Source organism: Amycolatopsis sp. NPDC054798 (assembly GCF_053611505.1).
In genome coordinates this window covers 1-56,978 of the sequence record NZ_JBSHAM010000033.1, presented here as the reverse complement: position 1 = coordinate 56,978, position 56,978 = coordinate 1, and the positions used below count along the sequence as shown (strand labels likewise).

Sequence of the window (56,978 nt, the reverse complement as noted above, 5' to 3'; positions counted from 1 at the left end):
CCAAGGTGCGAAGTGTCGTCGAGGAGCACGCGCCCGGGGTGCCGGTGGTGCTCACCGAACAGGGGCGGGTCGATCCGGAGCTGTTTTTCGATCCCCGGCCTCGGGAAAGTTACGGGCAGTTGTCTTTCGACGATCTGCGCGAGCATGATCATTCCGAGCATTTGCACGCGCGGTACGAGAGTGTCTCGTTCACGTCGGAGCGGCCGCTTTCGCCTCGGCGGTTTCTCGCGTTTCTGGAGGGGCGGCCGGCTGGGTTGTATCGGGTCAAGGGGCATGTCGACCTGGGGGTGCCTGAGGTGCGGTCGCGGTTCGGGTTGCATACCGTGGGGGCGTTTGTGCAGGTGGAGCGGTCGGCTTGGCCGTCGGGGGTGCGGCGGACGGAGCTGGTGTTGATCGGGGCCGGGATTGATGCGGCTGAGATCGAGCGGGAGCTTCGGGCTTGTGTGGCCGAGGAAGAGGGGCCGGATGAGCGGGGGCTTTTGCGGTTTCTGCGGTATTTGGACGAGCCTGGCGAGGAATCGCGGCACGCCGAAGGAGCGTAAACGCGGGGGTTGGCGGCTGGGGGGTCGCAGTATGTCGTGGTAGCTCGGATTGGCCTCTTTTGGAGGGCGAGTTCCATGGCGGAGACTGTTGCTGTCCGGTGGTACCTGGTGGGGGCGCTGCCGGAGGACGATCCTGTCGCGCATGTGATGACGCGGGCGGATGATCTTCGGTATCGGAGATCTGCTTGCGGGGAGCGGGATTCTCGGACTTGGACGCCGGTGGAGTTGGCCGGGGAGGTTACGGCTTGTCCGGGGTGTGTGGCTCGTTTGGCTGGGTCGGGCGGGGAGGTTGGGGAGGAGCAGTTGGCGTTTGATCTGCCGTTGGGGTGAGGGGGTGGCTCGTCGCCTGGCGGCGACATTGCGCCCGGACTAGTTGGGGGCACCCCGAAGCCCAGTGTGCTGACGGTTGGGGGGTGTTTTTAAAGGGGTTAAATATGCATTAAAAAACACCCCCCAACCGCAGAGAAGGCTTCGTATCGGGGTGCAGGGCGGGGGCTGGGTGCCTGGGTGGTTTGGGCGCGGTGGCGGGGGTTTAAGGAGTGGGGGCTAGCGCCCCAATGCCACATTGGGTGCGTCTGACGCACCCAACGCCGCATTCGGTGCGTGCGGACAAGCCCGGGGCGGTCCGTGAAGGACGTGAGGGGAACCCTGGGGGAATCAGAGGGCGTGAGGGTGGCCCTCACGGACGTTCGGGCGGGCTTCCGGCGGTGCCGGATTGCTGGGAGGTGCGGGAGTCCTCGGCGGTGCAGGTCGAAGCCGTTCGCGACCGCACTGGCCTCAACTGCAACGGTGAGTGCAGGGCTTCAGCGATCTTGGGAAGATCTTCCGGACGCGCCTTCGCGGCGAGTGTCCTTACCGTGAGCCACTTGCACAACGGGCGGACAATGCTGCCGATGACTGTGCCGATGACAGCAACTATCGCCGCGTACTCGGTGAGGCCCGTCGCCATGGTCGCTCCCTGCCTGCCTGGTCGGGCAGACAAGGACACGTCAGCCCGACCAATGTTTCCATTGGGCAAGCTAAGGGCCCCTTATCCTTAGCGCGGCTGAACGTCCCACCTCACCGTCCCACCTCAAAACAGATGGCACGTTCACATCGCCGTAGCGCTTAGATTACCAGCCAGCTCGCTCCTCGGCAGCCATCTTCTTGGCCCGGCTGGGCGCGACCCGGGGCGGCTCGTTCGGCATCTTCGGGTACACCGGCGGCCAAGGAGCATCCATCAAGCCGCCAGCCAGATCTTCCCGGGACATCTCCAGCAAAGCCTCGATCGACTGCAGCCGCTCGTTCGCCCCCGCCCACGGATCGCCTCGTTCGGCCACCAGGGCTGGAACTGTCGACAGCGTCAAGGTATCTGGCTCGACGCTGTCCAGTTCGTCCCACGCGATAGGCGTGGACACCTGTCCGCCGACTCTCGGCCGTACGCACCAAGCTCCGAAAACTGTCTTGTGCGGCGCGTTCTGATTGAAATCTACAAAAACCCGCGAACCGCGTTCTTCTTTCCACCACTGCGCCGTGATGAGGTCCGGATGCCGCCGTTCCAAAGCGCGCGCCAACGCCACCGCTGCGGCCCGCACCTCGTATCCGTCCCAGCGCGGTTCGAGCATCGAGTACAGGTGCAGGCCGCGCGAGCCGGAGGTTTTCACGTAGACCTCGATTCCCAGCTCGGCAAGGAATTCCCGTACCAGAACCGCGGCCTCGCGCAGCTGCGGGAAGCCGATCCCGGGCGAAGGGTCCAGGTCGATGCGCAGTTCGTCCGCGATGTCCAGTGCCGACGCGCGGTTCGGCCACACGTGGAAGCCGAGGCAGCCCTGGTTCACCGCCCACAGGACGTGCGCCAGGTCCGCGGCGACGAGGGCGTCGCTGGTGGTGCCGTTCGGGGTGGAAACAACTGCGGTGGTCAGCCAGGAAGGAGCGTTTTTGGGCGTGCGTTTCTGGAACCACGATTTTCCGCCCGCGCCGTCCGGATAGCGTTCCAGCAGCAATGGGCGTCCGCCAAGGCGAGCCAGCAACGGGCCCGCGACAGCTTGGTAATAGCGGACCAGATCGAGCTTCGTCTCGCCCCGTTCCGGGAAATACACCTTGTCCGGACTGGAAATCGTCAGTTCCACGCCGTCGAGTTCCAGCGTGACCCCGCTCATCGGGCCTCCCCGAACAGATCCGCCAGTTCCGCCGGCGGGGCCTCTTCCAGTTGCGCGTAGGTGCACGATTCCGGGGTCCGGTCCGGGCGGAAGCGCACCAGCCGTCCGCCGTGGCGGAAGCGGCCGCCTTGCAGGTGTTCGTAGCGCACTTCGGCGACCTGTTCCGGGCGAAGCGGTTCCCATGACAGGTCCTTGTCCGGTGCCCATCGGCTGTTGGCACCCGGCCGACGCACCTCTTCGGACTGCCATTCCGCCCAGGTGCGCCACGGATGGTCGTCGAGCGCGTTCTCCCGCCAGGGGGCCAGTTCCTCGACCAGTTCCTGCCGCCGCGCCGCGGTGAAGCTGCTCGCGACGCCGACGTGGTGCAGCGACCCCTCGTCGTCATACAGCCCGAGCAGCAGCGATCCGACGCCCTTGCCGTCCTTGTGCCACCGGAAACCGGCAACGACACAGTCCGCGGTGCGTTCGTGCTTCACCTTCAGCATCACGCGTTTGTCCTGCTCGTACGGCAGTTCGGCGGGCTTCGCCATGACCCCGTCGAAGCCCGCGCCCTCGAACCGCGTGAACCAGTCCTGCGCGGTGTCCGGATCCGTCGTGAGCGGGGTCAGGTGCACCCGCTGCAATCCGCTCGAGGGCGCGAAAATCCCCTCCAACGCCCGCCGCCGCTCGGCGAACGGCTCCCCGGTGAGGTCCCGCTCCCCCAGCGCGAGCAGGTCGAACGCGACAAAGCTGGCCGGGGTCTCCTCCGCCAGCTTCCGGACCCGGCTGGCCGCCGGATGCAACCGCAGCTGCAACGCCCCGAAGTCGAGCCCGCGCGGGGTGACCAGCACGATCTCGCCGTCGACGACGCATTTGTCCGGCAAGGCGTCCCGCAGCAGCTCGACCAGCTCCGGGAAGTACCGGGTGAGCGGCCGGTCGTTGCGTGAGCCGAGTTCGACCTCGTCGCCGTCGCGGAACACCACGCAGCGAAAGCCGTCCCACTTCGGCTCGTACCAGAACCCGCCGTCGCGCGGCACCTCGTGCACAGCTTTGGCGAGCATCGGCCGCACCGGCGGCATCAGGGGTAGCTCCACCTGCGCGATCCTAAGCGGAACAGACGCTGACCTGCACCTTTTACTAATCCGACCAAAAGTAGGCCGACCCCCGCTCGGCACGTAACCGTTGCTGCGAAGCCATTAGGCCGTGACTGTGGTCGGATTAGTAACGATCGGCGCTGTACCAGCACGCCAGCACCAGCCCCCCGCGCGGCTTGGGGGTGAAGTACGTGGCCTTCCGCGGCATCCGCCGTCCCGCCGCGTGCACCGCCTGCACCGTCTCGAACGGCACCGGGGCCAGCTGCACCACCGCGTCCGCGTCCGGCGGGACCGGGCTGCCCGGCAGCAGCGGGCGCACGTGCGGGCCGTCCGGGTCGAGGCCGAGCAACGAGCCCAGGAGCGTCTGTTCCACCACCTCGTGGTCGATCACCAGCGGATCCGTGCCCGGCAGCCGCGCCCGCAGCACGCGCGATCCGGCCAGCACCACCGCCGTGCCGGGGCAACCGGGCGGGGTCGCGTCGTCCGACCAGGCCACGTCCAGCCCGGCCTCCTGCCAGGCCGCGAACAGGCTCTCGGCGCTGTGCCCGGTCCCGAGGAGCACGCGGTTGATCGCCCGGATCTCCAGCTGCGACCCCGCGGTGACCAACGCCAGCAGCTGCCCGCTTCCCGCCGCGGCCGCGACCCGGTGATTCCCGTCCGCCACCAGCAGGTCGCTCGCCGACGCGGCGTCCAGCAGCCGTTCCTGCAGCTCGCCCGGCCGCACCACCCACAGCTCGTGCGACAGCCCCGCGCGGTCCACAGTGGACACATCGGGGTCCGCCGAGCCGGCCGCCTCCTTGACCGCCGCCGTCAGCTCCGCGCCGTCGCCGACCGGGACGAGCAGCGCGGCGCTCGTCGCGCAGCCGAGGCCGTCCAGCACCGCCGCGCGCTCGGCGACCACCTCCGGATAGACCTCCTCGGTGTGCTTCACGTGCGCCCCGGCCGACGTCAGCTCCCGGACGTCGACCAGGCACAGCACTCCCGCGATGTTTTCGCCGATCCGGTAGGCCGCGACGAACCCGGTTTCCGGCCGGTAATGCCCGGCGAGCAGCCGTTCGAGGGTCGCGCGGGCTTCCGGCAGCGCGGCCTCGACGTCCAGCCCCGCCGCCAGCGCCGCCGGAGTCCGCGCCGGATGCTGCGCCGCCAGCAGCGTGTCCCCTTCCGCCGCGGCGAGCGCCCTGGTCACCGCCTCCGGTTCGGCGAACTCGTCCACATCCGGTCCCGGCACCGCGCCCCGCACGACCCAGCCCCGGCCGATCGGCCGCACCCACCTGTCCATCCCTCCATCATGACGGCCAGGCGAACACCAGGGCACCGATCGTTCGGCTGGGGAATGCTTGCCGGGGCGAAGGAGTTTATTCCCGGCATGGGTAGCACGAGCAGTCCGCCCGCGGCGAAACGCGCCGCCGTAGGCCTTCGTTCCGAGCGGGGTCCCGTCCTCGCCGCCGTCATGCTGAGCACCGGCCTCGTGGCCCTCGACAGCACCATCATCGCCACCGCGGTCCCTTCGGTGGTCCGCGACCTCGGCGGGTTTTCCCAGTTCCCGTGGCTGTTCTCGATCTACCTGCTCACCCAGGCGGTCACCGTGCCGCTGTACGGCAAGTTCGCCGACGTCCTCGGCCGCCGCCCGGTGATGTTCTTCGGGATCGCCGCGTTCCTGCTCGGCTCGGTGCTGTGCGGCTTCGCGTGGAGCATGCCGGTGCTGATCGCGGCGCGCGCGGTGCAGGGCATCGGCGCGGGCGCCGTCCAGCCGATCAGCATGACGATGGTCGGCGATCTGTACACCGTCGAGGAACGCGCCCGGGTGCAGGGCTACCTCGCCGGCGTGTGGGCGGTCGCCTCGGTGATCGGGCCGACGCTCGGCGGCGTGTTCGCCGAATACCTCAGCTGGCGGTGGATTTTCTTCGTCAACCTGCCGCTCGGCGCGCTCGCCGCGTGGATGCTCTACCGCAAGTTCACCGAGCAGGTGAAACGCACGCGGCACAAGGTCGACTACGCCGGTGCCACACTGCTGACGCTCGGCTGCGCTTTGCTGATCCTGGCCCTGCTGGAAGGCGGGGTCGCGTGGAGCTGGACGTCCGCGCCGAGCCTGGCGATCTTCGCCGTCGGCGTGCTGATGCTGGTCACGTTCGTGCTGGTGGAACGCCGGGCGGAGGAACCCGTGCTGCCGCTGTGGGTGTTCACCCGCCGCACGCTGATCGGCGGGAACCTCGTCGCGCTCGTGACGGGTGCGGTGCTGCTGGGCTTCAGCTCGTTCCTGCCCACGTACGCGGAAGGCGTGCTCGGCACCGACGCGCTCACCGCGGGCTTCGCGCTGGCCGCGCTGACGATCGGCTGGCCCATCGCGGCTTCGCTGTCCGGAAAGATCTACCTGCGGATCGGATTCCGCGACACCGCGCTGATCGGCAGCGGATTCCTGCTCGTCGGGGCCGTCATGGCGACGTTCCTCGGCCTGGACTCGGTGGTCTGGATGGCCGCGGCGGCGGTGTTCGTGGTCGGGGTGGGGCTCGGTCTTTCGGCGAGCCCCACCGTGGTGGCCGTGCAGTCGACCGTCGGCTGGGAGCGCCGCGGCGTGGTGACCGCGACCAACATGTTCAGCCGTTCGCTGGGCAGCGCGGTCGGCACGGCGATCTTCGGCGCGATCGCCAACGCCACCCTCGCCGGCCGGTTCGCCAATCCGCCCGCGGAGGTAGCCGGACAGCTCCCGGCCAGCGTCGACGCCACCAGCCGGATCCTCAGCGGCGCGCACGACAACTCGCCTGCGACGGCGTACGTGCGCGAATCGCTCGCCGGGGCCACGCACAACGTGTTCCTCGCGGTTGTCGCTGTGTCGGTCGTCAGCGTCCTCGCGCTGCTGCTCATGCCGCGCAAGACCGAGCAGCTGACGTTCTAGTTCTGCAGCGGAACGAGTTCGCGCACGAAATCGTCGAGGAACTGCCGGTAGTCGCCGGAGTACCCGGGCCGGACCACGAATTTCGTGAGTCCGGCCTCGAGGTGCTGCTCGATCATCCGGCGGGCCTCGGCCCAGCTGGTGGGCACGAGATCGGTGGCCGGACGGCCCGGATTGCGCTGCTGCGCCACCGCCCGCAGCCTCTCCGGGATCCCGTGCAGGGCCAGGACCAGGCTCAGCCCGAAGTGGTCCGATTCGATCTCCCGGCCGGCTTCGGCCGCGGCCTCCTGAATCGCCAGCCGCGCCGCGCGGGACTGCTCGGGCGTGTGGAAACTGCCGAGCCACCCGTCGGACAACCGGCCCGCGCGACGCAACGCGGCCGGGGCTGCCCCGCCGACCCAGACGTCGAGCCGCTTCGCCGGACGCGGCCCGATCGTCACCCCGTCGACCTGGAAAAACTCGCCGTCGAAGGAAACGTTGTCCTGTTCGAGAAGCAGCCGCAGCAAGGCGAGCGATTCGTCGAACACCGCCGCGCGCCGGCCGTCCGGCACCTGGAACAAGCCGCGTTCCGCGGGCTGCGCGGGAGTCAGGCCGAACACCGGCAGCACGCGTTTCGGAGCCAGCCCGGCCAGCGTGACCAGCTGTTTCGCGACCAGCACCGGGTTGCGTCCGGGCAGGATCGCGACGCCAGTGCCCAGTTTGAGCCGTTCGGTGCGAGCCAGCGCGTGCGTCATGCCGATCAACGGGTCGACGTCCGGCGAATAGACCACCTCAGACAGCCACAGCGAGTCGACGCCCGCCGCCTCCGTCAGCTCCGCCAAACCGCTGAATTCCGCCGGCCCGGTCCCGAGTCCCGGAGCCACCCCCACCCGGATCTTGTCCACACTCGCTCCGCTCAGTCGACACTTTCCGTTGAGCAGAACCGGATCCGGGCGCTGGTTCTTCCCGCTAGGCGGTCGCTTCGATCACCCGGCCCAGCGCGGCGTGCAGCGCTTCCAGCTCGGAAACCTCCATGCCGAGCCGCTCCACCACGCGATACGGGATTTTCTCCGCCTCGGCGCGCAGCTCCCGCCCCTTTTCGGTGAGTTCGACGGTCAGCTGGCGTTCGTCGGCCCGGCTGCGGCCGCGGGTCACGTACCCGACCGCCTCCAGCCGTTTGAGCAGCGGCGACAGCGTCGCGGGCTCGTGCCGCAACGCCGTGCTGAGGTCCTTGACCGACCGCGGCGACTGTTCCCACAGCGCCAGCATCACCAGGTACTGCGGATGGGTCAGCCCGTGCGGCTCCAGCAGCGGCCGGTAAATCGCGATCACGCTGCGCGAGGCGACCGACAGCGCGAAGCACACCTGCCGGTCGAGCTTCAGCGGGTCCTCGCCAAGGTCGATCTCGGCCACTCGTCCTCCTCGTGCTCGGGCCCACTCTAGCGCGGGCTGCACCACACTAATAGTTAGTGTACTAATCATTAGTGTACTCTGGTCGCAGACCCCGAGGAGGGACGATGACCGAACGGCCCGGCGTTCTCCGCTGGTTCTGGTACGCGGTGAGCGGGCGGCTCCCCGAGCGCTACCGGGACTGGCTGCTGCACGACGCGACGTCCAAGCACTGGAAGGCGCGGCACGTCCTGCGCGCGTCGGTGGGCATCGCGCCGCTGTGCCTGGTCTGGCTGCTGCTGCCGGCCCCGCTCGGGCTGCGGCTGGCGATCGTGCTGATGGCCGCGCTGGTGTCGTACTTCTACTCGTGCGCCTACATGGAGGAAAGCATCGACCACCGGTTGTCCCGCAACGGTTTCCCGCCCGGAACCGGCAAGCGGATCCGGCGCGAGAAAGCCGCCGAGGCAGGCGCCGAGGCGACCGCCCGCTACATCGCGGCCTACCGGCGCGACCCCGCCGACTAGACTCGGGAGCCGATGAGACGCAAGCGCCCGGCCCCGATCCCGCCCCGGCACGGCCTAGACCCCGCGCGGCTGCGGCTGCCCGACGAGGGCCCGTGGGCGACACTGCTGGAGCACCTGGTCGAACGCCTGCCCCGGGTAGCCCCCGCGCGCATCGAGGAAATGCTGCACGAGCAGCGCATCCACGGCGAGGACGGTCCACTGGGGATCGACGCGGCCTACGTTCCCGGTTCGTTCATCTGGTTCCACCGCGATCTGCCGGACGAGGTCCCGGTGCCGTTCGACGTCACCGTCCTGCACCGCGACGAACACCTGCTGGTGGTCGACAAACCGCACTTCCTGGCGACGATCCCGCGCGGACGGCACGTCCTGGAAACCGCTTTGGTGCGCCTTCGCCGTTCGCTGGACCTGCCCGCCTTGTCCCCCGCGCACCGCCTCGACCGCGTGACGGCGGGGTTGGTGATGTTCGTGATCACGCCGTCCGCGCGCGGCGCGTACCAGACGATGTTCCGCGATCGGTTGGTGCACAAGGAATACGAAGCGATCGCGCCGTACGATCCTGCCCTCGAGCTGCCGCGGACCGTGCGCAGCAGGATCGTGAAGGAACGCGGCGTGCTGGCCGCGCAGGAGATTCCCGGACCGCCGAATTCCGAGTCCACAGTGGAGCTTCTCGAACACCGGGACTGGCTGGGCCGCTACCGTCTCACTCCTGCTACTGGACGCACGCACCAGCTGCGGGTGCACATGAGTTCTTTGGGAATCCCGATCCTTGGCGACGATTTCTATCCGGAGCTGCACGAGAAACCGCTCGACGACTTCACGAAACCGTTGCAGCTGCTGGCCAAAGTGCTGGAATTCGAGGACCCGCTGAGCGGCGAGCCCCGCCGGTTCACCAGCCGCCGGTCGCTCTCGGCGTGGGATTCGCTGGAAGAATGGGCTAGCTGACGGCTGCCGCCAGGAAATGCGCGCTGGCGTTGATCAGGAGCGGGTCCTGTTCGACCAGACGGGCGCAGCAGAGGGCCGCGTCCACGCGTGCGTCGAATTCCGCTATTCCGGCGACGTCCAGCGCCGGCCAGGCCGGGCCTTCCACTCCGTACACGGAAACCTCAGCCAGGCCAGCGGTTTCCAGCTCGCCGCGAAGCTCGTCCGCGGTGTGGAAATGCGCGGGTACGAAGCCGACATGGTCGCCATAGCGGCCAGTAGCGATGACGGCCCTTACCGCCGGGCTCAGTTGTTCCGTGAGCTGGCCGTTGGTTCCGGTCTCCATAGCGGAGAGATAGCGGCTTATCGCGGCGGCGAACAAAATGCCACCCGGGCGAAGCACGCGCCTCGCTTCGGCAAGCGCTTGCGCGCGATCGCCGGATTCGGTCAAGTGATAGAGCGGGCCCATCAACAGCACGACATCCGCGCTGTTGTCCGGCCAGGGCAAAGCCCGGGCGTCGCCGACCTCCGCTGTGACTCCTTCGATCTCGGCTGCCTGTGCGACATGACTGGCAACCGGATCGACTACGTGCACCGAATGCCCGTCCGCGGTCAGCCACCGGGCGTGTACCCCGGTCGCCCCGCCGACGTCGAGCACTCTCTGCCCGGATGCAGGCAGCGCTCTTCGCACGAGTTCCTGCGTGCGCCGGAATTCCAGCCTGCCGTGCGGCGATCGGGCCAGCCGCGTGTTCTCCGTGGTCTCGGTGTCGTAATGCGCAACGAAAGTCATGACCGCAACAGTGACCGAATTCCCCTGACGCAGCAACGGAATTCCCGCCGGACGGATGCCGGGCATCCGTCCGGCGAGCCCGCGATCACCTGGTCCAGAACTTGATTCCGCTCCACTGCACGGTAATCGGCCCGGCACCGCTGGCCGTCCGATACGACCCGAACTTGTCGTAGTAACTGCCCGACGGGCTGTCGTCCGTCTGCTTCAGCGAACCGTTGATGTACACCTTGTGCGAACTGCCGACCTGATTGATCGTGTTGACCCGCACCGAAGTCCCGACCGTCGCGCCGGTCGCCACGGTCTGGCCGTTCTCCACGGCGTAAAGCCGCCCGCCCTTTTCCACCGCCAGCAGGAAATACGGCCCCGCGTTCGAACCATCGCGGAACGTCTGTTTCAGGCTGATCCGCGAGCCGCCCATGCTGGTGATCTTGAAGGAACCCTCGAACTGGTGCGTGCCGCCGGTGTAGGTGTCGTAGCGGCGCTCGGCCCGCTGTTCGCCGCTGCCGTCGGAGCAGGTCAGCTTGAAGGTGAGCCCGCTGATCTGGCCGCAGCCCTTCTGCTGTTCCTTGTAGCCCGGCGACCAGGGCTTCCAAGTGCCGCCGCCGACCTGGGCGTCCGCGACCGGGGCGAGAATCGCCATCCCGCACACCGCCGCCGCCACTGCTCCGCCGATCCGGGTTCTCGTGCGCACGTGCCAACCTCCGTCGAACTCAGGGCGGCGGTAGCGGTACAGGTCCAGACCACTGGGTGATCACTGTAAGTCCCCGGCCGGTCGCGGACAAGGGCTCCTCCCTTGACGACTTTGTTTGTCACTGCTTGGCTCAGGGGATGCAGGACGTCGAAGTGATCGAGGACCCCGCCGTCGCGGCGGCCGCGCTGGACCCGGTGCGCGCCCGCCTGCTGGCCGCGCTGACCGAACCGGCGTCCGCCGCGGCGCTGGCCGCCCGAGTGGGGCTGACCAGGCAAAAGGTCAACTACCACCTGCGCGCGCTCGAAACGCACGGCCTGGTCGAACCCGCCGGGACCCGGCAGTGGGGCGGCCTCACCGAGCGGCTTTTCGCCGCCACCGCCGGTGCCTACCTGGTCTCCCCCGCGGCACTCGGCGCGGCGGGCTCCGCCCAGGTCGCACCGGACCGTCTTTCGGTGAGCTACCTCCTGGCCGTCGCGGGCCGGACCCTGCGCGAGGTCGCCGGCCTGGCCCGGCGCGCCGCCCGCGCGGGCAAACCGCTCTCGACGCTGACCCTGGACACCGAAATCGCCTTCGCCTCCGCCCGCGACCGGTCGGCGTTCACCGACGAGCTGACCACCCTCGTAACCGACCTCGTGTCCCGCTACCACAACGAATCCGCCCCCCACGCCCGGCACCACCGGCTGGTCGTCACCGCGCATCCCAAACCCGCCGACTAGTTCATCCGAACAGGTGTTCGAATGTCGTGTAACTTGGAGGCATGAGTCAGGCATTTCAGGGCTCGCTGTTCGGTGCCAGCGGGCCGGCCACGCTGGGCCCCCTGTCCGGCGTGCAGCGCACCGAACTGGGCCAAGGCGCGTGGATCGACGTGCTGCCGGGATGGCTCGACGGCTCGGACGAGCTGTACGAGCACCTGGCGGCCGAGGTCCCGTGGTACGCGGAACGCAGGCAGATGTACGACCGCGTGGTCGCCGTGCCGCGGCTGCTGTGCTTCTACCGGGAGCACGCGCCGCTGCCGCATCCCGTCCTGACCGAGGCACGCGAGGCGCTGTCCGCGCATTACGCCGCTGAACTGGGCGAACCGTTTCGCACGGCCGGGCTCTGCTACTACCGGGACGGCCAGGACAGCGTCGCCTGGCACGGCGACGATCTCGGCCGCGGCCGGACGGAAGACACCATGGTGGCGATCCTGTCCGTCGGCGCGGCCCGGCATCTGGCGCTGCGGCCGAGGGGCGGCGGGGAATCGGTGCGGTACCCGCTGGGGCACGGGGACCTGATCGTGATGGGCGGGTCGTGCCAGCGGACGTGGGAACACGCGATCCCGAAAACGGCACGGGCGGTGGGGCCGCGGATCAGCGTGCAGTTCCGGCCGAGAGGGGTGCGGTGAGGCAAGGGAGGCACTGCGGCGAGGCAGCGGGTGCGGCGATGAGGCGACCGGAAGCGGTAGAGCAAGTGCGGTGAGGCAACAGACGCGGTGAGGCGGTGAGACAGCAGGTGCGGTGACTGGCTTGGGAGCAGCGGGGCCGTCGAAGCGACGGCAGCGGGTCGAGTCCCGGCAGGAATTCTGACGCGGCAGGGTAAGCACCGGCGTTAGGGATAGCCGCGCGCTGAATGTCTCGCGCCGCGCCTCTGTCGCGCCGCCGTCTGTCGCGACCTTTCGCGCTGCCCAGACGAGACCGTTCGGTTGCCTCGTCTTTCCGCGCCCGACAGCCCACCGCCGGTTCGACCGCGCCCCCAAACCGAAACCGCCCCGCGACCCCAGTCGAGCCCGCGCACCGGCCACACGTCCGTCAGCCAGCCGCCCGAACCGCGCAGCGATCCAGCGTCAGTCCACCAGCACCGGCAGCGAATCGAGCCCGTACACGATCGACACCTTCCGGAACGCCAGCTCCTCCGGCTGCACCGCCAGCCGCAGGTTCGGGAACCGCCGGACCAGCGCCGGATACGCCGCCCGCAGCTCCATCCGGCCCAGTTCCGCGCCGATGCACCGGTGGATCCCGTACCCGAAGGCCAGGTGCGAGGACGGCTCCCGGGTCGGGTCGAAGCGGTCCATGTCGCCCTTGCCGAGCACCGGGTCGCGGTCCGCGACCGACAGCGACACCAGCACGATGTCGCCCTCGCTGATGTGCACCCCGGCGATGTCCATGTCCTGCTTCGCGAACCGCGGGAACGCCATCTGCACCACCGTCAGGTACCGCAGCAGCTCCTCGACGAACCGGTGGACCGAATCGTCGTCGCCCCGGACCGCTTCGAACGCGGCCGGGTCGCGCAGCACCACCAGCGCGCCGAGCGCCAGCATGCTCGCCGTGGTTTCGAGGCCGCCGGTGAGGATGCCGTCCGCGAGACCGGCCAGTTCGCGGTCGTCGATCTCGTCGCCGTGCTCCTTGATCAGCATGCCGAGCAGGCCGTCGCCGGGCTGCTCGCGCTGTTTGCGCACGATCTCCAGCAGGTATCCCAGCGATTCCGAGATCGCCCCCAGCGACGCGCCCGCGCCGCTGAACAGGTCGAACCGCGCGGTGCTCAGCCGCTGGAAGTCGGCCCGGTCCTCATAGGACACGCCGAGCAGCTCGCAGATCGTGAGCGACGGGATCGGCAGCGCGAACTGCTCCCACAGGTCGACCGGCCCGTCCGCGGCGGCCATCGCGTCGAGCTGGCCCGCCACGATCTCGTCGATCCGCGGCGTGAGCCGGGACAGCCGGCGCATCGTGAACTCCGGCGTCAGCAGCTTCCGCAGCCGCGTGTGCACCGGCGGGTCGGCGAATCCGAGACCGCCCGGGTTCTGGTCCTCGGTGACGCCCGCGTTGCCGACGAGGTTCGTGAAGTCGTTGCTGAACTCCGTGCCCTTCCCGAGGACGGCCTTGGCCTCCTCGTACCCGGTCACGAGCCAGGCGTTCATCCCGAACGGCAGGTCCAGCTTGCTGATCGGGGCTTCGCCGCGCAGCCTGCCGAGGTCGGGCACCGGGTCGAGGCCGTGGCGGCGCAACGGCTCCAGCGCCGAATCCGGCAGCAGCGCCATCTTTTCGAGATCGAAACCGCGCTTCTGCTGGCGGGCGATGTACTTGCGGCCGGCCCAAGCGAGGATGCGCGAACGGAGACTCCCCATGCCGGCGACAGTACCGCAACCACCCCTTCCGCCGGTCCCGGGCGGAGACGCCCGTCACCCTGTGACCAGCGCGAGTCCACAGTGGACTCGCGTCACCCGGCCAGGCGACCGGGAACCGCAAATTGTCAGACCCCCCGGACAGAATGTCCCGCATCGGCATCGACCTGAGTGACCGGCCGGTCGCAGCCGGTGAAAGAACGAGACGACGGCGCGAGTCCCGTGAGAGGCTCGCAAGGAAAGGGAGGAACCGGACATGACTGCGGCGCTGATCGGGCGGGCCCACCCCGCCTCGACCTTGCGTGCGCAGCTCTCGCGCGCCACGGCCAGCCACGGCGGCCTCACCCTGGTCGCCGGCGAGGCCGGAATCGGCAAGACCACGCTGGTCAGCGCACTGGCCGAGGATGCGCGCGAGGCGGGCGCGCTCGTTCTCGGCGGCACCTGCTGGGAGTCCGGGGCCGCGCCGGGCTACTGGCCGTGGGTCCAGGTCCTGCGCTCGCTGCGCAGGGAAGCCGCTCCGCACGAATGGACCGTCGCCAGCTCGCCGACGCTGTCCGCGCTGCTCGGCGAAACCCCCGAACCGCCCGCCGACGACGGGTTCCAGCTGCCCGACGCGGTCACCCGGGCGCTGGTCACGGTGGCGCAGGAGCGGCCGGTGGTCGTCATCCTGGACGATCTGCACTGGGCCGACCCGGCGTCGCTGCGGCTGCTCGAGTTCGCGGCCAGGCACACCTGGTTCGAACGGCTGCTGCTGATCGGCACGTACCGCGACGTCGAGGTGGACGCGCCCAGCCACCCCCTGCACCAGCTGATGCTGCCGCTCGTCGCGAAAGCGACCACGATCACGCTCACCGGCCTCGACGAAACCGGCGTCGCCGAGCTGATGAGCCGCACCGCGGGCGCTGATCCAGGAGCCGAGCTGGCCACCGACGTGCACCGGCGCACCGGCGGCAACCCCTTCTTCGTGGAGCAGACAGCGCGGCTGTGGCGCAGCGGGAGCACGGTGTCCGCGGTCGCGCCCGGAGTCGCCGACGCTCTCCAGCGGCGGCTTTCCCTTCTCCCCCGCCCGGTCACCGATCTGCTCACCAGCGCCGCGGTGCTCGGCCGCGAGTTCTCACTCCAGCTGCTCGCCGCCACCGCCGGCGCCCCCGCCGCACAGGTCGACCATCTGCTCACGCGAGCCGTAGCCGCCCGGCTCGTCCTCACGCTCGGCGAAGGCCGCTTCTCCTTCGCGCACGACCTGGTACGGGAATCGAGGTACGCCGAGCTGACGCCCGCCGAAGCGCAACTCCGGCACGCAGCAGTCGTGCGTGCCAGCGAACACGCACCAACTCTGCTCGGCGTCGCCGAACGAGCCCGGCATGCCTACCTCGCCGATACCGACCTCGAACCGGGGCAAGTCGTCCGTCTGCTGCTCGCCGCGGCCAAGGACGCAGGTGCCCGTATGGCCTTCGAAGAATCCATCGAGCACCTGCGCCGAGCGCGCGAACGGGCAGCGGACGAACGCAGCCAAGCAGTCGTCGCGCTGGAATTGGCGACCGCGTTGTGGCGTTTCGAGGAGAAAGACAAGGCATGGCTTCTCTGTGAGGAAGCCGTCGCGCTGGCTCGCCCACTGGACAACGCGAACATCCTCGCCCGAGCCGCCCTCACTCTGGCGAAATTCGACACCGGCGGCGCTCGGCGCGAGTTCACCGCTGAACTTCTCCGCGAGGCACACGAAAAGCTGTGCGGCGGCAGCGCGGCCGAGCCCCTCTCGCTGGACCGCATCCGGCTGGAACTCACCGCCCGCGCCACGATCCTCGCCCGCGACGACGAGGACGACGACGCGCTGGCGTTCACCTTGTGGGCTCGGCACGACGCGATCTGGGGCCTGGGCAGCGGAGCCGAACGCGAGCGGCTCACCGACGAACTGACCGCCATCGCGCGGCGCACCGGCGACCGGGAGAACGAGTTCTTCGCGGCTTCGCTCAAATGGGTTGCGATGCTGGAACAGGGAGATCCGCGATACCTGGACCAGTTCCAGTTGTTCCAAGCGATCGCCCACGAAGGCGTGCGCGCCGCGAAGCTGGCGGAAGCGATCGACCGCAGCATCATCTGCACCTTCCGCGGCCGCTTCGCCGAAGCCGACGCGGCGCTCGCGGAAGCACTGGCCGTCCCGGAAATCTTCGGCAGCAACGATTACGGCTATCTGCCCGATCAAATGCGCTGGAGCGCACTGCTCGTCCAAGGCCGGTTCGCCGAAGCCGCCAGCTTCCCGGCGCGAATGACCGACGCCGGGTTCCCGCACCCAGCCCTGCTGCGCACCTTGACCGCCGCACTCGCCGGCGACGCAGCCGCGACCCGGCACGAACTGTCCGAAGCAGCCGCGGACGCCCCCTATGCCCGCGTCTTCACCCCGTTGTGGCTGCGCTGCCAAGCCCAAGCCGCCGTAGTGCTGAAAGACCGTGCGGCAGCGGAACGCCTGCTGCGCGAGTTCTCCCCGCACGCCGGGGAATGGCTGGTGTCCTTGTACGGCTGCGAATTGAGCGGCCCGGTAGACCTGTGGACCGGCCTGCTGCACAAAACCCTGGGCGACCACGAAACAGCCGCCGAACACTTCGCCTCCGCCGCCCGCTCCGCGGACCGGCTGCGCGCCCGCCCGTGGGCAGTCGAAGCCCGCAACCACCTGGCAGCCACGTTGCTGGACCTGGGCGACACCGACCGCGCCGCCACTCTGGCCGAGGCCGTGACGACCGAAGCGGCCGAACTAGGCCTGCGGCACCTCACCGCCCGCTCCCCCTCAACGCCGCCGCCGAGTCCATTTCCAGCAAACGAATTCCACCGCACCGACGCAGTCTGGACCCTGCGCTTCGCCGACCGGGAAGTCCGCATGCCGGACGCGAAAGGCCTGCGAGACTTGAACTTTCTCTTGAGCAGACCAGGAACCGAAATCCCCGCCGCGCAATTGCTGTCCCCCGACGGCGGCCCTGAAGCGGAAGCCACCCGAACCTACAGCGGCGACCCCGTCCTGGACGACACCGCGAAAGCCGCCTACCGCCGCCGCCTCGAGCACCTGGACGAGGCCATCGACGCCGCCGCCCTCCGCGGCGACGACGCTAAAGCCGCCACCCTGGACACCGAACGCGCCGCCCTGCTCGACGAACTCCGGACGTCCACCGGCCTGTCCGGCCGGACCCGCCGCATCGGCGACGAAACGGAACGCGCACGCAAAGCCGTGACCGCCCGGATCCGCGACACCCTCCGCAAACTGGGCGACCTGCACCCCGAACTGGCCGACCACCTCCGCCGCAGCGTCACGACCGGCTCGTCCTGCAGCTACCAACCGGAGACGCCTATGACCTGGCGCTTGTAGCTCCGTAGGGCATTCCCGGGCCCGCTCCTGGCGGAGCGGTGGCGGAAGCGGAAAAGCTGGCGTCAGCGAAGCAGCGGGAAGGGCGCCTCCGCACCGCCGCCCCGCACGCCAACTCGCGGATCCGCCAGCCTGCCTTGACCTCCGTGCGGGAGTTTCGACGGCCAGGATGTCCTGACCTCCACCCCGGAATTTCGACGGCCAGGACGCCCGCCGCAAGACCGGACTGCCGGTGCCGCAGCTCGCGCGACAACCCGGCCCTGTCGGTCGTCGAAGGCTGGCAGGCACAACGGCGTCGCTGCGCGTCACACCCGAAACCGCGCTGTCCGAGCGCCGAAGCCCCTCTGTTGGCTAGGCTGACCGTCCGCGTCGACGTCGAGGTCGTGGAGGCCGCAGGCTGATATGGCAGGCACACCAGCGCTCAACGACTCCGGTTATCTCGGTTCAGCGGGCGGGACCTCGTGCTACGTGGTGCGCACGAACCTTCCGTGGACCTCCGGCATCGACGCCATCGCGGTCTCCGTCGGCGGCGGTCTCGGCAGCCTCGGCCACGCCGTCAGGAAGCGGTTTGCGGACGCGGCCTGGGATTCGGTCGACTACGACGCGATCCTCCCGGAACAGCCGGTCGTGCTGGGCCTCGACGGCACCGGCCCGGACTCGCTGAGGTTCGCTGTGCTCGTGACGCCGCATGAAGACGGTGCCTCCGGTCCGCCGTCTTTGCCTGCGATCGCTACCGCCACCGAAGCCGGGATCCGGTTCGCCGCGAGCGCGAATTCGGTCGCGCTCGGGTTCCCGCTGCTGGGCACCGGCGATCTCGGGCTCGGGGAAGCGGAAGTCGCCGCGGTAGCGATTCCCGCGGCGGTGCGGGCGCTTCAGCAAACCAGCGGACTGCGCAGGCTTGTCTTCGTTTGCATCTCCGAAACGACCGAAAAGGCGATCCGCGAGGCTTGGAAACGGACGGGAGGCACGAAGTTCTCCGCCGTCGAACTGGCCGGCGGCATTTCGAACGATCTGGTCGATCCGACGCTCGGCATCCCCCTCGAACGCGACCGGCTCGGCGTCGCGCCCTACGCGTCGATGCTGGCGACGGTGATCGCCGACCGGAGCACTGCGCCGCCGCTGTCGGTGGGGGTGTTCGGCGAGTGGGGGTCCGGCAAGAGCTACTTCATGGGACTGATGCGGGACGAGGTGCGCCGGCTCGCGGGCTCGGGCAATCCGGCCTACTGCGGCGAGATCGTCCAGATCGGGTTCAATGCCTGGCACTATGCGGACCGCAACCTGTGGGCCAGCCTCGGCGACGAGATCTTCCGGCAGCTCGCCGGGCCCGGCCCGGACCCACAGCAGCGCCGCGAGAAACTGCGCGAGGAACTCGCCAAACGGCTCGGTCAGGTCACCGAGCTCGAGGACGCGAAGCGCCAGGCGCAGGCGACCGCCGCGAAACTCCAGGCGGACGTCGACAAGGCCGCGCTGAGTCGCAAAGACACCGCGAAGGTCCTGATCCGTGCCTTGACCGGCAGCCGGGAAGTTTGGCACCGCCTCGGGATCCAGGACGAAGCCGAGCAGGGTGCGCTGCTCGTCGAGCAGTTGCGCGGCACGTTGTCCGAAGCCGAGGCGCTGCGCAGGTCGCCGAGGGGACGTTGGGGCAAAGCAGCGCTGATCATGTCCGCCGTCATCCTGCTCGCCGGGTTCTTCGCCGCCGCGATCACGCCGGTGGCACGGGAATGGCTGGCCGGGGTCGGCGTCGGGTTCGCCGCGGTGGCCGGCACCGGGGTCGCGCTGCTGAGCCGGGCCCGCTCGGGACTCCGGGAGTTGCGTGCGCTCAGCGAAGACCTCCGGCGCGGCATCGACCGGGGCGCGAACAAGGCGGTCGCACCTGAGGTCGGCTGGATGCTCGAGGAAATCCGGCGGGCGGAGACCGACCAGCGGGTCGCCGAGGCTCAGCTGGGCGAAGTGGTGGCGAGGGTCGGCGAACTCGGACGGGAGCTGACCGAGCTGGCACCGGGCCGCAATCTCTACACGTTCCTGGCCGACCGCGCGCACGGCGATTCCTACCGGCGCGACCTCGGACTGATCTCGACTATCCGGAAGGATTTCGAGCAGCTGGTCGAGCTGATGGCCGACTGGCGGGCGAACCCCGACTCGGGCCGCACCCCGATCGACCGGATCGTCTTGTACATCGACGACCTCGACCGGTGCAGCGCGCGCCAGGTGGTCGAGGTGCTGGAGGCGGTGCATCTGCTGCTCGCCCTGAAACTGTTCGTGGTGGTGGTCGGCGTCGACCCGCGGTGGCTGACCAGGTCGTTGCACAGCCATTACGACGGGATGCTCGACGATTCCCCCGACGGCGGCAGGCTCGCCTCGCCGGAGGACTATCTCGGGAAGATCATCAATCTGCCGTTCGTGCTGCCCACCATGTCCGAGGGCAGCCTGCGCGGGCTGCTGCGGTCGCTGACGGACGACCGGCTGCTCGAACCGGCCGGCGAGGAACGGCCGCGGACCCAGCGGATTCCTTCCCCGGACCGGACTCTCCCGGGCCTCGCGCCCGAGATCGAGGAAGGGTCCGAAGTGGACAGTCAGAGCCGTCCGGAGCGGGCCGCGGATCCGCCGCGTCCGCTCACGCCCGCGGAGATCGACCTGTTGTCCGAACTGGACTTGCTGATCAGCACGCCGCGCGAGGCGAAGCGGCTGTTCAACCTGTACCGGATGCTTCGCGCGACCCGGGACCTGTCCGAGGCGTCGCGTTTCCTCGGCGACGACACCGATCCCGGCGACTACGAAGCTGTCGTCGCGCTGCTCGGTCTCCTCACCGCACCGGGACTCGTGCTCGAAAAGGCACTGGACACCCGGCCGGACCCGGACCGGTCGATCACCGGCGGCCTCGTCCATCGTTCGCCGGAGGGCGCCTGGTCCGCGTTCGTCGCCGACTGTGCACCGCGGCGGCACGGCGACGTCTGGCGGAACCCGGTCGCCGGGACGCTCTGCGACAAGGAACTGCGGGACTGGCGTCAGCTGCATCGCGGTCTTGTCCACGTGTCGGCCTCGCTGCGCATCGACGCTCTCTCCCGGTTCCAGCAGTGGGTCCCGGCGGTCCGCCGGTTCTCTTACGTGCTCGCCCCCGCGGCCTGAAGCCGCGACCGGCCCGGAGGCCGTCCGGTTCGCGGCCGGACGGCCTCCCGCCGAGCAGGGGTCACTTTCGGTTGTACAGCCGCATGGTCAGCGTTCCGAACACCGCGGTCAGCGCGGCCGCCGCGATCAGCGTCCAGGCGATGGCGCCGCCGTCCCAAGCCCCGGACATCATCGAACGCACCGCGGTCACCAGGTGGCTGATCGGGTTGGCCGAGACTCCGGCCTGGAGCCAGCCGGGCATGGTGGAGGGGTCGACGTAGATGTTGCTGAGGAACGTCAGCGGCATGATCACCATCATGCTGACGCCCATCACCGATTTCTCGGACCTCAGCAGCAGCCCGAACATCGTCCACACCCAGGACAGCCCGAACGAGAACACGAGCAGCAGCAGGACTCCCGCGGCCACGCCGCCGATCCCGCCGTCCGGGCGGAAGCCGAGGATCAGGCCGACGACCATGATCACCACGGACGCGATCAGGTACCGCAGCACGTCGCCGAGGAGGTAGCCGACCATCGGGGCGGGCCGCCAGATCGGGAGCGTGCGGAAGCGGTCGAACACGCCCTTCTCGATGTCGGTGTTCACCGCGACCCCGGTGTACATCGTGATCATCACGACGCTCGAGGCGAGGATGCCCGGCAGGAAGAACTGCAGGTACTGCGTCGGCGAACCGGCCAGCGCGCCGCCGAAGAGGTAGGTGAACATCAACGTCATCATGATCGGGAACGCGGTGACGTCGAAGAGCTGCTCCGGCACGTGCTTGATTTTCAGCACCGCCCGCCAGCCGAAGGAGAACGACGCGGCCAGCGCGCTCGGGCGCGGCGGCCGTTCGGTGGCGAGCAGGACCGCGGCCAGTTCGTCCGGTTTCGGGGCGGCGAGGTCGAGATCGGGTTCCTTGACGGTGGTCACGCCGCCTCCTCGGTGGCTGAGCGGTCGGTGAGGGCCAGGAAAACCTCGTCGAGGCTGGGCTGGCCGAGGGAGAACGTGTCGACGGTGACGCCGGCCTTCGCGAGTTCCGCGAGGGCACGCGACGCGCGGTCGGCGGCGGCGTCGTGCGCGTCCGCCGAGAGCCGGGCGGTGATCGCGACCGGGTCGGGATCCAGTTGCACGACGGCGGACAACGCGCGTTCCAGCACCTCGGCCGCGATCGCGCGCTGGCCGGCATCCCGCAGCCGCAGGTGGACGGCGCCGACTCCGACCGAGGCCTTCAGCTCGCCCTTGGTGCCCTCGGCGATGACGCGTCCGCGGTCGATGACCGCGATCCGCGACGCCAATTGGTCGGCCTCGTCGAGGTACTGCGTGGTGAGCAGGACGGTGGTGCCCTGCGCGACGATCGCACGGACGATGTCCCACACCTGGTTGCGGCTGCGCGGGTCGAGACCGGTGGTCGGCTCGTCGAGGAACAGCAGGTCCGGCGTGTTGAGGATGCTCGCGGCGATATCGAGCCGCCGGCGCATGCCGCCGGAGTAGTTCTTCACCTGCCGGCGCGCGGCTTCGGTGAGCCCGAACGCCGCGAGCAACTGAGCCGCCCGATCGCGCGCGGCGGCGCTGCGGTGTCCCAGCAGCTTGCCCAGAAGCACCAGATTCTCTTGCCCGGTCAGGTCTTCGTCGACCGACGCGTACTGACCGGTGAGGCTGACCCGGCTGCGCACGGTGTCGGCCTCGCGCACCACGTCGTGGCCGAACACCCGCGCTTCGCCGCCGTCCGGGCGGGACAGCGTGGCGAGCATCCGGACAGTGGTGGTTTTGCCCGCGCCGTTGGGCCCGAGGACGCCGTACACCGTTCCGGCAGGCACTACGAGATCGACCCCGTCGACCGCCCGGGTTTCGCCGAATACTTTGACGAGCCCCGACGTGACGATCGCCGGTTCCCCGGCTGCGTTGTTCATGTCTTTCCTTCCCCTCAGTAAGTCATCCGCGATACGGCCGTGCGCGCCGGCCCTCGCGCAGTGCGAGGCCCCACCAGATCAGTTCGTCCAGTAGAGCAGAGGCCGCGTGGCCTGCGGATTCGCCGTGCGGACCCGCTCCGGGGTCGCCGCATTCGTGCTCGAGCAGGTCGAGGCACACCGAATCCCGCACCGTCGCCGTGTGCAGTTCGGTGAAAACATCCCGGAGATGCTCCACCGCGTAGCGGCCGCCCGCGCGGTAGCCGTAGGAGACGAAGCCGACCGGTTTGGCCCGCCATTCCTCGTACGCGCAGTCGATCGCCTGTTTCAGCGACGCCGGAAAGCTGCGGTTGTACTCGGGCGTGATCACGACATACGCCTCGGCCGCCGCGATCCGCTTCGCGAACCCGGCCATGGCGGCCGTCGGCTCGGCGGGCAGCCGGGCCGGGATCGCGAACGTCGCGAGGTCGAGCACGTCGAGCGCCACCCCGCCGTGCCCGGCGGCCCGCTCGGCGAACCATCGGCCGATCTCGCCGCCGACCCGGCCCTCCCGGGTGCTGGCGACGAGCACGGCCACCCGCAGCTTCTCGTCCACGTTTCTTGGGCGCCAGATCGGTGCGCGGGACCGCCAGGTTGGATCTAGCGGGCGTTTTGGCAGGTCAGGATGCTGATGCAGGCAGAAGGAAGCGGCAGCGACCGCGAGGGACCGGGGGCGGAGAGGGGCGCGAGGGCGGATCTGGCACGGCTGGCCGACGGGCCGTACGGAGAGCGGGCGGGCACGGTAACCGCGCTGGGAGAAGGAGCCGCAGACATCACCCGCCACACCTCGCACAGCTCGCCGACGAGCCGCGCGAAGAGCAGACGGACACAGTAACCGCCCCGGGAGAAGGAACCGCAGACATCACCCGCCGCACCGACCTGTGTGCGGCCGAGCCAGGTTCGTCGGACGCGTCAGCTTCGACCCGGGCTGAGAGCTGCCGCGCACCGACCGGTGACCGCTCGGTGCGGACCCGGTCTACCGGTTCGCAGTTTCGCGAGCAGCGGTCCGGCTCGTGCGACCGACCGCGCGGGCCACCGTGTTGCGCACCGCGAGTCCCGGCCGAGTACGGGGCACCATGAGCCGGGAGACCAGACCGACGCGGCGCTGCCGTGGACCCACTTCCTGGCGGAGTCGCGACTCGTAGGCAGCGAAGGCACTGGCGTGATCGCCTGGATGGGCAGCCAGTTCTTCCGCGAGGGCGTACGCGCCAGCCATCGCCAAGCTGGACCCGTCGCCCAGCAGGGCGGTCGCTCCCGCCGCGTCCCCGAGCAGCACGACCCGGCCGCGGGACCACGACGGCATCCGGACGGTAGTCAGGGGGTCGAAGAACGGAGCGGGGTGATCGAGGTACGCCGCCACGAGTTCCGGTGCTCGCCATCGGACGTCGGCGTAGGCGTCGGCCACCGTCTGCTTGTGAAGGGCGAGGTTCTTGCGGTCGTGGGGTGCGTTCTGCGCGGCCCGGAAAGTGAAGATCGCGAGCGGGGTGGTCCGAGAGGGGTGGACGACCAGCATCCGGTTCGGCACGGTCAGCATCGTCATCTCGCTCGGGTCCTCGACGGCGTCGGGTGCGAGCGGGACGGTCGCGCCGTACAGGCCCAGATCGCGCACGAACTGCCGCTCGGGTCCGAAGACCAGGCGTCGCACCGCGGAGTGCATTCCGTCCGCACCGACTACCAAGTCGAAGCGCCGCGGCGCGGACCGCCGAAAGGTGACGTCGACGCCGCTTCCGTCCTGGTCGAGAGCGGTGACCGTGTCGTCGAACAGGAACTCGGCCGCGGGCCGCGCCGACTGGTGGAGCACCTCGGACAGGTCGGCTCGGGTCACCTCGACCGCCGGCGCCTCGTCCGAGGAGAGCGGGAGCTGCAGGATTCGCCTGCCGCCGGGGTCGAGCAGGGTCAGCGACCGAGTGCGCGTGGCGAGCCCGCGCAGCTGCGGGAGGATGCCCATGCGCTCGGCGACCGGGATCGCGGGCCCCTTGACGACGATCGCGCTGCCGCCGGAGCGCAGCTGCCGGGCTTGTTCGACGACCGTCGGCCGGTATCCGTGCTGGGAGAGCCAGTATGCGAGTGCGGGCCCGGCGATTCCGGCTCCGACTATCAGCACGTCGCGCTTCGTCATGACGATGACCTCTCGGGGTGTCGTTGACCAGGTTCCGGCGAATGCTGGGCGCGGAGCGACCGGGTCAAGGTACGATCAAATTCATACCTGAGTACAGCACGCCGATGAGGTACGATGCAAGTCGTACCTGAAGGGAGGGTCGCGTGGCCGGGAAAAACCAGGCCGGACCGGAGGCCGACGCGCTGGATCTGGGTGCGGTGTTCCGCGCACTGGCCGACGAGCACCGTCGTTCAGTGATGACGGAGCTGGCCGCGGACCGCGGCGACAGCGAACGGGGCTGCAACTCGTTCGCTCTTCCGATCTCGAAGCAGACCCAGACCCACCACTTCCGGGTCCTTCGCGAGGCGGGCCTCATCGACGAGATCGACTACGGCAACCGCAAGGGCATCCGGCTGCGGCGCGCGGACGTCGAGAAGAGGTTTCCCGGACTCCTCGCACTGCTGAACGCGGAGCATCGAGGCGGTACCGCTCCTCGCTGAGCACGCCAAGGCAGCCGAGCTCCGGGCCAAACGCTGGATAATCGGTGCGTCTCCTGGATAAACCAGGAGACGCGGGCCGGGCGGCGCGGGAATCCGAACGGGCGGAACGCTCGCGGTCTTCCGGGACAGAACCGTCAGCAATGCCTGCCAGGCAACAAAACCGGGGCACCGCAAGAGCTCCGGAACCCACCGCTTCGACGACAAACCGGGCCACCGCAACGACCCTGGAACCCACCACCACCGGCAAAACCGGGGCACCGCAACAACTCCGGAGCCCGCCACTTCGACGACAAGATCGGGGCGCCTGCAAGAGCCCGGCACCCACGACCCCGACACCAAAACCAGGGTGCCCGCAAAGCCCCGCACCCACCACCCCGGCAACAAAACCGGGTCACCACAACAATCCCGGCACCCACCACCCGGCAAACCTGGTACCCGTGACCGGCGAAGCGTCGGAGGCAACCCCGCCGGTCACGGAAGTCTCACTCCCGCAACGCCAACGCCACCGCGCCCAGCAGCGAAGCGTCCTGATCGAACCGCGCAGGCACCAGCTCCGGCGGAAACGGCACCGCAGCCGCCAACCTCTCCCGCAACGCAGGCAACAACACATCAGCCGACCGAACCAACCCGCCGCCCACCGCGATCCGCGCGGGATCGAACGCGATGGCCAGGTTGGCCACATGCATGGAAAGCTCGTCCAGCGCCGAAGCGACCAGTTCCTTCGCCTCAGTGTTCTCCCGGGCCAGCGCGAACAACTCCCCCGCGGTGACCGGGCGGCCGAGCAGCGCGGTCGCCCGCGTGCCCAGCCACCGGCCTCCGACGGCTTCTTCCAGCGGCGCCGCTCCGCTGGCGAATCCGTCGGTGTCCTGCGGGGTGCGCAGGTTGTATCCGATTTCCCCGGCCGCCCCGTTCGCACCGGTCAGGAGGCGGCCTCCGACCAGGACCGCCGCCGCGATGCCGGTGCCGAGGGACAGGAAGACGGCCGGGTCGGCTCCCTTCAAAGTGCCCCAGGTCCATTCCGCCAGCGCGGCGGCTTTCGCGTCGGTGCCGACGGCGATCGGGACGGCGGGGAACGCCGCCGACACCAGTTCGGCGAGGTGGAGTTCTTCCCAGCCGGGCACGTTCGGGGCCAGCAGGATCCGGTCCGGCAGCACGATTCCCGGGCTCACCACCCCGATCGCGGCGAGCCGGGCATCGGAGACCAGTTCGGCCGCGGCGGCCAGCGCCCGGGTGACCACCTGTTCGGCGCCCGCTTCGGCGTCGGTGTCCAGGCGGCGGGTCGCCAGCAGCGTGCCGTTCCGGTCGGACAGCCCCAGCGCCACTTTCGTGCCGCCGAAGTCGATGCCCAGGATCAGGTCGTCCGATGTCACTCGCGGGTCCCCTCGATGACCGGCGGGACAGCCCCGTGGCTGTCCCGGTGCGGACCGGCCGGCACCACGACCCGGCCGGTGTTGAACCCGTCGACGCTGACGGTCGGGGCCGCGCCGTGCAGGTCGGCGGCCCGGTAGCGGACGGTCAGCGTTTGAGACTGGCCCGGCCACAGCGTGATGTCGTTGTCGTCCCAGGTCGCAGCTGGCAGCTGGGACCCGTCGGAAGAGCGGCGCAGGTCCGCCCGCAGGAAGAAGCTGACCGCGGAGGTCTTCGACGGGTTGGTGATCGTCACCGTCGTGGCGGTGTCGGCGCCGTCCGGGCCACGCGACGGACGCGTCGAAGCGGTCACGTCGACCTTCGATTTCGGCAGGTCGCGCAGTGCGGTGAAATCGCCGTACTGGCTCATCGTCGCCTGCGGCTTCTGCAGTGTCTTCGCCCAGTCCACGACGTCCTTCTGCGTGGACATCCAGTAGACGTTCCGGTCCACGACCTTCCCGCCCTGACGCACCTGCAGCTCCACGAAATACACCTGCGCCTTCGCCGGCGCCTTCGTCTCCGCCGGGACCTTCGGCTTCAGCACCCCGGTCGCGACGCCCTGGCTGTCCAGCGAAACCGCCGGGACGTTCTGGTCGTCGAGCACCTTGCCCGCGGTGTCGTACACCTTGGCCTGCACGGAAATCCCGTTCTGCCGTGAAGCGCCCAGGTTGGACAGCGCGACCGTGCCGGTGTCATAGGCGTACAGCGCGTGCAGCGGCTTGTTCGCCTTCTGCGCGCCGAAATACGCGCCCGGCTGGTCGCCGTCGTTGTTGTACAGCGCCCACAGCAGCGTCGGCCAGCCCTTGTTCAGCTGCCAGTACACCACGCCGGTCGACGGGTTCTTCTTGTCGTTGGCGTGCGCGAGGAACGCCTCGAACTGGGAACGCGTGTTCTCGTAGTTCGCGATCTGCGCGGACTCCACATAGGACTCCAGTGAATCCCATTTGCCGTACCGCCGGGCGATCGACTCGTCCAAGGTGTACAGCGTGCCGAATTTGTAGCCGCCGTGCCCGGACTCGTAGTTCGCGTGGTACTGGTTGTACGCCGGGTCCTGCCACAGTTTCGCCTGCTCCTGCGGCGACAGGAACCGCCGGATCGAGTCCAGCGTCGGCACGGTGTGCCCGGCGCTCTGCTCGCTCGCGAAACCCCAGGCGCCGCCCGCGTTCGTGCGGCTCGGGTCCTTCTTGTCGAAGGTCGAGGAGTCGTACCAGTAGGACGGCGGAACCCAGTCGTACGGGCCTTCCTTCTCCCCCGACGGGCCGAGCGTCTTGGTGCTCTTGTACTCCGCCGACGCGAGCACCGGCACGTCCCAATCGGCTTCCTTGAACGCGTTCAGCGTCTCGGTTTCCTGCCGCGGGATCGGCTCGTTGTCGCTCCAGCCGTAGGTGATCACGCTGGGGTGGCTGCGTTCCCGCTGCGCGATCGAGTACGCCGAATCATGCATGATCCGGTAGTCGCGGTCGGTCAGCTTCTCCGGATGTTCCGGCTGCCAGGCGTCGCAGCACATGAATCCGCCGAGCACCAGCAGTCCGGCGCGGTCGGCTTGTTCGTAGAAGTCCGCGGGCATGTCGTGGCCTTCGAGGCGGACACCGGACAGACCCAGGTTCTTGATCAGCGCGAGCTGATGCGCGACGTCGGCCTTGTCGTAGCGCAGGAACAGGTCCGGTGCGTAACCGCCGCCGCGGAACACGAAGTCCTTGCCGTTGACCGCGAACTTCCGCGCGCCGTCCGGCAGTGCCGGGGACTTGCCGATCAGTTTCGACGTGACCGTCCGGATCCCGAACGTCTCCGAGGACGATGTCGAAACCACGCCGCCCTGCGAAACTGTCGTACCCAAGGTGTACAACGGCTGGGCACCCATCGAGTACGGCCACCACACCTGAGGCTTGACGATCTTCAACTGCGGGAACTTCGCCGGCGTGAACGTCACGGTTTGCTTGGTGTGCGCGGGAATCGTGACGCGCTGCTTCGCCACGATCGGCGCGCCCCGGCCCGGCGGCGTGACCGTCGCGGTGACCTCGCCGGTCTGCGGCGTGCCCGCGTCGTTCGTGACGTCGACCTTCGCGGTCAGCGAAGACGTCGACAGGTCCGCCGCGTTGTCCTGCACGACGTGCGCGTTGTCGCCGCTCAGCGCGTCCGACAGCTGCAGCGTCGGCGGGTATTGCAGGCCGGTGTTGTTGTCCGGCACGATCTGCGCCCAGTCGGCCTGGTCGAGCGTGTACATCGAATTCGGATCGTTCGGGTACATCTTGACCGCGAGCGTGTTCTTGCCCGGCCGCAGCAGCTTCGTGACGTCGAAGGTGTGGCCGGCGTACGCACCGCTCACCACGTCCTTGCCCGCGACGAGCGTGCCGTTCACCCACACGTCGCCCTCGCCGACGACGCCCGGGATGGTCAGCTTCGCGTTCTTGCCCGGCCGGAAACCGGGGTCGAAATCGGTGCGGAACCACCATGGGTCCATGAACTGCTTCGTCACGACCGGCCCGCGCTTCGCCTGGTATCCGAAGCACTTGCGCATGTTGTCCGAGTAGAAGACGTTGGCGCACTTGCCGTTTTGCACCAGTGCGTTGATCTCGGTGCCCGGCGCGCCCGCGTCGTCCGGCTTCACCTTCAGCCAGCCGCGGGTCGGGTAGCCGGGCTTCGACACCGTCGTGCCGTCGTCCTTGACCTGCGCGGTCGTCAGGACCTGCCAGCCGCCGAGGCCGATCGTCGACTGGCCCTGCGGACGGGACGCCACCGATTCCGGCTGCTGCGCGGAAGCGGTAGTCGAAACGGCGGTCACCACGCCGGGAACGAGGACCAGCGCGGTGATCCCGGCGATCAGCGGTTTCCTCACGACTCCACCTCCGCGGGCTGGGACGCGAACGCCTCGCGGATTTCCTTGGGACCGAACGGCCACACCTTTTCCTTCGAGGCGTAGACCAGGAAAGCGATGACGCCGAGGACGATCCAGGCGACCGAGAGCCCAATCGAAAGCCAGCTGGCCGATACGTACACGTAAACCCAGCCGACGGCCGCGATGATCGTCGGCACCGGATACAGCACCTGCCGGTAGGGCCGCTTGAGATGCGGCTGGCGGCGCCGCAGCACCACGATCGCCGCGACCTGCGCCAGGGACTGGATGATCACCAGCACGGTGACCGCCGCGTTGATCACGTCAGTCAAGGTGAACAGCGAACCGATCGCGGTAATCAGTCCCATCGCGAGCACGCCCGCCGTCGGAAGGTTCAGCTTCGGGTGCAGTTTGGCGAACACCGGCAGGAACACCTTGTCGCGCGCGGCTTCGAACGGCACTCGCGACCCGCCGAGCAGGCCGGCGAACACCGAACCGACCGCCGCGATCACGATGAAGACCGTGACGATCTTCGCGGCCACGGAACCCCACGCCTGCTCCAGCACCGTCGACGCCACCGACGTCGCGTTCTTGATCGACTCCAGCGGCTGCGAGCCGAGAACGCCGACCTGCAGCAGGAAATAGAGCGCCATGATGCCGAGGATGGAGAAAATGATCGAGCGCGGGAGCGTGCGACCAGGGTTGCGGACCTCGCCGCCGAGATATGCGCTCGTGTTGTAGCCGAGGTAGTCGTAAACGGCGATGATCAGACCCGCGCCGAGACCGGACCAGAACGCGCCGCCCCAGCCGAAGGCACCCGGGGTGAAGGCGAACGCCTGGTGCGCGTCGAAGTGCGTGAAGGCCGCGATGATCACCGCGAGGACGGCGAACAGCATGATCAGGAACAGTGCGGTGGTGAGCTTGCTGATCTGGCCGATCCGGCGGAACAGCGCGAGCACGATCAGCACCACGAGGCCGATGCCGATGATCTTGCCCAGCGGGGTGACGCCGCCCGCGTCGGTCACGCCCGGCACCAGATAGCCCAGGTACTGGACCAGCCCGATGATGCCGGTGGACATGATGAGCGGGATGAACAGCACCGCGCTCCAGGCGAAGAGGAACGGCATCAGCCGGCCCGAGCGGTACTGGAACGCCTCGCGCAGGTAGATGTAGGTCCCGCCGGCCCCGGGCAGCGCCGCGCCCAGTTCGGCCCACACGAGCCCGTCGGCGAGGGCGATGATCGCGCCGATGATCCAGCCGAACATCGCCTGCGGGCCGCCCATCGTCGCGACCATCGCCGGGATGGTGACGAACGGGCCGATCCCGCACATCTGCGTCATGTTGATCGCGGTCGCCTGCAGCGGCCCGATCCGGCGTTCGAGACCGGTCCCCGGAAGGGTCGCGGAGTCCCCCGGGCGGGTGGGTGAGCTCACGTCGTGCCTCCATCCAATAGTTAGTAAAGCTTCTTAACATAAGATGAACGGGGTGCGGAAGAGCTGCGTCCGGAAAGTTGCCGAAACCGGTGCGGGAGTGGGAGAAGGGGACGGTGGGGCGCGGGTCCGGCGGGCAAGAGAAGACAAGAGTGGACAAGCCTCGGCGAGGCGCTCCCGTCCGGAACGGTCGTCCGGTGCCGCTGGCCGGGAAGTGCCGAGAGACGGCCGGCCCGGCGGAAAACCGGCTGACAGGCGGTTCGCGCGACTGCCAGACTGCCTCCCGCCGTCCGCCGACCCGGGAGTGTTCGCATGAGGTCCCAGCCGATCTTGCACACCGAGCGGATCCGGCTGATCCCGTTGTCCGCCGGACATCTCGAGCATCAGGTCGAGATGTCCGCCGACCCGGAAGTGATGCGCTATCTCGGCGGCGTGCTGACCCGCGAGCAGGCGGCGGAGGAGCTTCGGACGACACTCGCGTACGCCGATCGAGGCCTCGGCTGCTGGGTCGGGTTCGTCGACAGCGAGCTGGCCGGGTACTGGTCTCTGCGGCCGGGCGAATTCGAGGGGCAGGCGGAGCTGGGGTACCGGCTGCTTCGCAGGCATTGGCGTAAAGGACTCGGCAAGGAGGGCGCGCGCGAGATGCTCCGGCACGGGTTCCGCGACGTCGGGCTCGACCGCATCTTCGCCAGGACGCAGGCCCGCAACGAAGCCTCTCAGGCGACGATGGCCTCGATCGGGCTCCGGCACGTCCGGGACTTCGTCGCCGAATTCGACCGCCGGTACTTCGCCCCGGGCGACGACCTGAACGCCGTCGAGTACGCCCTGAACCGCGAAGAGTGGCTGGCCCGGAGCTAGCGAAAACAGGTTCACTCCGGCGCGCCGCGGAGGCGGATGGCACCCCGCCCCGGCGACCCCATATCGTTGCGCGGGCAGCCGTCCGGAGGTGGAACCCGACTGTGCCCGACTACTACGCGGTACTCGGCGTGGGAAAAACCGCGTCCCCCACGGAGATCAAGGCCGCCTACCGTCGGCTGGCCAAGACCTTGCACCCGGACGCGGGCGGCACGGTCGGCACCTTTCAGCTGCTGCGCGAGGCTTACGACACGCTCGCCGACCCCAACGAACGCGCCCGTTACGACGCGGGCGTCCCGGCCGCTTCGGTGCCCAAACCGCGGCCCCGGCGGCGATTCGGCGAGCAGCCCGGCTACCGCCCAGAGCCGCCGGACATCGATCCGGAATGCCTGGAGTGGTGGTCGTTCGCCGCTGCCGACCCGCGGATGCGGCACGGACGGCGCCGCGGACCAGGGCACACGCCGGTCGTCGCCGCGCTCGCCGGTGCGGTGCTGGTGCTGCTGCCGCTGCTCGCCGGGATCGACTTCACCCCGCCGGTGCTGATCGTCTGGCTCACGCTCACCGCGGGGACCGCGCTGCTCGTCCACCGGCTCGCCCGCGGCTTCCTGTCCGCGCGCCGCGCCCGGCACGCGTTCGCCGAGGAATTCGGCGGCAGCGCGGTGTTCGGCTCCCCCGGCGGCGAGGCCGACGAGCTGGCCGAACGGCTCACCGCCGACCTGCTGGAGCGGTATCTGACCCGGCTGCCCGGCGCGCGCATCTTCCACGGGCTCGCCTGGCCCGGTTCGGTGTTCGCCGACGTCGACCACGCGGTGCTCTGCGGGAAACGCCTGGTGCTGATCGAGTCGAAGCTGTGGCTGCCCGGGCACTACGAGACCGCCGAGGACGGACGGCTGCTGCGCAACGGCCGCCCGTTCCGCGGCGGCGGCAGCCAGCTGGAAGAAAGCCTGGACCGCTACCGCGAGCTGCTGCCCGGCGTCGCGCTGCGCGGCGCGATGATCGTCTACCCCAGCCGCGACGGCGAGGTCACCACCGCCGAACCGGACGGCGAACCCGGTCCGCCGATGACGCCGGAGCAGTTCCTGCACGAGATCGGCGGCTGGCTCTCCGCCGAACCGTCCACTGTGGACCACAACGCGCTGCGCACGGTGCGCGCGCAGGTCACCGGGTCCGGCCGGGCGGCCTGATTCACCGGGGACATATCCGGCCCGTGTCACGGTGAGTGCATGACAACCTTGTCGGCGGGTCGCCGCCCCGCGCTGGCCGGGATCGGCGCGCTCGCCCTGGGCGCCGTGCTGATGCTGCTGTTGCAGGTGGTGCCGCCCACCGACGAGATCAGCGCGACCCGGCGGACCATCAGCGAATACGGGCTGTCGGACCGCAAATGGGTGTTCGATCTGGCTGTCGTGCTGGTCGCGGCCGGTTCGGCGGTCGCGTTCGCCGGGCTGCGGCGGCAAGGACGGCTGCCGGTGCTCGCGGCGGTGTTCGGCGCGTTCTGGACAGCGGGGTTGCTGGTGATCGTCGCGTTCCCGAAGACCGACTGGGCGAACGCGGCGGCAACCGGCGCGGGCGGCACGCTGCACCGGATCGCCAGCGTCGTGGCCTTCGTCTGTCTTCCGCTCGCGGTGCTCGTCTCGGCCCGCACGGCTTTTCCGGACTCGCCGCGCCGCCGGTTTCTCGCCCGCGCGCTCGCCGTGGCGTCGCTCGCGTGGTTCGCGGTGATTCTCGGCGCGGTCGCCTTCGCCGCGCTTACCGACCAGCGCTGGTGGCTGCTCATCCCGCTCGGCCTCGTCGAACGCGGGATGGCGCTCACCGAACTCGTCGCACTGGCCGCATTGGCTGCTCCGGCGCGGCAATCTGCCCTGGGAGGCGCTGAGCCCGCGACCGGGCCAGCATCCGGACAGTGAGGACCGCGCCCGCTGCCAGTGCGCTCAGCACATAGGCGTTGCCGAGCACTGCCTCGACCGGATTCCAGGACAGCTCCCGGTGTCCGCCCTCGGGAACCACAGTCAGCGCGAAGCCGGTGAAGATCGCTCCGGCGCAGACCAGCGCGACCCGCCTGTCCGCGAGAAAACCGACCAGGGGCGCTGCCCAAATCCAGTGGTGCGTCCACGAAAGCGGGCTCACCAACAGCCCGCACCCCGCTGTCACGAGCAGCGCGGCCAGCGGTTCGCCGCGCCGGTGGAACTCGCGGACCAGCAGCGCACCCGCCAACAGGCACAGCACGGCCGCCGCCGCGTACCAGCCGAGCGAGGTCGCGCCAAACCTCGCAAGCATGCCATGCAGGGACTGGTCGAGCACCCAGTCGACCGCTTCGGCGTTGCGGTTGTCCAGCACGGCCGAAGTCCAGTACCGGATCGAATCCCCTGGCAAAACCAGCGCCCCGGCCGCGCTCACCCCGAGGAAGGTCGCCAGCGCGCGCCACGCGTCGGCGCGGCGGCCCGTCAGGAACAGGTGCGCGACGAAAATCAGCGGAGTCAGCTTCACTGCGGCGGCCAGCCCGATCAGCACCCCGCCGGACCTGCGGGTGCGGCCCGGCAGCACGTCCAGCACCGCCAAGGCCATCAGCACGCCGTTGATCTGGCCCAGCGAAATCGTCCGCCACACAGGTTCCAGCACCGGCAGGAGACAGAGCGCCAGCAGCGGCCGGTCGCGGGCGAACCGGCGCGTCACCGACCACAGCGCGAGAACTGTGCCGACCGCGAGCAGCAACCAGACGAGCTGCGGCGGGAGCGCGGCCAGCGGCAGGAACAGCAACGCCGCGCTCGGCGGGTACGTGAACGGCAGTTCCAGCGCGGACTTCGGGTCTAGGGCGAGCAAAGGCTCGTAGAGCGGCTGTCCGCGCAGCACGGCCAGCGCCCCGGCGCGGTACACCGCGCTGTCCACCCCGAGCGACGCGCCGCCGAGCCAGCGAACGACGGCGATTCCGGCCAGGACGGCGACGGCCAGCCCGAGGACGATCTTTTTCTCTTGGCGCACAAGGGAAAGCTAGGAAGGTCAGAGCCCCGGAATCGTCCGTCCGCAGAGCTGTCTTCGGCTGCCTCCCCGGTAGCGTCCCGCGCGGCGAGTGCTACCGGCGTATCACTGGCCCGGCACCACGAGCTTCGCCTCGTAGGCCAGCACCACCGCCTGGGCGCGATCGCGGACCCCGAGTTTGCCCAGCACCCGGCTGACGTGCGTCTTGGCGGTCTGCTCCGCGATCACCAGCTGCCCGGCGATGTCCGCGTTGGACAGTCCGCGCGCGATCAGCCGCAGCACCTCGAGTTCGCGCGCGGTCAGCTCGGACAGCCTGCCGACGTCCTGCGCCGGCGGCCGCGTCCCGGCGAACCCCTCGATCACCCGGCGCGTGACCGCGGGCGCGAACAACGCGTTGCCCGCGGCCACCATCCGGACCGCGACGACCAGGTCGTCCAGCGGGGAGTCCTTCAGCAGGAACCCGCTGGCGCCGGCGCTGAGCGCGCCGTAGACGTACTCGTCGGCGTCGAACGTGGTCAGCACGAGGACCCGCGGCCCGGCGTCCCGGTCGCCGCCGAGGACGAGCCGGGTGGCGGCCAGTCCGTCGAGGTCCGGCATCCGGATGTCCATCAGCACCAGGTCCGGGCGCAGCGCGCGGCAGGCGGCGACCGCTTCGGTCCCGGTGGCCGCTTCGCCGATCACCTCGATGTCCGGCTGCGCGTCCAGCACCGCGCGAAAGCTCTGCCGGACCATGGTCTGGTCGTCGGCGATCACCACCGTCACCGCCATGCGGTCCCCCTCAGTCCAGCGGAACGGTCACGACGACCGCGAACCCGCCGCCGTCCCGTCGTCCCGCGGAGAAAGTACCGCCGAGTGCTGCCGCCCGTTCCCGCATCCCGAGCAGTCCGTGCTTCGCCCGGCCCGACGTCTCCTCCGGAGCGCTCGCGACGGCCCCGGAGTCCTGCACGGCAAGCCGCAGCTGTCCCGGATCGACGTGCACGAACACTTCGACCGGCGCGCCGGGAGCGTGCCGCACCGCGTTGCTGAGCCCTTCCTGGACGATCCGGTAGGCCGACAACGAGACGCCGTCGGGCAAACCGCGGCAATCGCCACGCAGCTCGAACCGCACGTCGGTGCCCGTCGCGCGGACCCGTTCCACCAGCTGCCCGATCTGCTCGGCCCCCGGCTGGGGCTCGGTCTCCTGGCCGGCCTGCCCGGCGCGCAGCAAGCCGAGCAGCCTGCGCATTTCGGTCATCCCGTTGCGGGCGGTGTCCTGGATCGACTGGAACTCCTCGCGCAGCCCTTCGTCGAGGCCGGGGAACCGGTAGCGCGCGGAGTCCGCGCGCATGGCCAGGACCGACATGTGGTGCGCGACCACGTCGTGCAGCTCGCGGGCGATCCTGGCCCGCTCCTCCAGTACCGCCCGGCGGGTGGATTCCGCCGCCAGGTCGCGTTCGGCGCCGCGCAGCCGCGAAACCAGCCAGCCGAACGCCAGCGGCACCGCGAGCAGCACGCAGATCAGGACCAGCTCGGCGCGCACGTTCACCAGCGGAGCGCTGACCCCGGCGGAGATCAGCCAGACCCACGCCAGCACGCCCGGCCGGTGGTTGCGGCCGACCGCGGCGAGCACCGGGACCGCCGCGAAGGCGAGCCCGCCGTTCCACGGCCAGCCGAACCGTTCGTGGATCCCGTAAAGCTGGTTCGCGCAGGCCACGACGACGATCAGCACCCGCCAGGACCACAGCGGACGCACCAGGGTGAGCCCGATCGAGAACATGGTCAGCGCGGCCGCCAGCGCCAGCGTGCCCGCGTTCGCACGGCCGGCCGGAAAGAACGCGAGCACTCCGCCGACGGCAGCGGCGAGCCCGATCAGCGCTTGGTGCGTCCGGCCGGGCACGACAGCCGGGGCGCCGCCGCCGGCGATTGCCTCGCCCAGCGCGCGTCCCGCCGCGGCGAGAGGCGCGCTCGTGATCCTCATCGGCGGCGACCCTACCGGCCCCGGCCGACGTCCCGGCCGCACCCGGCGAACCGCCCTCTCGGGTCTCGCGAAAATCTCGTAATAAGCGTACGCTTAGCCGCCAGCGACGGGTGCCGTGCCGTGGCATCCTGCGCAGGCAGTCCGCGTACGCCTGTTCCGGACATGCCGCCCCGAGCAGGCTTTCCCCGACGATGAGGAGAACCCCCGTGACCGCTTCCCGTGTGGCCATCGTGACCGGCGCCGGCCGTGGCATCGGCGCCGCCGTAGCCCGCCGCCTCGCCTCCGACGGGTTCGCCGTCGGCCTGCTGGACCTCGACGAGGCCGGGGTCAAACAAGGAGCCGAGGCGATCGTCGCCGACGGAGGCCGGGCGGTCGGCGTCACGCTGGACGTCAGCGACGCCGAGCAGGTCGAAGCCGCGGTGACCCGGGTGGCCGAGGAGCTCGGCGCGCCGACCGTGCTGATCAACAACGCCGGCATCACCCGCGACAACCTGCTGTTCAAGATGACCGAACAGGACTGGGACTCGGTGCTGAACGTGCACCTGCGCGGTTCGTTCCTGATGACCCGCGAGGTGCAGAAGTACCAGACCCAGGAGAAGTGGGGCCGGATCGTCAACCTGTCCAGCACCTCGGCGCTGGGCAACCGCGGGCAGGTCAACTACTCCGCGGCCAAGGCGGGCATGCAGGGCTTCACCAAGACGCTGGCGATCGAACTGGGCAAGTTCGGCGTCACCGCCAACGCGATCGCGCCCGGGTTCATCGCCACCGACATGACCGCGGCGACCGCCGAGCGCGTCGGCATGAGCTTCGAGGACTTCAAGGCCGCGGCCGCCTCGCAGATCCCGGTGCAGCGCGTCGGCACGCCCGAGGACATCGCGAACGTCGCGTCGTTCCTGGTCAGCGAGGGCGCGGGATTCGTGTCCGGCCAGGTCATCTACGTCGCCGGCGGACCGAAGGACTGATCGCGATGCGCGTGTTCTCCGACGTTTCCGAACTCGCCGAAGCGGTCGGCGGGCCGCTGGGCACGAGCGAATGGCACACCGTCTCCCAGGAGCAGGTGCAGCTGTTCGCCGACGCCACCGGCGACCACCAGTGGATCCACCTCGACGCCGAAAAGGCCGCCGCGGGCCCGTTCGGCACGACGATCGCGCACGGGTTCCTCACCCTGTCGCTGATCCCGGCGTTCCTGCCGGAGATCTACCGGGTCGAGGGCCTGAAGATGGGCATCAACTACGGCCTCAACAAGGTGCGGTTCCCGCAGCCGGTCAAGGTGGGCTCGCGGGTGCGCGGGACCGCCGAACTGGCCGAGCTGACCGACGTGCCCGGCGGCAAGCAGGCCGTGGTGCGCTGGACCGTCGAAATCGAGGGCGAGGACAAACCCGCCTGCGTCGCCGAGATGGTTTCCCGGCTCATCCTCTGACCGTCCGCCCGTCCGCCCGTCCGCTCCGCCCGACCGCGCCCCAATGTGGCATTGGGTGCATGCCACGCACCCAATGTGGCGTTCGGTGCGTCTGACGCACCCAATGTGGCATTGGGGTGCATGCCACGCACCCGATGTGGCATTGGGGCGCGAGCCTCGAACCCGTATGAAGTGGAGTCCTTCCGATGACCGAAACCGACCCGCCCGGCCTCGATCTGGCGAGGCTTCGCGCCCACCTCGACCGCGAGCGGCCCGGGCTCGTCTCCGGATCGCTGACCGCGGAAGTGGTTCAGGGCGGGCGGTCCAACCTCACCTATCTCGTCTCCGACGGCACACAGCGCTGGGTCGTGCGCCGTCCGCCGCTCGGGCACGTGCTGCCGACCGCGCACGACATGCGCCGCGAGTTCCGCGTGATGAGCGGGCTGGCCGGAACTCCGGTGCCGGTGCCGGAAACCGTCCTGCTGTGCGAGGACGCGGACGTGCTCGGCGCACAGTTCTACGTGATGCAGTACGTCGAGGGCACGCCGTACCGCACCGCCGGGGAGCTGGAGCAGCTCGGCCCGCAGCGGACGAGGGCGATCGCCGACGCGCTGGTGGACACCCTCGTCGACCTGCATTCGGTCGATCCGGAAGCGGTCGGGCTCGGCGATTTCGGCCGTCCGGACGGCTTTCTGGAACGCCAGCTGCGCCGGTGGAAGAAACAGCTCGACGGTTCGCGCAGCCGCGATCTGCCGGGTGCGGACCGGCTGCACGACCAGCTCGCCGCGGCGATCCCGGTGTCCGGGCCGCCCGCCATCGTGCACGGCGACTACCGGCTGGACAACGTGCTCGTCGACGGCGACGACCGGATCACCGCGGTGCTGGACTGGGAGATGTCCACGCTCGGCGATCCGCTCACCGACCTCGGGCTGATGATCACCTACGCGCAGCGGGACCAGCTCTCGCTGCCGATGGTGTCCAACGCCAGCAGCGCGCCCGGTTATCCGGACACCGAGGAGACGATCGCCCGCTACGCGCAGCGTTCCGGCCGAGATCTCTCGGCGCTGAACTGGTATGTCAGCTTCGCGTACTTCAAGCTCGCGGTGATCCTCGAGGGCATCTACTTCCGTTTCCAGCAAGGCAAAACCGTCGGCGAGGGCTTCGACCAGATCGGCGCCGCCGTCGCCCCCCTGATCGAACAGGGCAGCAAGACGCTCACCAAGGAGAACTGATGGACTTCGCGTTCGACGCCCGCACCGAGGAACTGCGCGGACAGCTGCTCGAATTCATGGATTCCCACGTCTACCCCGCCGAAGCCGTCTTCCACGAGCAGTTGGCCGCGCGCACCGAACCGTGGTCGCCGCCGCCGGTCGTCGAGGAGCTGAAGGCCGAAGCGCGCAAACGCGGACTGTGGAACTTCTTCCTCCCCGGCGACCACGGTGCGGGCCTCACCAACTTGCAATACGCACCGCTCGCCGAGATCACCGGCCGCAGCCCGCATCTCGCGCCCGCCGCGGTGAACTGCGCCGCGCCGGACACCGGGAACATGGAAGTCCTGACCATGTTCGGCAGCGAGCAGCAGAAGAAGCAGTGGCTGGAACCGTTGCTGGCCGGGGAGATCCGCTCCGCGTTCGCGATGACCGAACCCGACGTGGCGTCGTCGGACGCGCGCAACATCGCCACCAGCATCCGCCGCGAGGGCGACGAGTACGTCATCAACGGGCGCAAGTGGTATATCACCGGCGCGATGAACCCGAACTGCAAGATCTTCATCGTGATGGGCAAGACCGATCCGGAGGCGCCCCCGCACAAGCAGCAGAGCATGATCCTGGTCCCGCGCGACACCCCTGGCCTGACCGTCGTGCGCGGCATGCAGGTGTTCGGCTACACCGACGGCGACCACGGCGGGCACGCCGAGGTGCTGTTCGAGAACGTGCGGGTGCCTGCGGAAAACCTGATCGCCGACGAGGGTTCCGGGTTCGCCGTCGCGCAGGCCCGCCTCGGGCCGGGCCGCATCCACCACTGCATGCGCGCGATCGGCATGGCGGAGCGCGCGCTGGAGGCGATGTGCCGGCGCACGCTGTCGCGCGAGACGTTCGGCCGTCCGATCGCCGATTCCGGCGTGGTGCAGGACTGGATCGCCGAGGCGCGGGTGCGGATCGAACAGCAGCGGCTGCTGGTGCTCAAGACCGCGTGGCTGATGGACACCGTGGGCAACCAGGGCGCGCACACCGAGATCCAGGCGATCAAGATCTCCACCCCGCTGACCGTCGAGTGGATCCTGGACAAGGCGATCCAGGCGCACGGCGCGGGCGGCGTCTCGCAGGACTTCCCGCTGGCGGAGATCTGGGCCGGGGTGCGCACGCTGCGCCTGGCCGACGGTCCGGACGAGGTGCACAAGCGGTCGCTGGCGCGGCGCGAGCTGAAGAAGTACCGGACGGAGGCGGGCAAATGACCGCCGAGGAGCTGCGGGCGCAGGTCGCTTCCTTCCTCGCGTCGCATGATCCGGCGAGTATGTCCACTTTGGACTTCCTGCGCGCTCGGTTCGACGCCGGGCTCGCCTGGGTGCACTTCCCCGAGGGCCTTGGCGGGCAAGGTGCACCGCGTGCGCTGCAGGCTGAGGTCGAGGCCGCTTTCGCCGAGGCTGGCGCGCCGGACAACAACCCGCGCCGGATCCTGATCGGGCTCGGCATGGCCGCGCCGACCATCCTCGCCTTCGGCACCGAGGAGCAGAAGAAGCGCTACCTCCGTCCACTGTGGACCGGCGAAGAGGTGTGGTGCCAGCTGTTCAGCGAGCCGGGCGCGGGCTCCGACCTCGCCGCGCTCGCCACTCGCGCGGTCCGCGACGGCGACGACTGGATCGTAACCGGGCAGAAGGTCTGGACGTCCAGCGCGCATCTCGCGCAGTGGGCCATCCTCGTCACGCGCACCGACCCGGACGTGCCGAAACACCAGGGCATGACGTACTTCCTGTGCGACATGACCGCGCCCGGCGTCGAGGTCCGGCCGCTGCGGCAGATCACCGGCGAGGCGGAGTTCAACGAGGTCTTCCTGACCGAGGTGCGGATTCCGGACTCGCAGCGGATCGGCGCGGTCGGCGAGGGCTGGAAGGTCGCGCAGACGACGCTGATGAACGAACGCGTCGCGATCGGCGGCACCGCGATGCCGCGCGAGGGCGGCATGATCGGGCTCGTCGCGAAGACGTGGCGGGACCGTCCGGAGCTGCGCACGCCGGAACTGCGGGACCGGCTCGTGCAGCACTGGGTCGAAGCGGAATCGTTGCGGCTGGCCGGGATGCGGCAGCGGCAGCAGCTCGCGGCGGGTGCGCCCGGCCCGGAGGGTTCGGCGATGAAGGTGGCGTTCGCCGAGCTGAACCAGGAACTGTCCGGTTTGGAGCTGGAACTGCTCGGCGAAGAGGGCCTGCGCTACGAGGACTGGACGATGCGCCGTCCGGAACAGGTCGACTTCTTCGGCCGCGACGCCGGGTACCGGTACTTGCGCGCCAAGGGAAACTCGATCGAGGGCGGCACCTCGGAGGTGCTGCGGAACATCATCTCCGAACGCGTGCTGGGGCTGCCGTCCGAGCCGCGGGTGGACAAGGACGTCGCCTGGAAGGACCTGCCGCGATGAGCACGCCGGACCTGCTGTACTCGGACGTGGAAGAGGATCTGCGGTCCTCGGTGCGGTCGCTGCTCGCCGACCGCGCCGGACCGGCTGCCCTGCTGGCGCGGGTCGAAACGGACACGCCGTACGACCTTGCCCTGTGGAAGACGCTGGCCGCCGACCTCGGTGCCGCCGGACTCATGGTGCCGGAATCCCTTGGCGGACACGGCGCTTCGACGCGCGAGGTCGCGGTCGTGCTGGAGGAACTGGGCCGGAGCGTCGCCCCGGTGCCGTACCTGGGCAGTGCGGTGCTCGCTACTGCCGCCCTGCTCGCCGCGGGTTCGGATCTGCTCCCCCAGCTCGCGTCCGGCTCGCTGATCGGCGCTCTGGCAGTGCCGTTGACGACCGCTCCGGGCTCTCCTTTCCCTTCTACCGTTGCGTTTCTTGACGGTTCCTTGACCGGCCGAGTGTCCACAGTGGTCGATGCTTCGGTCGCTGAACTGCTGATCGTTCCCGCTGTCGGTCCGGACGGCCCTGGCCTTTACGCCGTGGACGCTTCCGCGGCGACCGTGACCGAGGCCGTGTCGCTGGACCTGACCCGGCGGATCGCTGACGTGACCCTGGACTCCGCTGCCGCGCAGGTGATTTGCACCGGTGCCGCCGCCGAGGAGGCTTTGGACCACGCTCTGACCACCGCGGCCGGATTGCTGGCTTCGGAGCAGACGGGGATCGCCGAGTGGGCGCTGACGGAGACCGTGACATATCTGAAGGGGCGGTACCAATTCGGCCGTCCCGTCGGGGGTTTTCAGTCGCTGAAGCACCGGCTGGCGAATCTGTACACGGAACTGGTCAACGCGCGGGCGACCGCTCGGTACGCGGCGGATGCGCTGGCGACGGGGAATGATGTGCCGATCGCGGTGGCGGTCGCGCAGGCACGGGTGTCGCCGATCGCGGTGCACGCGGCGGAGGAAGCGGTTCAGTTGCATGGCGGGATCGGGATGACGTGGGAACATCCGGCGCATCTCTACCTCAAGCGGGCCAAGAGCGATCAGCTCGCGTTCGGCACGCCGGGGCGGCATCGGGCCCGGTTGGCTGATCTGGTGGATCTGCCTGCCTGACGTTTTTTGTCGGTGGCCGGGGTTACTGTGGCTGATGTGTCCGGTATCCCTGGCCTGGGCGGCGTTTTCGAGGCTGCGACATGGCTGAACAGTCCCGTGACCCAGCCTGCGCGACGCTTCTGGAGGCTCCTCGTGGCTGACCTGTCCGATACTCCGGCTTGGGCGGCGTTTTCGGGGCTGCGACATGGCTGAACAATCCAGCGCACCAGCCTGCGTGACACTTCCGGAGCCTCCGCATGGCTGACCCGTCCGACGCTCCGGCTTGGGCCTATGAACGGCCTGAAATCCATCCCCCGGATCCGACGTGGGCGTCGCGGGGTTCTGCACTGTGCGCGGAACTCGCGCAGCTGCTCGCGCCGTGGCTCGCCCCCGGGCGGGTCGAGCACGTCGGCTCGACAGCGGTGCCCGGACTGGCGGCCAAACCGGTGCTCGACGTGATGGCTCCGATGCGGGATCTGTCCGCGGAAACTGTCTCGGCGGTGGTGCCGGTGCTTGCCGCGACCGGATGGTGTTTCGTACCGCCGGAACTGGATGTCGCCGCGCCTTGGCGGCGGTTTTTCGTGCTGCCGGATGCGGAGGGGCGGCGTCGGGTGGCGCATCTGCATCTGCTGCCGGAGGGGCATCCGAGGTGGCGGGCACAGCTGAAGTTCCGGGACGCGTTGCGGGCGGATCCCGGGCTGGCGGCGGAGTATGCCGAGGTAAAGCGGCGGCTGGCCGGGGAGGTGACAGACCGGGAGGAGTACACGGCAGGGAAGACGGAGTTCGTGCGGCGGGTGCTGGGCGGGGCGGCGAGCTGAGTCCCGGACGCACAGCCGGGTGGGCATCGGCGGCTTCGAACTCCGCTACCCGAGTGCGGGTTTTGGGCAGCGGAGGTACGAGCGGGAGGCGATACGCGGACGGCGGTAAATGAACGGCGGCAACCGGGCGGCGGCGAAGGCACGTGCGGCGCAGGCGCGTGCAGAGAAGGCCAGGCGTCCGCGGATGTCCCGTAGCGCTCTCACCGTGCCATGCTGAGCCAGTGGGAAACCGTCGCCGAGCCGGGCGGGCACCGAGTGCTGCCGAGGTACGGCGGGTGCTGCACGTCATCGCCTTTCGCCGCGATGGCCGCGTGGTCTGCAAAGCGCAGATCACCTGGCTGCGGTGGGAGAACGACCACGCCGAAGCGGTCTTCCTGCCGCCGGGGCTGCCGCCCTATTCCGTATGGAACATCAAAAAGGCTTTGCTGCGCGACCTGTGCAACGCACCGTCTCTCTCCCCGTTCGAGGATGAAATCATCGACCTCGTCCTCGGCGCGGTCCACCGCCGTCAGGAGGCGTACGACCGCTACTATTCGCGGCTCGCGCTCCGCCTGGACTGCCCTGCCCTGCGGTCCGCCTTAACCGCCGCCGCGAGGAGCACGAGCGAAGACACTCGAGTGCGGGCGGCCTGGTTGCTCGCTGTTCTCGACCATCCCGAAGTCCCGCCGACGCACGCCAGGTGGCGGGCCTGGACCGCGGACCGAGGGCTGCGGCACGCGATCGACCGTGCCGCGCATGGCGAAGACGAACGCGATCAAGTCCACGCGCGCCGTCATGGAGCGGTGGCCGCCCGGCGAACCCAGATGACCCGTCGCTGACGGCCGCCTCAGGCAACCGTACGGGACTCAGCCAGCGACTCCGCCGGATCAGGAAGCGATTCCGCCGAGTCGCGAAGCGCCCGTGCGGGAACCCGCGACAGGTGGCGACGAGGCCGCACCCCTCGGAACGGCGGCCCCGTCGCCAAGCTCGACTGCGCTCAACCAGGCTCAAGCCCGGGCGAGCCCAGCCAAGTCCATACCGGCCGAATCCCACCGAGCCCGAGCCCAGTCAGGTCCGACCGATCCCCAACCCAAGATCAGCCGTGATACCCGGCCACGATCTTCGTGAACGCGTACTTCGGCTGCGAAATACCGCTGCACTCGCCCCCACCCGAGCAGTCCCGGTTAGTCGCCCAGAAGGTGAAGCGGCCGAGGTGGTGGCTGGCCGCGTAGTCGCGGATCGCGGTGAAATCGGACACCGACACCACCTCGCCGGGGTTGTCCGTCTTGCCGTTCATCGACGACAGGCCCGCGTGCCGGTACGCCGTGGCGCTGTCCCAGCCGAACGTCGACTTCAGCTGCCCCACGAGACCGTCCACTGCCGACTTCGTCTTGCCGGCCATGTCGCCGCCGCTGGAGAAGTCGAACGGCATCACCGACCACACGTCCACCGGCGCGCCGATCGCTTTCGCCTGCTTGATCAGCCGCTTGCCCCAGTCGTTCGGGCCGGACGTTTCGGTTCCGATGGTGATCACGACGCGCACGCCGGGATTCTTCTGCTTGGTGATCTTGACCGCGTTCAGGATCCGGTCCTGCACGGTCGCGTTCTCGAACTCGTCGGTGTTCTCGATGTCGAGGTCGATCGCCTTCAGGCCGTAGGCGTCGATCACCTTCTGGTACGCCCCGGCGAGCGCCGACGCGGACGTGCACTTCGCGCCGAGCTTCGTGCCGGACCAGCCGCCGAAGGACGGGATGACGTCGCCGCCCGCGTCGCGGATGCTCTTGATCAGGGTTTTGTCCGAACCGGTCAGCGAACGGTCGCCGTCCCACTTCGGGTTGCACGAACCGTCCGACAGCATGAACGCGAGCGTGAACGTCTTGATCCCGGTCGCGGACATCGCCGCCGACGCGCTGGTCTGCCCCGCCCACTGGTACAGGTACGGCGACGCGAGAACCGGGTCCGGTGCGGCTGCGAGCCGCGGAGCGGGCGCGGCCGTGGCCACTCCGGCCGCCGTCGCGAGGGCCGCCCCTGCCGCCGCCGCGAGCGCGGCCAGCCGACGCACTGATTTCATTGTGTTCCTCCCACGAGCACCACGGAACACCTCCGGTTTGAGGCGGCGGGATCAACCCGGGAGGAGTGCACCCGGAAGGGTGCCGTCACACACTGGACTAGACCAAATCAGCGTGTCAAGAGCCGCAGCCCGAACGGCGCACCGGGCCGGAAACAGTGCGTGCGGCCCGGTTTCCCCCGGCCGGGGGAGGCCGGAAGTCAGGGGCGCCCGGCACCGGCCCCCTCGCCGAGCCCGTCGGAGAAATCGTGGTCCCGGGTTTCCGGCAAGCCCAGCACGCACAGGAAACTGAGCACCCCGAGCGCGATCAGCACCAGCGAAACCGGCACCGTCGAACCGGTCGACGCCCACAGGTCGGTCGAGATCAGCGGCACGATCCCGCCGCCGATCACCCCGGCGACGCTGTACGCGATCGACGCGCCGGAATACCGGTACCGCACCCGGAACAGCTCCGGCAGGAACGCGCCCATCGGCCCGTACAGCATCGCGAAGCAGGCCAGGCCGCCGACGAAGCCGAGGGTCAGCAACACTGGGTTTCCCGTCTGCAGCAAGGCAAACAGCGGAAACGCCCACACCACCACGGACACCGCGGCCGCCGCGCTCAGCCGGCGGCGGCCCCACTGGTCGGACTTCATCGCGAACACCAGCGTCGCCACGCCCATCACCGCGGCGGCGATGAGCAGGCTGATCAGGACAGTCGTGCGCGGGATGCCGAGGGTGGTCGTCGCCATCGAAAGACAGAATGTCGTGACGGTGTAGAAAAGCGCGTGCGCGAGCACAAAGGACAATGTGGAGAGCACCAGAACCCGCGGCTGTTTCCGGAGGAGTTCGAACAGCGGAACCTTCGCCTGTTCGGCCTTGTCCAGCGCGGCCTGGAAAACCGGCGTCTCGGCGATCTTGACCCGGATGTAGAAGCCGACCGCGAGCAGCACCGCGGAGAACAGGAACGGCAGCCGCCAGCCCCAGGACAGGAATTCGGCCGGCGGCAGCACCGCGTCCAGCACCAGGAACAGCAGATTGCCCAGCACGAACCCGATCGCAGGGCCGAGCTGCGGGAACGCCGAGTACAGCCCGCGTTTCCCCGGCGGCGCGTACTCGGTGGACATCAGCACCGCGCCGCCCCATTCGCCGCCGAGGCCGATGCCCTGCACGAACCGCAGCACCACCAGCAGGACCGGAGACCAGATGCCGAGCGTGCCGTACTCCGGCACCAGTCCGACGGCCACTGTGGACAGTCCCATCACGAGCAAGGACGTGACCAGCATGGACTTCCGCCCGATCCGGTCGCCCCAGTGTCCGAAAAGGACCGCCCCGACCGGGCGCGCGACGAAGCCGACCGCGAAGGTGCCGAGCGACGCCAGCACCCCGGCGGTCGAGGAAAACGTCGGGAAGAACACCTTCCCGAACACCAGCGCCGCCGCGGTCCCGTAGATGTAGAAATCGTAGAACTCGATGGCGGTGCCGATGAAACTGGCGGTGGCGATGCGCGACATGTCAGTCCGCGCGGGTGCGGTCATTCCGGCTCCCTGTACTCCCCTGCGGCCCGGTGCCGCCACGGGAGAATATCGGGTCACGCGTCGCCGGGCAGCTCCTCCATTTTCCGCTGCAGCTTGTTCATCCCGCCGAGCCAGCGGTCGGTTTCGGTGGCGCGCAAGGCATAGAAATCGGCGACCTCGGCGTGCGGCAGCACCAGGAACCGGTTCTCGGCCATGGCGGCGAACAACGCGTCGGCCACCTGCGGCGGGTCGATCGCGGTCGCGCCCATCAGCAGTTTGCCGCGTTCGCCGGTCTCCTCCAGCATCGCGGTGCGCACGCCCTGCGGGCAGATCGCCTGCACGGTGATCCCGCGGTGCCGATAGGTGGCCGACAGCCATTCCGCGAACGCCAGCGCGCCGTGCTTGGTCACCGAATACGGAGCCGAGCCAAGGCTGGTGAGCACGCCCGCCGCGGACACCGTCGCGACAAACCGGCCCTCGCCGCGCTCCAGCCACGCCGGGACCAGCAGCCGGGCGGCCCGGACGTGCGCCATCACGTTCACGTCCCACGCCAACGACCACGCATCTTCGTCCGCGTGGGCGTCACCGAACGGCGCGACCCCTGCGTTGGCACAGAAAACGTCAATCTCGCCAAGCGTTTCGCGAGCCGCGTTGATCAAGTCGGCGACGCCGGATTCGCTTGCCACGTCACCGGCGAACGACGTGCCGCCGACCTCCTGCGCGACTTCGGCCGCCCGGTCGCCGTCAAGGTCCGCGACGACAATCCGGGCACCGTCCGCGGCGAACCGCCGGGCCAGCGCCGCTCCGATCCCGCCGCCACCGCCGGTGATGACGACCCCGGCGCTCACAGACCGCCGCCGAGCGTCACGCCGCCGTCGAGGACGACCGTCTGCCCGGTCATCCAGCCCGCTTCGCCGGACAGCAGGAACGCCACCGCGCCCGCGATGTCCTCCGGCACGCCGAGCCGTTTCATCGGGTAGGCCGCCGCGACTTCTTCCTCGCGGCCCTCGTAGAGCGCGGTCGCGAACTGCGTTTTGACCACCGCCGGAGCCACCGCGTTCACCCGGATCTTCGGGCCGAGTTCCGCGCCGAGTTCCTGGGTGAGCCGGATCAGCGCGGCCTTGCTGACGCCGTACATGCCGATGCCCGGCGAGGTGCGGATGCCCGCGATCGACGCGACGTTGACGACCGCCCCGCCGTGCTCGCCCATCCACGCGTCCCGCGCGGCGCGGATCCACGACAGCGGCGCGACCACGTTCACCGCGAAGATCTTGGCCGCCGCGGCCGGGTCGATGTCCACCATCGGCCCGTAGACCGGGTTGATGCCGGTGTTGTTGACCAGCATGTCGAGGCTGCCGAACTTCTCGACGGCGGCGGCGACCGCCTCCTGCTGGTGGGCGGCGTCGTCGGCCTTGCCAGGCACAGCGATCGCGACGTCCGGGCCGCCGAGCTGCTCGACGGCCTCGGCGAGCGGTTCGGGCTTGCGCGCCGTGATGCACACCTTCGCCCCGCGCTCGACCAGCCCCTTCGCGATGGCCAGCCCGATCCCCCGGCTGGCCCCGGTGACCAGGGCAACGCGATCCTTGAACGACTCCACCACACCGTCTCCTTGTCCGCCGCTGGACAGCCACCGCTAAGCGACCGCTTACCGCAGGATAACGGCGACGCCCTCATGCGCAACCTCTGGCCGCGGCAGCACTGGTCACACCACAGCGTGTCACCGCACTCGACGAGAAAAGGTCAGATGTAATGATCGTTTCCGTCATGAAGCTGACCCCAGTCGAAGCACCTCGCCGACCGGGCGCGGTTCCCGCAACATTCCGCGCAGAAACAGGACTTTTCCAGGATCGGCGAAGCCTGGACGCGCTCCTTGACGGTTGATACCCGCTCGTGCATAGTCTCTTAGACATCGGATGTCATGAGTGCGCAGGACGCCGATGCCTGGTCAAGGAGGACCTGAATGGCCAACCGCCGGCTTCTGAGCATCGTCCTGTCCGCCGTCGCCGGGTTGGGCGGAACGCTCGCTCTCGGCCAGCCCGCCACCGCCAGCGGACCGCCGCCGATGACGGTGTATGCGGCTCCAGCCGCTGACGCGCCGCCAGGGAATCCGTGCTCTCAGCCGCGTCCCTGTTCGCTTTCGCAGGCGCAGCAACGGGTCCGGCATCTTCTCGGCACCGGGGTCGGCAGCCACCGGGACATCGTGGTGAAGCTCGCGGGCGGCACCTACTACCTCGGCGAGCCGCTGGCGTTCGGTCCGCGGGACTCCGGGCGCGACGGCCATACCGTGACCTGGCAGCCCGCGACCGACGCCGCCGTGACCATCAGCGGCGGACGCCCGTTGCGCCCGAAGTGGCACCCTTCGGCACCCGGCAGCAAGATCATGGCCGCGACCGTCCCTGCCGGACTGGACTTCGACGGTCTGTTCGTCGGCGGACAACGCCAGATCCTGGCCCGCTATCCAAATTACGACCCAAACGCGGCCCGGCTCCAGGGCTCGGTCTCGCTCGCCGACCTCAACCGCGAATCCGCGAAGTGGTCGGATCCGTCGACCGCGCTGGTGCGCGCGATGCACTGCGGCGACTGGGGTTCCGTCTCGTTCACCGCGAGCGGACGCACCGGCGGCAGTCTCGACCTGCACTACGTCGGCGACAACAACCGGCCCCAGGACTGCGGGCTGACGCAGGGGAACGGGCCGGGCCGGATCGGGCCGGCGATGGCCGAGAACGTCAAGGAAGAACTCGACGCGCCCGGAGAGTGGTACTACGACCGGAAGGGCGGCCAGCTGCTCTACTATCCGCCGGCCGGTGCCGATCTCTCTGCGGCGACCGTAGAGACCGCGGAGCAGGACCAGCTGATCACCCTCACCGGAGCCTCGCCGGGCAATCCCGTCCACGACATCGCGTTCCGCGGCCTGCACTTCACGGCGACCCACCGCACGCTCTTCGACAGCCGCTTCGAGAGCCTTGCCAAGGGCGACTGGGCAGTGGTCCGCAAAGCCGCGGTATATCTGAAGAACGCCGCTGACATCTCAGTCGCCGGATCGTTCTTCGACCAGCTCGGCGGCAACGGCGTCTTCCTCGACGGCTACAACCGCCGCAACACGGTCAGTGACAACCGGTTCGAGTCCGATGGCGCTTCGGACGTCCAGATCGCCGGCTCGCCGAGCGCGGTGCGCGACTATTCGAGCAACTACTACGACAACGTCGCCGTCTCAGATACCACGCCCGGGCCGAAAACCGACGACTATCCCCGCGACATCGTCGTGCGGAACAACGTCATGCACGACATGGGCCGGTTCGAGAAGCAGTCCTCCGGCGTCAACATCTCGATGAGTGCGGACGTGACGGTCGACGGCAACACGATCTCCGACAGTCCGCGCGCGTGCCTCAACATCGAGGACGGCACCTGGGGCGGGCACAACGTCAAGAACAACGACCTCTTCAACTGCGTCGAGGAAACCGGCGACAACGGCTCGATCAACGTCTGGGGACGGGGCCGGTTCTGGGCCAGTTCCGGCAACAACACCCTCGCGCCGGGCACGAGTTACGAAGGCTCCACCGGCACCGCGCTGACCGACGCCCAGGCGAGGAAGCTGATGAAGCTGGACGTCGTCAAGCCGATCACCATTCAGCACAACCGGTTCTGGCACGCCGGCGACTGGGCGATCGACCTCGACGACGGCTCGTCCCGCTTCCGCTTGCTGGACAACCTCATCCTCAAGGGCGGCATCAAACTGCGCGACGGTTACGAACGCACCGTGGCGAACAACCTGCTCGTGGACGGCTCGGTCTACGAACAGGTCAGCCACTCCGACTGCGGCGACGTCATCGAGCACAACATCACCCTCGGGCCGCAGGCGTACAACAACGTGCTGAACAACCCGGTCACCGCTAAGTACGGCACCGACCGCAACCTCTTCTGGAACAACAACTACCCGGTCTACGTCAACCCCGACGGCAGCGGCAACGAGGCGCTTTCCGCGGACGGCACCACGATCAACCCCCAGTCGGCCTGGTTCCGCGCCGGCATGGACTCCCGCTCGCTCGTCGCCGACCCGAAGTTCGCCGCGGCCGACCCGCTCGGCAGCTACGACTTCACGGCCGCTGCCGATTCCCCCGCGGCGAGCCTCGGGTACCGGAACTTCCCGATGACCGGCTTCGGCGCCCGCGGCGCGGCGCTGCCGCCCAAAGCGGTCTTCCCCTACCGCCCCGGCGACACGCCTGGCAACGGCATGATCGTCCAGCCTGAGATGCTGATGGGAGCCACCGCGACCAACATCCCCTCGCTCGCCGTCCAGTCTTCGCTGGGCCTGACCAAGCCGTACGGCCTCTACCTCCCCACCGTGCCGCAGGACAGCTACGCCGCCCGGAACGGGCTGAAAACCGGCGACGACATCACCGCCGTCAACGGCGCCGAGGTCACCGACGACCGCAACACGTTCTGGCTCCCCTACAACAAACTCGCGCCCGGCGCCCCGATCACGCTGACCGTGCGCCGCGGACAGACTGATGTGACGCTGAAACTGGCCAAAACCACGGAAGCCGAACTGCTCAACAACACCTCCGGCGTCGTCTACTCCAACACCGGAAACCCGTCGACCGGCTGGCTCTGGCGCGGCAGCGCGGCCGGGGGCGAGAACTCCTATCTCGACGACATCTGGGCCACCCAGAATGTCGGCGACTCGTGGAGCCTGACCTTCTACGGAACCGGAATCGACATCATTTCGGAAACCAACACCGACGAGGGCGACGTCGACCTCACTCTGGACGGCGCGGCCTACCGGACGGTCAGTTTCGTCACCCCGGAGCGGAAATACCAGTCGACAGTGGCGGTTATTTCCGGTCTCCAGCCGGGCGTGCACACCGTCACCGGCACGATGAAGAACGGGAGTTACTTGATCGTGGACGCTTTCCGCACCCACCCGTAGCCGCCTCCGCTCGCTCTCGCCTAAGCCAATCGGCCTGCCCGGAAACGAGCCGCGCGAACCGGTTTACGCCGGAACAAAAGCGCGGCTTGTTTCCGGGCAGCAGTGCCGTTCTCATGGAAAGTCCAACGGCATGCCCCACGCCTCAGCCACCCGATCCCGCGTAAGCACCTCAGTCGGCGCACCTTCGGCCACCGCCTGACCCTCCCGCAGAAGCAGGCAATGCGCCGCGCGCTCAGCGACCGCGAGGTCATGCGTGACCCGCAAAACGGTTACCCCGTCCCGGTTCGCGGCGTCGAGCGCTTCGTCGATGAGCGACTGTGCCCGGAGATCCATTCCCGCCGCGGGCTCGTCGAGCAGTAGCAGATCCGACTGCTGTGCGAGCCCCTGCGCGACCAGGGCCCGTTGACGCTGACCGCCCGAGACCGCACCCAGTTGCCGGTCGGCGATCGCGGCGATGTCCAGTCGTTCCAGGCATTCGTCGACGATCCTCCGGTCGCGGCCGGTGAGCCTGCGCCAGGGGCCCCGGTGCGCCCACCGCGCCATGGCGACCGCGGCGCGCACGGTGAGCGGCAACGCGCTGGAGACCTCGCTGTGCTGGGTGACGTAGGCGGGCCGGCGCGCGGTGCCGAACCGCACCGAGCCCGACTTCAGCGGCTGCACCCCGGCGACCACGTTGAGCAGGGTCGATTTCCCGGCTCCGTTCGCGCCGACGACCGCCGTGGTCCGCGCCTTCGGCAAGCGCGCGTCCACCCCGGCGAGCACCTCGCGCTGTCCGTACCCGGCGCGCACGGCACGCAGCACGACCGCCGGCTCTGCTTCGCTCATTCAAGCTCCCGTAAAGACAATGAAAATCATTTCCACTATAGTGCCGGACGTGGACTGGTTGCTCATCCCCTTCGAGGTGTCCTTCGTGCAGCGGGCCTTGCTGGCCGGGGTGCTCGTCTCGGTGCTGTGCGCGCTCGTCGGCACGTGGGTCGTGCTGCGGAGCATGGCTTTCCTGGGCGACGCGCTGTCGCACGGCATGCTGCCCGGGGTCGCGATCGCGTCGCTGACCGGCACGAACCTGCTGCTCGGCGCCGCACTGAGCGCGGCGGCGATGGCGTCCGGCGTGACCGCGCTCAGCCGGTCCCGCCGGTTGTCCCAGGACACGAGCATCGGGCTGCTGTTCGTCGGAATGCTCGCCGCCGGGGTGATCATCGTTTCGCATTCGCAGTCGTTCGCGGTCGATCTCACCGGATTCCTCTTCGGCGACGTGCTCGCCGTCGGATCGGGCGACCTGCTCGTCCTGGTCGTCGCGCTGGGGCTCGTGGCGGCCGTGTCGCTGCTGGGCTACCGCTCGTTCGCCGCGCTCGCCTTCGACGCCCGCAAGGCACGCACCCTCGGCCTGCGCCCCGGGCTGGCCCACGCGCTGCTGCTCGCACTGGTGACCACAGCCGTCGTCGCGTCGTTCCGCGTGGTCGGCACGCTGCTGGTGTTCGGCCTGCTCATCGCACCAGCGGCCGCGGCCGCCTTCTGGGCCCGGCGGATCACGACGATCATGTTCGTCGCCGCACTGCTCGGCATCCTCGCCACCCTCGCCGGGCTGGTCGTTTCCTGGCACTGGGGCACCGCCGCGGGCGCGAGCATCGCCGCCGTCGCGATCGTCCAGTTCTTCCTCTCCGCTCTGCTGTCCGCCCTCCGGAAGCAGCGCGGCTAGCGCTCACCGTTGTCCGACAACAGGAATCGAGTACCGATGACGAACTCCCGCCCCCACCGGGCCGTTGGCGTGCTCGCCGCGGCCGCGCTGCTGCTGACGGCTTGCGGCAGCGAACCAGCCGAGAAACCACCGCCCGCTCCCCCGCACGGCTACGTCGAAGGCGCCGAAGAAGCCGCGGAAGCGCAGTCGCGGCTGGTTGTTGCCGACGCGGCAACGGGTTCCGTCCAGGTAGTGGACCTGATCACCGAAAAAGTCACGCCTGCCGGGCGGGTGGACGGCGTTCGCGCCATCACCGGCGACGGGCGGTTCGGCTACCTCACCGGAGGAGACGGCGCGGTCCGCGTCGTCGACAGCGGCGCGTGGATGGTCGACCACGGAGACCACGTCCACTACTACCGCGCCGCAGTGCGCGACGTCGGAACCGCCCCGGGCCGCCAGCCGCTCGCCGTCTACAGCGATCCGGCGGTCACCGCGATGTCGTTCCCGGACGGCACGACCAGCCTGCTCGACCGGGCCCGGCTGGACCGCGGCTCGATCGCCGAAATCGGCAAGATCGCCCGGGACCCGCACGAGAGCACCGCTGTGCCTTACCGCGAACACATCCTCGCTTCGGCGGCCGAGAACGGACCGCGCGGCAACGAGGTGCGGGTCCATGACCGGCAGGGACGTCAGGTCGCCCGGATCGCTGAGCCGTGCCCGGACTTGAGCGGACAGGCGGTCACCCGGCGCGGCGTCGTCTTCGGCTGCGCGGACGGCGCGCTGCTGGTCTCCGAGAAGAACGGGACGTTCGCCGGGGAGAAGATCCCCTACCCCGGCCCGCCCGCCGCGGCCGAACGGGCCGCCCGGTTCTCGCACCGGCCCGGCAGCACCACGCTCGCCGCGACAGCCGGGAACAACGCGGTGTGGTCGCTCGACGTGAGCAAACGGACGTGGTCCCGGATCGAGACCGGCCCGGTCGCCGCGACCAACACCGTCGGCGAGGGCGCACCGCTGCTGGTACTCACTCGCGACGGAACGCTGCGCGCCTTCGATCCCGCGACCGGCGCTCAGAAAGCCCAACAGCAGCTGATGCCCGCGAACGCGGCGGGCGGCGCCGTCGTCCCGACGATCCACGTCGACGCGACGCGCGCCTACGTCAACAATCCGGCTTCGGGCGAGATCTACGAGATCGACTACAACGACAACCTCCGCCGGGCCCGGACCATCACCGTGCCCGGACACGCCAGCTACGTCACGGAGACCGGGCGATGACCGGCCTCCGGACGCGCGCCTCCGCCGCGTTCCTCACCGTGTTGTTCCTCGTCGCGAGTTGCTCCAGCGCGCACGCCAGCCGCGCCTCGGTGGTAGTGACGACCAACATCCTCGGCGACATCACGCGTGCCGTCGTCGGCGACCAGGCCGAAGTGACGGTCCTGATGAAACCGAACGCCGATCCGCATTCCTTCGGCATTTCCGCGCAGCAGGCCGCCGCGGTCGAACGAGCCGGGCTGATCGTCTACAACGGACTGGGCTTGGAAGAGGGCGTCCTGCGCACCGTGCGAGCCGCCGAGGAGCACGGCGTGCCCGCGCTGCCGGTGGGCGAACGGGTCAACCCGATCAGCCACTCCGCAGGGCAGCCGGACCCGCATTTCTGGACCGACCCCAGCCGCGTCCGCGACGCCGTGACCGCCATCGCCGACCAGGTCGTCGCCCAAGTGTCCGGAGTGGACGAATCCGCGGTGCGCGCCCATGCCGAGGAATACCGCAAGAAAATCAGCGCGCTCGAGGACGAGATGCGCAGGCGGTTCGCGGAAATCCCGCCCCAGCGCCGGAAACTGGTCACCAATCACCACGTGTTCGGCTATTTCGCCCAGCGGTTCGGTTTCGAGGTCGTCGGCGCGGTGATCCCGAGCGGCACCACGCTGGCCTCCCCCAGCGCCTCGGACCTCGCCGCGCTCGCCGGCGCCGTGCGCGCGGCCGGGGTGCCCGCGATCTTCGCCGATTCCTCCCAGCCCGACCGCCTCGCCAAGGTGCTCGCCGACCAGGCCGGCGTCCGGGTGCGGGTGACCTCGCTGTTCTCCGAATCCCTCAGCGAACCCGGCCAGGGCGCGCCGACCTACCTGGACATGATGCGCGCCAACACCGAAGCGATCGCCACCAGCCTGACCCGGCCCTGATGCCGGAAAACCGGACTGCCGAACAAAGAAAGGCATTACGAGAAAATGAGAACCGCATTGTCCCTCCGGCCGCGGATCGCCGCCGGTACCGCGGTCACCGTCGCGAGCGCGTTCGCACTCGCGGCTTGCGGGTCGGAGCCGTCGGCCTCGGACGCCGCCGCACCGGCCCCCACCGCTATCACCGCGGCCGTCGCCGTCACGTACGACGGCGGAATCTCGCTGCTCGACGGGAAAACGCTGAAGGTCGTCAAGAACATCCCGCTGCCGGGCTTCAACCGCCTCAACCCGGCCGGGGACGACCGGCACCTCCTCGTCTCGACCTCCACCGGATTCCGGGTGCTCGACGCCGCGGGCGGAATCCTGACCGGCACCGAGTTCCCGGCCAAGAAACCCGGGCACGTCGTCCGGCACTCGGGCAAAACCGTGCTGTTCGCCGACGGCACCGGCGAGGTCACCCTGCTCGACCCGGCGAAGCTCAACACCGGAAAACCCTTGGCACAGTACAAAACGCCGGAGCCGCACCACGGCGTCGCGGTAGCGCTGGCCAACGGCGAACTGGTCACCACGATCGGCAACGAAGACGCCCGCCACGGCATCGCCGTACTGGACAAGGACCGCAAGGAAATCGTCCGCAACGACCAATGCCCCGGTGTGCACGGCGAAGCGACCGCGCAGGGCGAAGCCGTCGTCGTCGGCTGCGAAACCGGTGCGCTGGTTTACCGCGACGGCACCATCACCAAGGTCACCAGCCCCGATCCCTACGGGCGCATCGGCAACCAGGCGGGCTCCGAACACTCCCCGATCACCCTCGGCGACTACAAAACCGACAAGGACGCCGAACTGGAACGGCCGACCCGGGTGTCGCTGATCGACACCGGGAAAGCCACTCTGCGGCACGTCGATCTCGGCACCAGCTATACCTTCCGGTCGCTGGCCCGCGGTCCGCGGGGCGAAGGACTGGTGCTGGGCACCGACGGCCGCATCCACGTGCTCGACCCGGCGGCGGGCACCGTCACCCGGACGATCCCGGTGACCGGCTCCTGGCAGGAACCGCTCGACTGGCAGCAGCCGCGCCCCGCGCTCTTCGTCCGGGGCGAAACGGCCTACGTGACTTTCCCGAACACCAAGGAAATCCACGCGGTCGACCTCAAGACGGGGACGAAGACCGCGACCGGCACCCTGCCCGGCGTCCCGAACGAACTCACCGGAGTGCCCGAAGCCTAGAAACCGGTCCTGGGCGACGCCTCGAGCCGAGGC

The 56,978-nt window shown here is 69.4% G+C and carries 49 protein-coding genes (1 of these 49 running past the window's edge); 25 read left to right on the top strand and 24 right to left on the bottom strand.

Going from position 1 to position 56,978, the window contains the following annotated elements; genetic code table 11:
* Positions 1-542, top strand: partial view of a CobW family GTP-binding protein gene (locus ACWGIC_RS21395; protein ID WP_452077695.1) — the 3' portion only. 496 nt of this gene lie to the left of the window's left edge; only the last 542 of its 1,038 coding nucleotides appear in the window; its start codon lies beyond the left edge, outside the window; its stop codon occupies positions 540-542.
* A 679-nt stretch (positions 543-1,221) separates the two neighbouring features.
* Here the strand turns inward: ACWGIC_RS21395 and ACWGIC_RS21390 are convergent.
* From ACWGIC_RS21390 to ACWGIC_RS21375, 4 genes are all read right to left on the bottom strand, one after another.
* Entirely contained in the window at positions 1,222-1,491 is a 270-nt protein-coding gene (locus ACWGIC_RS21390; protein ID WP_452077694.1) for a hypothetical protein, read from the bottom strand.
* Positions 1,492-1,654: 163 nt separating this feature from the next.
* Positions 1,655-2,680, bottom strand: coding sequence for a non-homologous end-joining DNA ligase (gene ligD, locus ACWGIC_RS21385; protein WP_452077693.1), 1,026 nt, complete (start codon positions 2,678-2,680; stop codon positions 1,655-1,657).
* Positions 2,677-3,753: an ATP-dependent DNA ligase gene (locus ACWGIC_RS21380; protein ID WP_452077692.1), complete on the bottom strand. Its 1,077-nt coding sequence runs from the start codon at positions 3,751-3,753 to the stop codon at positions 2,677-2,679. Before ACWGIC_RS21380 ends, ligD begins: the two co-directional genes overlap by 4 nt.
* Positions 3,754-3,877: 124 nt before the next feature.
* Positions 3,878-5,032: a DUF1015 family protein gene (locus tag ACWGIC_RS21375; RefSeq protein WP_452077691.1), complete on the bottom strand. Its 1,155-nt coding sequence runs from the start codon at positions 5,030-5,032 to the stop codon at positions 3,878-3,880.
* An 87-nt stretch (positions 5,033-5,119) separates the two neighbouring features.
* Between ACWGIC_RS21375 and ACWGIC_RS21370 the strand changes: the two genes are divergently transcribed.
* Entirely contained in the window at positions 5,120-6,646 is a 1,527-nt protein-coding gene (locus ACWGIC_RS21370) for an MDR family MFS transporter (protein ID WP_452077690.1), read from the top strand.
* Here the strand turns inward: ACWGIC_RS21370 and ACWGIC_RS21365 are convergent.
* Together ACWGIC_RS21365 and ACWGIC_RS21360 are read right to left on the bottom strand one after the other, a co-directional pair.
* Positions 6,643-7,527: a TIGR03854 family LLM class F420-dependent oxidoreductase gene (locus ACWGIC_RS21365; RefSeq protein WP_452077689.1), complete on the bottom strand. Its 885-nt coding sequence runs from the start codon at positions 7,525-7,527 to the stop codon at positions 6,643-6,645. The genes ACWGIC_RS21370 and ACWGIC_RS21365 overlap by 4 nt on opposite strands.
* Positions 7,528-7,591: 64 nt before the next feature.
* Positions 7,592-8,035, bottom strand: a complete 444-nt coding sequence (locus ACWGIC_RS21360; RefSeq protein WP_101438764.1) for a MarR family winged helix-turn-helix transcriptional regulator — start codon at positions 8,033-8,035, stop codon at positions 7,592-7,594.
* Positions 8,036-8,139: 104 nt separating this feature from the next.
* Here ACWGIC_RS21360 and ACWGIC_RS21355 point away from each other — a divergent pair, with 104 nt between their 5' ends.
* The gene (locus ACWGIC_RS21355; protein WP_452077688.1) at positions 8,140-8,535 is read left to right on the top strand and encodes a DUF5313 domain-containing protein; all 396 of its coding nucleotides are present in this window, start codon (positions 8,140-8,142) and stop codon (positions 8,533-8,535) included.
* A gap of 12 nt (positions 8,536-8,547) precedes the next feature.
* Positions 8,548-9,477, top strand: a complete 930-nt coding sequence (locus ACWGIC_RS21350; protein WP_452077687.1) for an RluA family pseudouridine synthase — start codon at positions 8,548-8,550, stop codon at positions 9,475-9,477.
* Here ACWGIC_RS21350 and ACWGIC_RS21345 read toward each other — a convergent pair.
* Positions 9,470-10,243 carry a class I SAM-dependent methyltransferase gene (locus ACWGIC_RS21345; protein ID WP_452077686.1) on the bottom strand — a complete coding sequence of 258 codons (774 nt, stop codon included), beginning with the start codon at positions 10,241-10,243 and terminating at the stop codon, positions 9,470-9,472. The two genes, ACWGIC_RS21350 and ACWGIC_RS21345, sit on opposite strands and share 8 nt — an antisense overlap.
* A gap of 85 nt (positions 10,244-10,328) precedes the next feature.
* Positions 10,329-10,883 (bottom strand): hypothetical protein, encoded by a 555-nt coding sequence (locus tag ACWGIC_RS21340; protein ID WP_452077729.1) that lies wholly within the window; start codon positions 10,881-10,883, stop codon positions 10,329-10,331.
* Positions 10,884-11,071: 188 nt separating this feature from the next.
* Here ACWGIC_RS21340 and ACWGIC_RS21335 point away from each other — a divergent pair, with 188 nt between their 5' ends.
* A complete protein-coding gene (locus tag ACWGIC_RS21335) occupies positions 11,072-11,650 on the top strand; it encodes an ArsR/SmtB family transcription factor (RefSeq protein ID WP_452077685.1) in 579 nt (192 codons plus the stop codon).
* A 41-nt stretch (positions 11,651-11,691) separates the two neighbouring features.
* Entirely contained in the window at positions 11,692-12,318 is a 627-nt protein-coding gene (locus ACWGIC_RS21330) for an alpha-ketoglutarate-dependent dioxygenase AlkB (RefSeq protein WP_452077684.1), read from the top strand.
* A 438-nt stretch (positions 12,319-12,756) separates the two neighbouring features.
* Here the strand turns inward: ACWGIC_RS21330 and ACWGIC_RS21325 are convergent, their stop codons facing one another.
* Positions 12,757-14,034, bottom strand: a complete 1,278-nt coding sequence (locus ACWGIC_RS21325; protein WP_452077683.1) for a cytochrome P450 — start codon at positions 14,032-14,034, stop codon at positions 12,757-12,759.
* Between the two features lie 253 nt (positions 14,035-14,287).
* Between ACWGIC_RS21325 and ACWGIC_RS21320 the strand changes: the two genes are divergently transcribed.
* Both ACWGIC_RS21320 and ACWGIC_RS21315 read left to right on the top strand, forming a co-directional pair.
* Positions 14,288-17,383 (top strand): ATP-binding protein, encoded by a 3,096-nt coding sequence (locus ACWGIC_RS21320; RefSeq protein WP_452077682.1) that lies wholly within the window; start codon positions 14,288-14,290, stop codon positions 17,381-17,383.
* A 399-nt stretch (positions 17,384-17,782) separates the two neighbouring features.
* Positions 17,783-20,506 carry a P-loop NTPase fold protein gene (locus ACWGIC_RS21315; protein ID WP_452077681.1) on the top strand — a complete coding sequence of 908 codons (2,724 nt, stop codon included), beginning with the start codon at positions 17,783-17,785 and terminating at the stop codon, positions 20,504-20,506.
* 61 nt (positions 20,507-20,567) lie between these two features.
* On the opposite strand, the gene ACWGIC_RS21310 is transcribed toward ACWGIC_RS21315, so the two are convergent.
* The 4 genes from ACWGIC_RS21310 to ACWGIC_RS21295 all read right to left on the bottom strand — a co-directional run bounded on the left by ACWGIC_RS21310 (position 20,568) and on the right by ACWGIC_RS21295 (position 24,548).
* Positions 20,568-21,413 (bottom strand): ABC transporter permease, encoded by an 846-nt coding sequence (locus ACWGIC_RS21310; protein ID WP_452077680.1) that lies wholly within the window; start codon positions 21,411-21,413, stop codon positions 20,568-20,570.
* A complete protein-coding gene (locus tag ACWGIC_RS21305) occupies positions 21,410-22,393 on the bottom strand; it encodes an ATP-binding cassette domain-containing protein (protein ID WP_452077679.1) in 984 nt (327 codons plus the stop codon). The genes ACWGIC_RS21310 and ACWGIC_RS21305 overlap by 4 nt, the downstream gene beginning before the upstream one ends.
* Before the next feature lie 22 nt (positions 22,394-22,415).
* A complete protein-coding gene (locus ACWGIC_RS21300) occupies positions 22,416-22,985 on the bottom strand; it encodes an NADPH-dependent FMN reductase (protein WP_452077678.1) in 570 nt (189 codons plus the stop codon).
* Positions 22,986-23,405: 420 nt separating this feature from the next.
* Positions 23,406-24,548 carry an FAD-dependent oxidoreductase gene (locus tag ACWGIC_RS21295; protein ID WP_452077677.1) on the bottom strand — a complete coding sequence of 381 codons (1,143 nt, stop codon included), beginning with the start codon at positions 24,546-24,548 and terminating at the stop codon, positions 23,406-23,408.
* 143 nt (positions 24,549-24,691) lie between these two features.
* Between ACWGIC_RS21295 and ACWGIC_RS21290 the strand changes: the two genes are divergently transcribed.
* Positions 24,692-25,027 (top strand): ArsR/SmtB family transcription factor, encoded by a 336-nt coding sequence (locus ACWGIC_RS21290; RefSeq protein ID WP_452077676.1) that lies wholly within the window; start codon positions 24,692-24,694, stop codon positions 25,025-25,027.
* A gap of 482 nt (positions 25,028-25,509) precedes the next feature.
* Here the strand turns inward: ACWGIC_RS21290 and ACWGIC_RS21285 are convergent, their stop codons facing one another.
* Genes ACWGIC_RS21285 through ACWGIC_RS21275 form a run of 3 tightly spaced genes read right to left on the bottom strand, consistent with a single transcriptional unit; the run spans position 25,510 to position 30,700 of the window.
* Positions 25,510-26,397, bottom strand: a complete 888-nt coding sequence (locus ACWGIC_RS21285; RefSeq protein ID WP_452077675.1) for an ROK family protein — start codon at positions 26,395-26,397, stop codon at positions 25,510-25,512.
* Positions 26,394-29,270 (bottom strand): glycosyl hydrolase 2 galactose-binding domain-containing protein, encoded by a 2,877-nt coding sequence (locus ACWGIC_RS21280; protein ID WP_452077674.1) that lies wholly within the window; start codon positions 29,268-29,270, stop codon positions 26,394-26,396. The genes ACWGIC_RS21285 and ACWGIC_RS21280 overlap by 4 nt, the downstream gene beginning before the upstream one ends.
* Positions 29,267-30,700 (bottom strand): APC family permease, encoded by a 1,434-nt coding sequence (locus tag ACWGIC_RS21275; RefSeq protein ID WP_452077673.1) that lies wholly within the window; start codon positions 30,698-30,700, stop codon positions 29,267-29,269. Before ACWGIC_RS21275 ends, ACWGIC_RS21280 begins: the two co-directional genes overlap by 4 nt.
* Positions 30,701-31,009: 309 nt before the next feature.
* On the opposite strand from ACWGIC_RS21275, the gene ACWGIC_RS21270 reads away from it, so the two are divergent.
* From ACWGIC_RS21270 to ACWGIC_RS21260, 3 genes are all read left to right on the top strand, one after another.
* Positions 31,010-31,555 carry a GNAT family N-acetyltransferase gene (locus tag ACWGIC_RS21270; RefSeq protein WP_452077672.1) on the top strand — a complete coding sequence of 182 codons (546 nt, stop codon included), beginning with the start codon at positions 31,010-31,012 and terminating at the stop codon, positions 31,553-31,555.
* A gap of 101 nt (positions 31,556-31,656) precedes the next feature.
* Entirely contained in the window at positions 31,657-32,736 is a 1,080-nt protein-coding gene (locus ACWGIC_RS21265) for a J domain-containing protein (protein WP_452077671.1), read from the top strand.
* Between the two features lie 39 nt (positions 32,737-32,775).
* On the top strand, positions 32,776-33,456 hold the full coding sequence (locus ACWGIC_RS21260) for a DUF998 domain-containing protein (RefSeq protein WP_452077670.1): 681 nt from the start codon (positions 32,776-32,778) through the stop codon (positions 33,454-33,456).
* Here the strand turns inward: ACWGIC_RS21260 and ACWGIC_RS21255 are convergent.
* From ACWGIC_RS21255 to ACWGIC_RS21245, 3 genes are all read right to left on the bottom strand, one after another.
* Entirely contained in the window at positions 33,359-34,528 is a 1,170-nt protein-coding gene (locus tag ACWGIC_RS21255; protein ID WP_452077669.1) for a glycosyltransferase 87 family protein, read from the bottom strand. The two genes, ACWGIC_RS21260 and ACWGIC_RS21255, sit on opposite strands and share 98 nt — an antisense overlap.
* A gap of 102 nt (positions 34,529-34,630) precedes the next feature.
* Entirely contained in the window at positions 34,631-35,293 is a 663-nt protein-coding gene (locus ACWGIC_RS21250) for a response regulator (protein WP_452077668.1), read from the bottom strand.
* A 10-nt stretch (positions 35,294-35,303) separates the two neighbouring features.
* On the bottom strand, positions 35,304-36,482 hold the full coding sequence (locus ACWGIC_RS21245; RefSeq protein WP_452077667.1) for a histidine kinase: 1,179 nt from the start codon (positions 36,480-36,482) through the stop codon (positions 35,304-35,306).
* A gap of 191 nt (positions 36,483-36,673) precedes the next feature.
* On the opposite strand from ACWGIC_RS21245, the gene fabG reads away from it, so the two are divergent.
* From fabG to ACWGIC_RS21205, 8 genes are all read left to right on the top strand, one after another.
* Positions 36,674-37,444: a 3-oxoacyl-ACP reductase FabG gene (gene fabG / locus ACWGIC_RS21240; RefSeq protein WP_452077666.1), complete on the top strand. Its 771-nt coding sequence runs from the start codon at positions 36,674-36,676 to the stop codon at positions 37,442-37,444.
* Between the two features lie 5 nt (positions 37,445-37,449).
* A complete protein-coding gene (locus tag ACWGIC_RS21235) occupies positions 37,450-37,902 on the top strand; it encodes a MaoC family dehydratase (protein WP_452077665.1) in 453 nt (150 codons plus the stop codon).
* Positions 37,903-38,087: 185 nt separating this feature from the next.
* Positions 38,088-39,113, top strand: a complete 1,026-nt coding sequence (locus ACWGIC_RS21230; RefSeq protein WP_452077664.1) for a phosphotransferase family protein — start codon at positions 38,088-38,090, stop codon at positions 39,111-39,113.
* Complete coding sequence (locus tag ACWGIC_RS21225; protein WP_452077663.1) at positions 39,113-40,336, top strand: acyl-CoA dehydrogenase family protein; 1,224 nt, start codon at positions 39,113-39,115, stop codon at positions 40,334-40,336. Before ACWGIC_RS21230 ends, ACWGIC_RS21225 begins: the two co-directional genes overlap by 1 nt.
* On the top strand, positions 40,333-41,511 hold the full coding sequence (locus ACWGIC_RS21220) for an acyl-CoA dehydrogenase family protein (protein WP_452077662.1): 1,179 nt from the start codon (positions 40,333-40,335) through the stop codon (positions 41,509-41,511). The genes ACWGIC_RS21225 and ACWGIC_RS21220 overlap by 4 nt, the downstream gene beginning before the upstream one ends.
* Positions 41,508-42,602 (top strand): acyl-CoA dehydrogenase family protein, encoded by a 1,095-nt coding sequence (locus tag ACWGIC_RS21215; RefSeq protein ID WP_452077661.1) that lies wholly within the window; start codon positions 41,508-41,510, stop codon positions 42,600-42,602. Before ACWGIC_RS21220 ends, ACWGIC_RS21215 begins: the two co-directional genes overlap by 4 nt.
* Before the next feature lie 236 nt (positions 42,603-42,838).
* Complete coding sequence (locus tag ACWGIC_RS21210) at positions 42,839-43,399, top strand: GrpB family protein (protein WP_452077660.1); 561 nt, start codon at positions 42,839-42,841, stop codon at positions 43,397-43,399.
* 275 nt (positions 43,400-43,674) lie between these two features.
* Positions 43,675-44,217: a hypothetical protein gene (locus tag ACWGIC_RS21205; RefSeq protein WP_452077659.1), complete on the top strand. Its 543-nt coding sequence runs from the start codon at positions 43,675-43,677 to the stop codon at positions 44,215-44,217.
* 257 nt (positions 44,218-44,474) lie between these two features.
* Here the strand turns inward: ACWGIC_RS21205 and ACWGIC_RS21200 are convergent, their stop codons facing one another.
* From ACWGIC_RS21200 to ACWGIC_RS21185, 4 genes are all read right to left on the bottom strand, one after another.
* Positions 44,475-45,449, bottom strand: coding sequence for a chitinase (locus ACWGIC_RS21200; RefSeq protein ID WP_452077658.1), 975 nt, complete (start codon positions 45,447-45,449; stop codon positions 44,475-44,477).
* A gap of 197 nt (positions 45,450-45,646) precedes the next feature.
* Positions 45,647-46,963 carry an MFS transporter gene (locus ACWGIC_RS21195; RefSeq protein WP_452077657.1) on the bottom strand — a complete coding sequence of 439 codons (1,317 nt, stop codon included), beginning with the start codon at positions 46,961-46,963 and terminating at the stop codon, positions 45,647-45,649.
* Between the two features lie 53 nt (positions 46,964-47,016).
* Positions 47,017-47,790: an SDR family oxidoreductase gene (locus ACWGIC_RS21190; protein ID WP_452077656.1), complete on the bottom strand. Its 774-nt coding sequence runs from the start codon at positions 47,788-47,790 to the stop codon at positions 47,017-47,019.
* A complete protein-coding gene (locus ACWGIC_RS21185) occupies positions 47,787-48,539 on the bottom strand; it encodes an SDR family oxidoreductase (protein WP_452077728.1) in 753 nt (250 codons plus the stop codon). Before ACWGIC_RS21185 ends, ACWGIC_RS21190 begins: the two co-directional genes overlap by 4 nt.
* Before the next feature lie 363 nt (positions 48,540-48,902).
* Between ACWGIC_RS21185 and ACWGIC_RS21180 the strand changes: the two genes are divergently transcribed.
* On the top strand, positions 48,903-51,869 hold the full coding sequence (locus ACWGIC_RS21180; protein WP_452077655.1) for a right-handed parallel beta-helix repeat-containing protein: 2,967 nt from the start codon (positions 48,903-48,905) through the stop codon (positions 51,867-51,869).
* 111 nt (positions 51,870-51,980) lie between these two features.
* On the opposite strand, the gene aztA is transcribed toward ACWGIC_RS21180, so the two are convergent.
* Positions 51,981-52,694 (bottom strand): zinc ABC transporter ATP-binding protein AztA, encoded by a 714-nt coding sequence (gene aztA, locus ACWGIC_RS21175; protein WP_452077654.1) that lies wholly within the window; start codon positions 52,692-52,694, stop codon positions 51,981-51,983.
* A 49-nt stretch (positions 52,695-52,743) separates the two neighbouring features.
* On the opposite strand from aztA, the gene aztB reads away from it, so the two are divergent.
* From aztB to aztD, 4 genes are read left to right on the top strand one after another with little or no spacing between them, the layout of a single operon-like run.
* Complete coding sequence (gene aztB / locus ACWGIC_RS21170) at positions 52,744-53,565, top strand: zinc ABC transporter permease AztB (RefSeq protein ID WP_452077653.1); 822 nt, start codon at positions 52,744-52,746, stop codon at positions 53,563-53,565.
* 36 nt (positions 53,566-53,601) lie between these two features.
* Complete coding sequence (locus ACWGIC_RS21165) at positions 53,602-54,816, top strand: hypothetical protein (RefSeq protein WP_452077652.1); 1,215 nt, start codon at positions 53,602-53,604, stop codon at positions 54,814-54,816.
* Complete coding sequence (aztC, locus tag ACWGIC_RS21160) at positions 54,813-55,721, top strand: zinc ABC transporter substrate-binding protein AztC (RefSeq protein WP_452077651.1); 909 nt, start codon at positions 54,813-54,815, stop codon at positions 55,719-55,721. Before ACWGIC_RS21165 ends, aztC begins: the two co-directional genes overlap by 4 nt.
* A gap of 45 nt (positions 55,722-55,766) precedes the next feature.
* On the top strand, positions 55,767-56,945 hold the full coding sequence (gene aztD / locus ACWGIC_RS21155; RefSeq protein ID WP_452077650.1) for a zinc metallochaperone AztD: 1,179 nt from the start codon (positions 55,767-55,769) through the stop codon (positions 56,943-56,945).
* Positions 56,946-56,978 lie beyond the last annotated feature (33 nt).

Excerpts from the sequence above, each read along its gene's own strand:
- ACWGIC_RS21390 (WP_452077694.1), bottom strand. The coding sequence starts at position 1,491 with ATGGCGACGGGCCTCACCGAGTACGCGGCGATAGTTGCTGTCATCGGC.
- ligD (WP_452077693.1), bottom strand. The coding sequence starts at position 2,680 with ATGAGCGGGGTCACGCTGGAACTCGACGGCGTGGAACTGACGATTTCC.
- ACWGIC_RS21375 (WP_452077691.1), bottom strand. The coding sequence starts at position 5,032 with ATGGACAGGTGGGTGCGGCCGATCGGCCGGGGCTGGGTCGTGCGGGGC.
- ACWGIC_RS21370 (WP_452077690.1), top strand. The coding sequence starts at position 5,120 with ATGGGTAGCACGAGCAGTCCGCCCGCGGCGAAACGCGCCGCCGTAGGC.
- ACWGIC_RS21355 (WP_452077688.1), top strand. The coding sequence starts at position 8,140 with ATGACCGAACGGCCCGGCGTTCTCCGCTGGTTCTGGTACGCGGTGAGC.
- ACWGIC_RS21350 (WP_452077687.1), top strand. The coding sequence starts at position 8,548 with ATGAGACGCAAGCGCCCGGCCCCGATCCCGCCCCGGCACGGCCTAGAC.
- ACWGIC_RS21345 (WP_452077686.1), bottom strand. The coding sequence starts at position 10,243 with ATGACTTTCGTTGCGCATTACGACACCGAGACCACGGAGAACACGCGG.
- ACWGIC_RS21340 (WP_452077729.1), bottom strand. The coding sequence starts at position 10,883 with ATGGCGATTCTCGCCCCGGTCGCGGACGCCCAGGTCGGCGGCGGCACT.
- ACWGIC_RS21335 (WP_452077685.1), top strand. The coding sequence starts at position 11,072 with ATGCAGGACGTCGAAGTGATCGAGGACCCCGCCGTCGCGGCGGCCGCG.
- ACWGIC_RS21330 (WP_452077684.1), top strand. The coding sequence starts at position 11,692 with ATGAGTCAGGCATTTCAGGGCTCGCTGTTCGGTGCCAGCGGGCCGGCC.
- ACWGIC_RS21325 (WP_452077683.1), bottom strand. The coding sequence starts at position 14,034 with ATGGGGAGTCTCCGTTCGCGCATCCTCGCTTGGGCCGGCCGCAAGTAC.
- ACWGIC_RS21320 (WP_452077682.1), top strand. The coding sequence starts at position 14,288 with ATGACTGCGGCGCTGATCGGGCGGGCCCACCCCGCCTCGACCTTGCGT.
- ACWGIC_RS21315 (WP_452077681.1), top strand. The coding sequence starts at position 17,783 with ATGGCAGGCACACCAGCGCTCAACGACTCCGGTTATCTCGGTTCAGCG.
- ACWGIC_RS21305 (WP_452077679.1), bottom strand. The coding sequence starts at position 22,393 with ATGAACAACGCAGCCGGGGAACCGGCGATCGTCACGTCGGGGCTCGTC.
- ACWGIC_RS21295 (WP_452077677.1), bottom strand. The coding sequence starts at position 24,548 with ATGACGAAGCGCGACGTGCTGATAGTCGGAGCCGGAATCGCCGGGCCC.
- ACWGIC_RS21270 (WP_452077672.1), top strand. The coding sequence starts at position 31,010 with ATGAGGTCCCAGCCGATCTTGCACACCGAGCGGATCCGGCTGATCCCG.
- ACWGIC_RS21260 (WP_452077670.1), top strand. The coding sequence starts at position 32,776 with ATGACAACCTTGTCGGCGGGTCGCCGCCCCGCGCTGGCCGGGATCGGC.
- ACWGIC_RS21250 (WP_452077668.1), bottom strand. The coding sequence starts at position 35,293 with ATGGCGGTGACGGTGGTGATCGCCGACGACCAGACCATGGTCCGGCAG.
- ACWGIC_RS21245 (WP_452077667.1), bottom strand. The coding sequence starts at position 36,482 with ATGAGGATCACGAGCGCGCCTCTCGCCGCGGCGGGACGCGCGCTGGGC.
- fabG (WP_452077666.1), top strand. The coding sequence starts at position 36,674 with ATGAGGAGAACCCCCGTGACCGCTTCCCGTGTGGCCATCGTGACCGGC.
- ACWGIC_RS21235 (WP_452077665.1), top strand. The coding sequence starts at position 37,450 with ATGCGCGTGTTCTCCGACGTTTCCGAACTCGCCGAAGCGGTCGGCGGG.
- ACWGIC_RS21230 (WP_452077664.1), top strand. The coding sequence starts at position 38,088 with ATGACCGAAACCGACCCGCCCGGCCTCGATCTGGCGAGGCTTCGCGCC.
- ACWGIC_RS21225 (WP_452077663.1), top strand. The coding sequence starts at position 39,113 with ATGGACTTCGCGTTCGACGCCCGCACCGAGGAACTGCGCGGACAGCTG.
- ACWGIC_RS21220 (WP_452077662.1), top strand. The coding sequence starts at position 40,333 with ATGACCGCCGAGGAGCTGCGGGCGCAGGTCGCTTCCTTCCTCGCGTCG.
- ACWGIC_RS21215 (WP_452077661.1), top strand. The coding sequence starts at position 41,508 with ATGAGCACGCCGGACCTGCTGTACTCGGACGTGGAAGAGGATCTGCGG.
- ACWGIC_RS21210 (WP_452077660.1), top strand. The coding sequence starts at position 42,839 with ATGGCTGACCCGTCCGACGCTCCGGCTTGGGCCTATGAACGGCCTGAA.
- ACWGIC_RS21200 (WP_452077658.1), bottom strand. The coding sequence starts at position 45,449 with ATGAAATCAGTGCGTCGGCTGGCCGCGCTCGCGGCGGCGGCAGGGGCG.
- ACWGIC_RS21195 (WP_452077657.1), bottom strand. The coding sequence starts at position 46,963 with ATGACCGCACCCGCGCGGACTGACATGTCGCGCATCGCCACCGCCAGT.
- ACWGIC_RS21180 (WP_452077655.1), top strand. The coding sequence starts at position 48,903 with ATGGCCAACCGCCGGCTTCTGAGCATCGTCCTGTCCGCCGTCGCCGGG.
- aztA (WP_452077654.1), bottom strand. The coding sequence starts at position 52,694 with ATGAGCGAAGCAGAGCCGGCGGTCGTGCTGCGTGCCGTGCGCGCCGGG.
- ACWGIC_RS21165 (WP_452077652.1), top strand. The coding sequence starts at position 53,602 with ATGACGAACTCCCGCCCCCACCGGGCCGTTGGCGTGCTCGCCGCGGCC.
- aztC (WP_452077651.1), top strand. The coding sequence starts at position 54,813 with ATGACCGGCCTCCGGACGCGCGCCTCCGCCGCGTTCCTCACCGTGTTG.
- aztD (WP_452077650.1), top strand. The coding sequence starts at position 55,767 with ATGAGAACCGCATTGTCCCTCCGGCCGCGGATCGCCGCCGGTACCGCG.